Genomic DNA, 57671 nt, shown 5'->3' on the forward strand with positions numbered 1-57671 from the left:
TGCGAGCCGATCGGCGCGTCCACCCCGCCGCTGCCGGACAAACCCGCCGCCGCGCCGCCGGCGCGCCCGGCGCCGCCCGGCGCGCGTCCGCGGGCCAAGGAGACGACGGTCTCCGCATGGTCCCCTTTCCGCAACACCGCGCCGCCCGCGCTTGGCGCGGACGAGACCGGGTTCGACAACGGAGCGCCGTACGACATCGTGTCGACGCGCGCCTACGTGTGGGGCAAGCGGGGCGCCGACTGGGCGCGCGCAGGCCGCTGGCTCATCCGCTTCGACGACCGCTTCGATCCGGACGGCGGGGTGCGCTCCAGCGCCGTCAGCGCTTCTCCCTGGGCCGATGAGGCCTCGGCCGCGGAGGCGATCGGGGCCGTCACGCACAGCGCTGCGTCCTGGGGCGCGTACCTCGATCCCGGCGGACGCGCGGCGCTCACGCACGTGTGCCGGGGCGGCGGCTGCGGGCTGTTCGCGGTGTCCGAAGGGATGCCGATCCTCCCGCTGCGGGACGGCGCCGGCCGCTCCGGCGCCTTTCTCCGGCCGTTCCCGAACGGCGCCGTGCGGCTCGGGGAGACGTGGTTCTTCGTGTCGCCTGGCGGCTCGTACGAAGCGGTGAGCCTGTGGCGCGCCGACCTCGGGATTGCGCGGCAGCTCGCGACCTACACCCGCCCCGCGCGCGTCAGTTACGGGGTCGATCCGCCGCGCCTGGTGCGGCGCGCGCTGGGCGGCGGCGTCGGCCTGCTCATCTCGACGGCCCCGGATCCCGGCGCGCGCGCCGGCGCCTGGCATGTCCTCCCGATCGACCGCGACACCGGCGCGCTCGGCGAGGCGATCCCGCTCGGCCGCAAGGATCTCGCGGACACGTCGCTCGAGCGGTGCCACCCGGGCCAGGACGGCTGGCTCTTGGACACCGGCCTGGAGGGCATGCCCAGCTTCGAGCTGCGCGGCGCCTACCCCTCGGTCGATGGGGTCGAGTTCCGGCTCCGCCTGGATCCCGGCGTCGCGTGCGTCGAGGCGATGTCGGTGAGGCTGCAGGGCGTCTTCACGAGATCGTCGGAGAAGCAGCCGGAGGTCGCCGCCAGCGGGATCCCGCTCGCCGCGACCGAGCGGGCGACGGGCCGGAGGTGGCGGCTGCGCTGCGAGCAGAAGGACGCGGCCAGGTGACGTACCCGCGCCGCGTACGGCCCGCCGGAGCGCGGCGGCCGCGCGCGGCAGGCGGGCTGTTCCCCTCGGGGCGCCGTCCGCGCCGCGCGCGGCGCGCGCGGACACGGTCGCCGGGCGCATCCCGCGCCTCGGCGCCGGGCGTCAGTTCTGTGGCCCCGTGGACGACGCGCTCGCTTCGCCCGCGACGCTTGTCGCGGTGCCTTCCCCGTCGCTGAGGGTCCCCAACCACCGCGCGGTCCAGGTCTCCGGCGCCGCGGCGCTGTTGATCTCTGCCGGTCCGAGCGCGTTCACCACGATCTCACCGGGCGGCCCGTCCTCCGCCATGGCGGCGCCCCAGCGGAGCTTGAGCCCGCCCGCGCACAGCGCCGCCATGCAGTCCTGATCGCAGCCCACGTAGCCGCCGAGGGATGCGCCGAGCTCCTCGCACAGCGCCGCCGCGGCGAGCGCCTCGGGGATCGACGTCGCGCCCGGCGCCTCCGCTGCGATCACGGCCTCGGTTGCGGCCAGGAGGTAGCGGCTCGGCGTCCAGGAGAGCGTTCCGGCGAGCCGGAGCGTGTCACCGGGCTCTGCGGTCCAGGACATCGAATATTCGGACGCCACGTCTGCGTCGTCGGCGGGCGTGCCGCCGATCCTGCTCACCTCGAAGCGCGCACTTCCGGGCGTGCCGTCCTGGCCTCTCAGGACGCCGACGATCGTGATCGGCAGCTGCTCGCGCCCGGCGCGGGCCCACCCTCGATACCGCTCGCGCAGGGGGATCGGGAGCGCGGCGAGGTGGGCCTGCGCGGTCGCGTCCCAGTCCAGGGCGGCCCGTCGCACGGCGAAGGCGGACGCCTGGTCGACCGGCGCGGCGAGCTCCATGGCGTCGAGCAGGGCCGCGGCCTCCTCGCCTTCTGGCAGGAGCTCGTCCAGCCTCCGATCGTTCGCCGCCGCGAGCAGCTCTTCCAGCGCTTCTGATGGCGAGACCTCCAGCGTCATCTCGAGGCTCGTCGCCGCCATATCGATGGGCAGATCCTTGATGGGGACCGTCACGTCGTGCGTGGCGCCCGCCTGGAGCTCCCGTTCGCTCGCGCAGCCCCACAGCATTTGCCCGCTGTACAGCGCGACGGCGAGGCTCGGCCCCACCGGGGCGCCTGCCATGACCACCGGCCCGTCGGGACCGCCGCGCGCCATGAGCGCGCCCGGCGGAGCCCGGGGCGCGGTGATGGCGATCTCGTCGCAGGTCGCGCCCGCGACGACGCTCGCCATCCAGTCCTTCGCGACGCGTGTGCCCTGGTAGCTCGGGTAGATGTGCAGGGTGCCGAAGCCCTCCGCGCTCACCGCCACGCCGAGCTCAGCAGCGAGGCCGTCGTCCGTTGCGGCGCGCAGTCGAAACGTGCTCCCCAGCTTCGAGGCATGGAGCCCGACCGAGCCCCGGCCGTCCTCCGCCGTGGTGATCGTCGTCTCGTCGACCCATGCGCCTGCGGCTTCTCCCAGCAGGCTGAAGCTCACGTGGTAGGCAGCGGGCGGGCGGACCGCGATCCAGACCGTGCGCAGCTCCCCGGGGACGAGCTGCAGCGTCCCCTCCTCCTCGAACCTCAGCATCACCGGCGGATCGGGGTCCCACGGGGCGCCGCCCGAATCCGCTTCGCCCTCCAGGCGGAACGCGCAGGATGCCAGTCCGAGCAGGGCGATCCCGGCTCCCCGGTGCTTCCAAGGCAAGCTCACCCCGCGAGTGTAGCCTGTGCCCCTCACGGCGAGAAGCCGACGGCCGGCGAGCATGGCCCGTCGGATGGGAAACGGCGGACGGCACGATCGCGCCGCGCGCACAGCGCACGCGGGTCGACTCGACGCGCCGCGCGCGTGGCTCACACCGCAGGTGTGCTCCCGCGCTTCGCGACGCCTGGTGAAGGGGCGCCGCGAAGCGAGCGCGGCAACGCTGGCGCGCGCCGCATCGAGCTACGGAGAGGGCAGGGGACGCCGAGCGGCGGCGAGGCGACTACTTCACGTAGATCTGGCCGACGGCCATCCCGCTGCCGCGGGCGCGCAGGACGGCCTTCGCGGGACCGCCGATGGGGAGCGGGTTCTTGAAGCACGACCCCTTGCCGCCGAGCGTGGCGTTCGGCCCGGTGGTGCTGTCCTGGGCGAGCACCATGGGCGGCATCGGCGGCGTGTGCGCGACGAGCTGGATCTCGAGCTCCGTGATGCCGACGCCGGCGCCGATGACCGAGTAACACTTGCCGGGCTGGATGTTGAACGGCTGCTCGAGCGTCTGGCCGTCCTGGAACTGCCCGGCGAAGGCGCCGCCTTCCGCCTGCATGCCCTGCACCTCGGAGGCCGCCATCGCGGTGAGCACCGGGGTCGCCATGGCCACCGCAGCGGGAGCGATCGGCGTCGCATTCCCGCCGCTCGCGCCCGCCGGGGTCTGCGTGGGGGCGGGCTGGCTGGGCGTCGGCGCGGGGTACTGTCCGGCCGGCGGGGTCTGACCGTACTGTCCGGCCGGCGGGGTCTGGCCGTACTGCCCGGGGGGATACTGGCCGGGCGGGTACTGGTTTGCCCCGTACTGGTTCTGCATCTGCGACGGGTTGTTCGGCTCCGGGTCGCTGCCGCCGCAAGCGAGCGGCGCGAGGCCGAGCAGGGCCGCAGGGATGAGGACGTACAAGCGCATACGAGGCTCCTTCAGGGTTATGGGGGTGAAGGTCACGCCCCTTGGGACGCTCGCCGCACCCGCGGCGGCTCACGGCCGCCGGTCACGGTCAGTAAGACGGCTGAGGTGGGGACGTGTTCTACAACGACTCGATGGCGCGGGGCCAGACGCTGCCGGGTTCGAGCGCCAACGGCGCGGAGAGCAACGGAAGCGCGCGGGCGGCGCGCCCCCGCTGGGCCGGCCCTGGCAGGAGCCCCGGGTCGACCGGCGCTCGCCCCCTGTTCCGCGTTGAACGCTGCCCGCGCGCCGCGCGCCTCAAGGCCGCGAGCGCCCGGTTCCCGAGGGGATCACTGAGGAGCCGGGAACGACGTGCCCGCCGCCGGCGCGCCCTTCCACCCACCAGGGGGGCCATGGGGGCGCTCTCGTCCAGTTGACGCGCGCGGAGGTCGACACCAGAAAACGTGCTCGCGGCTGCGCGTCTGGGTCGCGGCGGGCACGTGGTCCGCCCGGCGAGCCACGTGCGGTTCGTTGTGCGCCTCGCCGCCGGCCGGGACCGCGCTCGGTCCGGCATCCGGCGCGGGCCTCTACCGAAGACGAATGGGCGATCCCGCTCGCGGCGGGAGATCAGGAACGAGCCATGAGCGACATCCACCAGGCGATCAAGGATACCGTCGAGACCAACCGCGTCGTCCTCTTCATGAAGGGCACGAAGACGTTCCCGCAATGCGGCTTCTCGGCGCGCGCCGTCGACATCCTGAAGAAGTGCGGCGTGGACTTCAAAGACGTCAACGTCCTGACCGACCCCTCGCTGCGGGAGGGGATCAAGGTCTACTCGCAGTGGCCCACGATCCCGCAGGTCTACGTGGACGGGAAGTTCATCGGCGGCTCCGACATCCTGATGGAGATGTTCCAGTCCGGCGATCTGCAGAAGCTCCTCGCGAAGCAGGACTGACCGAGCACCGCCCCGCGCGGCGCCGCCGCTCCGCGCGGCGCCGTGGAGGATCCCCCGCGCCGCGCTCAGCTCGGCGATCGCCCCGGGTCGCAGAGGCCCGCTGCGCCCATGGCGCGCCGCAAGACCTCGTCGAACATCGCGCCGGTGAGCCGCCCTGTCTGGGTGTTCTGCTGGCTGACGTGGTAGCTGCCGAAGAGCCGCGCCTCCCCGGCCGCGCCGCGCGGATCGGGGATGACCGCCTCCGCGCCGTGCGCGAACGCCGGAGGCCGCGGGCGATCCTCCGCGCTGCGCTGCGCCCGTTCACCCGCGGCGCCCGCCGCCCGCGAGCGGGCGAGCGCGACGACGGCGTCGTAGCCGATCTTGCCGAGCGCGAGGTAGACGCGCGCGCGGTGCAGGGCCTCGAGCTCGCGCTCGAGCCAGGTCCGGCATGACGCGAGCTCCTCGTTCGCGGGCTTGTTGTCCGGGGGCGCGCAGCGGCAGGGGGCCGTGATGAACACGCCGCGCAGCGAGAGCCCGTCGCCGCGCGAGGTGCTCGCGGGCTGCGAGGCGAGCCCTGCCCGAAAGAGCGCCGCGTAGAGGAAATCGCCCGAGCGATCCCCGGTGAACATGCGGCCCGTGCGGTTCGCGCCGTGCGCCGCCGGCGCCAGGCCGACGATCACGAGCGGCGCGTCCGGATCCCCGAAGCCCGGCACGGGGCGGCCCCAGTAGGTCTGGTCCCGGTAGGCGCGCCGCTTCTCGCGCGCGACGTCCTCGCGCCACGTCACCAGCCGAGGGCAGCGCCGGCACTCGACGAGCTCCGCCGCGATCAGCTCGAGCGCGCGCCCCGCGCCGCCCTGGATCACGCCGCGGGCTCTCCGCTCGGCCCCGGCGGGGCGCCGCGCTCCACCACGTCCTGCGTGCGCTCCGGCGCCCGCACCTCCGGGATCGCGCGGGCGGGCTTCGCGGCCTGCGCCTCCGGGCTGACCTGCTCGCCGGCCATCATCCCGGTCACGATGCGATCGAGCACGGCGTCGAAGCGCAGGCGGTTGAAGCGCGCGCCGCTCGCCAGCCAGTCGATGTGCCCGCCTTTGCCCGGGAAGTGGCCGACGATGTCCAGGTGATCGGCCTTGCCGGCCCAGATGAGATCCCCCCAGACCTGCGACGCGAGCGGGACCACGCCGTCGTTCGCGTCCGGCGGCGGCAGCTCCCCGAGCACGCGCGCGAGCTTCTGCTCGATCGATCCGTCGTGGGAGCGGCAGGGGTAATGCTCGTTGAGGCGGGCCGTGATGTTGGAGAGCGCCGTGAAGATGGCGGCCGACATCGCCCCCCACGGCGATCGCAGCGCCGACACCCAGTCGCGGACGGCGTTGCGCGGGGCGTACGTCGCGACGCTCTGGTAGCGGAGGCCCTGGCGATCCTCCAGGCCGGCGTGGAGCAGATCCATCGCCTCGGGCATGAGCTGGACGATCGCGCCCTGGTCGTCGCGCAGGAGCTTCAGCCAGGCGCGCAGCTCGCGGCTCGACGCGTCGTCGAGCACGCGGATGAAGCTCTCGATCGCCCGGTCGATCAGCTCGATCTCGAAGAAGCCGAGCTGCACCCGGCCGAACGCGGCGGCCAGCGCGGACGCGGCGGCGAGCGGCGGCGCGCCGAGCTTGAGGCCCGCCACCGTCAGCGCCGTGATCGCGTAGAGCAGACGCTGTCCGCTCACCGTGGCGAAGAAGGCGGCGAGCGGCGTGCCGAAGTGGGGCGTGTTGATCGTGGTGACGGACCTCAGCCGGCTCGTCCAGCCGAGCCGGCGGTGCGCGTTGCCGGGGAGGCGCACCGTCGGCGAGGCGACGAGGCGGGCGTCGAGGCCCCCGGTCGAGTGGCCGATGATGTGGATCGGGCCGTCGTCGTCCCCGGCGCTCTCGTCCACGAGGCGGGCGAGCTTCGCGGCCCGGCGCAGGATGGAGGCCGTCGGGTGCACCTCGCAGACGTGGATCTCGACGGCGCGGCCGCGGTCGCGGAAGCGCTCCTCGATCGCGAGGATGAAGTGCTCGAAGTACTCCAGCGAGGCGAGGCGGGCGAAGCCGAACATGCCCGGCGATAGGTAGACGCGCGTCTTCTGCACGCGAGAGAATGTGACATTTCCGCGGCCGCCCCGCGCCATTTCCTGCGCTCCCGGGCGCCGCCCGCGCTCCGCCGCGGGCCCGGGGCGGGGCGCGCAGAAGGTGGGCGCCTCCGCCGCAAACCGTTTACCCTGCGGTCGTGGACGAGCTCAGCGCGCGGGAGATCGAGGCGGCGGTGCAGGAGGCGCTGGGCCTCTTCGGGACATCGGGCTCGGTGCGCGTCGAGGGGCGGCAGATCGCGCTGCACGGGCGCGGCGCGCCGGTGGTCATCGATCTGGAGCAGCTGGTCGAGCAGTGGCCGCTCTTGCCGCAGGACCTGCGGACGCGCAAGGCGTCCGACATCGCCCGGCGGCTCGCGCAGGCGCAGCGCACGGTGAGCTCGATGGCGCCGCCGCCGCCGCAGGTGTCGCCGCGCCGGCCGCCGCGCCTGCTCGCGATCCCCATCGGCGCGGCTGTCCTCGCGCTCGTCGGGGCGCTCCTCGCGCTGCGCCTGCTTCGCTCTCCCGAGACGCCGGCCGCGCCGCCGCCGGCGGCGGAGGAGACCGACGGCGAAGCGGCCGCGCGGAACGCGCGCACCTGTGAGGCGGCGAGGAAGCGGATCTACGCCGGCGCGTCGGTGGGGCCGTTCGAGCTCGCGGGGTGGGTCGCCGAGCTCTGGCTGGCGTCGCCGCGCGCCGGCGACGCGGCGCCGGCCCCCGCGGGGCGACCTGCCTTGACCGCCGAGGCGGTCGGGCTCGGCGCGTTCGTCGCGCAGGGCAAGCTGACGCCGGAGGCCGACGCCGAGCTCGCCGCGATGACCGACGGGCTCGTCGAGATCGTCGCCGGGTTCGACGAGCAGGAGGCGGCCCGCTCGCCGGGGTGGCGCGCGGTCACCGCGCGGTTCTCCGGCGGCTACGCGCGGGCGTACTTCGATCCCGCGCAGCGGGCGCGCTTCGTCGCGCTCGCCGACCGCATGGCCGACGGGGCGGGCGCCGCGCTCGGCGCCCTCTACGCGCGCTGCGCGCACCTGCCCTACCACGACGCGGGCGCCTGGTTCCGCGGCGCGGATCCGGCCGCCGCGGCGGCCGCGCTCGTCTACGCGTCCGGCCTCTTCGCCGAGTCGCCGGCGGTGGACCGGGGCGCGCTGCTCGCGCTGCGCGGGGCAGGGCCGCTCGACGGGCTGCGCGCGGCGGGCGCTTCGCTCGACGCGGCGAGCCTTGGTAAGCTCGTGGGGGCGCACGGCGGCGGGATCACCAAGGGCGCGTCGGGCGCCATGCTCGTGACGTTCCCGGTCGGCGGGCCGACCCGGGCGACCAGCGCGAGCCGCGTCGTCGCGCGCAGGCTGGAGGTCGGCGTGGGGCAAGACTGAGCGATCACTCGCCCGCGGCGAGGCGCACGATCGAGTAGACGCGGGCCTCGCCGCCGGCGCGCTGCGCGAGGAGCGCGCGGCCGCCGAGGAACTCGAGCTCGACGACGAAGGCGAAGCCGGCGAGCTCGCCGCCCTGGCGCCGCGCGAGCTCCGCCGCGGCCGAGGCTGTGCCGCCGGTCGCGAGCAGGTCGTCGACGACGAGGACCCGGGCTCCCGGCGCGATGGAGCCCTTGTGCATCTCGAGCTCGGCGCTGCCGTACTCCAGATCGTACGCCACGCGATCGGCCGCGGCCGGGAGCTTGCCGGGCTTGCGCACGGGCACGAAGCCCGCGTTGAGCCGGGCCGACAGCGCGCCGCCGAAGATGAAGCCCCGCGACTCGACGCCGACGACCACGTCGACGCGCTCGCCGATGTACCGCTGGGCCAGGAGATCGAGCGTGATGTGGAGCGCCCGCGGGTCGGCGAGCAGCGGCGTGATGTCCTTGAACAGGATGCCCGGCCTCGGGAAATCCGGGACGCTGCGGAGGTGTGCCTTGAGGTAGCGGAGCGCGTGCTCGGAGGGCAGGGCGTCGTGGTCGACCATGGCGCCGAGCGTAGGCGAGCGCCCCGGGGCCGGAAAGCGCGGCGGCGCCGGCGCCGTCAGGCGGCCGGGCCGCCGCTCAGCTCCGCGGCGAGGCCTGCCGCGATCGCCTCGTGCTGCGCGGAGAACAGGTCGAGGGTCAGCGGGGTGACGCTGACGGCCCCTTCGTCGTAGGCCTCGGTGTCCGAGCCGGGGACGAGGTCGTGGCGGACGCCCGCGCCGCCGATCCACAGGTACTCGTGCCCCCGCGGATCCTGGCGGAAGATCACCTCCTCGGTGTAGAGGCGCGCGCCGATGCGGGTCGCGCGCACGGGCCAGCCGCTGCCCGCGGGGATGTTCACGTTGAGCAGCGGCGCCGGCCGGCGGCCCGCCTGCCCGGCGGCGCGGTGCAGGGCGAGGGCGAGCTTCACGCCGAGCTCCGCGGCGGCCCCGCGCGACGCGCCGGCGTCGGCGGAGAGCGCGATCGACGGGATGCCGCGGAGCGCCCCTTCGCGCGCGGCGGCCACGGTGCCCGAGTAGAAGATGTCGGAGCCGAGGTTCAGCCCGTGGTTCATGCCCGAGACGACCAGATCGGGGCGGCGCGGCAGCACGCGCGCGCCGGCGTGGAGGGCCACGTAGATGCAGTCCGCGGGCGTCCCGTCGACCGCGAACACGCCGGGCGCGGCCTCCAGCAGCCGGAGGACGCGGTGCAGGCTGAGCGAGTGGCTCGTCGCGCTCTGGTTGACCGCGGGGGCGCACACCACCACGTCGGCGTGCGCGGCGAGCGCGTCGCGCACGGCGGTGAGGCCCGGGGCGGAGTAGCCGTCGTCGTTGGACAGGAGGATCAGGGGGCGCATGCGTTCGCTCGATGAGGGCAAGTGGATCAGCGGCCGAGGAGCCGCCGTGAGAGCGCGGCGACGAGCTCGACGAGGGCGCGGACGCGGCCGAACAACCCGGCGCCGCCTCGCACCCGCGCCATCGCGAAGGCGGTCGTCCGGAGCGCTGGCGTGTAAGGGTACCACCACAGCTCGCGCTTCGCTCGGCTGCGGTCGTCGAGGACGAAGCGCGGGCGCGTCAGCTCCGCGAGCGCGTGCGGGCTGCTGGTGACGCCGGAGCCGCTGTCGCCGGCGCCCGTCCACGGCGCGGCCGGGAGCGCGCCCGTGAAGCCGTGGTTGTTGATCGTCACCACGCCCGCGCGCAGCCGCCGCGCGAGCGCGTGGGCTCGCTCGTGGCTGCGGGTCCAGAGGCTGGTCGTGAGCGCGAAGCGGGAGGCGTTCGTGCGCGCGATCGCCTCCTCGGCGTCCTTGACCACCACGATCGGAAGGACGGGACCGAACGTCTCCTCCTGGAGCAGCGGCGTGTCCTCGCGCGGGGCCCGGAGCACCGTCGGCGGGAACGCGAGCGAGCCCTCCGGCGGCGCGCCGCCGGCGAGGATCTCGGCCCCGTCGTCGACCGCTGCCTCGAGGTGGCGCCGCACGATCGCCGCCTGCCGCGCGGTCGTCATCGCGCCGACGTCGACGCCGGGCCGGAGCTCCCGGGTGAGCGCGACCGCGCGCGTGATGAAGCGGTCGGCGATCGCCTGCTCGACGTAGACGCGCTCGATCGACGCGCAGCTCTGTCCGGCGTTCGTGAAGGCGCCCCAGACGACGCCGCGCGCGGCGCGCTCCAGGTCGCAGTCGCCGAGCACGACGGCGCTGTCCTTTCCGCCGAGCTCCAGCGACGTCGGGACGAGGCGCTCGGCGCAGGCGACGGCGATCTTCTTCCCGGTGGCGACGCCGCCGGTGAAGACCACGAGGTCGACGCCCGCGTCGACGAGCGCGGCGCCCACGTCGCCGCCGCCCTGCGCGACGGAGAGGACGCCGTCCGGGAGCAGCCCCTCGAAGAGCGACGCCACGAGCGCGCCGGAGCGCGGCGCGACCTCGCTCGGCTTGAAGACGACGGCGTTGCCCGCGAGCAGCGCCGGCACCAGCGTGCGGAGCGGGATCGCCACCGGGTAGTTCCAGGGCGTGATGAGCGCGACGACCCCGCGCGGATCCCTGCGGATCCGGCCGGTCTTGCCGGGGTAGGCGATCGGGTCGAGGTCGACGGGGGACTCGTCGAGCAGCTCCTCGATGGAGGACGTCCAGTAGTCGACCAGATCGGCGTTCGGCAGCACCTCGGCGAGCGCGGCCTCCTCGATCGGCTTGCCGCACTCGCGGTGCACCAGCGCGGCGATCTCCTCGGCGCGCGCGAGCAGGCGCTTCTTGACCTTGGCGATGAGCTCCGCCCGCTCCCCGACCGGGACCTCGGCCCACGCGACCTGGGCCACCCGCGCCCGGGCGACGAGCTCCCGGACGGCGCCCGGCGCTGTCTCCGCGATCTCGTCGAGCGGCTCCTCCCCGCCGGGGGTGCGCGCCTGGAACGGGCCAGCGCGCTGCTCCGTGCGCGGCGCCGACGGGGCCGCCGCGTCGGCGTTCGCCGCGGCCCCTCCCGCGTGGGGGAGGGCCGCCGTCTTGGATTCCATGAGGCGCGCAGCCTAGCACCGCGCTTCTGCCTGCCGGCAGGAGCGCGATTTCACCAGCGAATACGAGGATTTATCGGATCGAAGCGGGGCGGCGCTGGTCAGGGGGCGGGATCGGCCGGCGCAGCAGGGGGCGTGGCGCCCTCGGCAGGCGCCGGAGCGGCGCCCTCTCCCGCGGGCGCAGCGTTGGAGCGCCGCCTCCCAGGCGCCGGGCTCTCGGCGCCGGGCGCCATCGACACGACCGTCTTCTTGCGACAGCCGACGATGACCGCCTGGCCAGAGGAGAGCCAGGTGGGCGTCGCCGTCTTGTCGGTCGTCTGCTTTCCGAGCCGCACGTTGCGCGTTCCGCAGGGGACATCGAGCGTATCCCCCGCGTTTCCGGAGAGCGTGCCGTTCACGTAGACGGAAGCAGGCTCGGGCGAGTTGACGACCAGGTGGCCGCGGCTCGCCGGCAGATCCTCCGGGTTGCCCGCCGCGTCCGCGGCCGGCGCGGCGCTCGCGGCCGGCGCGGCGCTCGCGGTCGGCGCCGCGGTGTCGGCCGCCTGCTGCGTGGCGGCCGCGGGCTCGGCGGGCGCGCTCGTCGGCTCGGCGACCGGCGCGGGCGTCGCCGCGGCCGTAGGCTGCGCCGTGACGTCCTGCGCTGCGCCCTGGGAGGTGTCGGGCAGCGGCGCAGGCGCCGGCTCGGAGCCGAACCACCCGAGGCGGTAACCGACCGCTGCGCCCGCGGCGGCGAGCAGCAGGGCCACGGCGGCGATGCGCAGCCCGGTGCGAGGGCGCGTCGCCGGCGGGCGCTCGGTGACGGTGCGGGTGTCCGCGGGGGGCCGCGTCGTGACGAGCTCGGACTGCTTCGGCTCCTGCTTCGCCGTCGCCGTGATGGGCGGATCCCTCGTGATGACCTTCGGGAGGAGGTCGCGCTCGAGCGCCTTCGGCCTCGACGCGCGCTCGGGCTCGCCCGCGGCCTCCTTGGGCAGCGCGCCTGGCGCGGCCTCGACGGTCTCCTGATCCTGGACCAGGCGCGCCACCGCCTGCGCCTCGGACCGGGCGGAACGGACGGCCGTCTCCTCGTCCTCGAGGCCTTCGGGGCGAGAGCGGATGACGGTGGGCTCGTCCTCGAGCATGCCGCGGATCACGGTCGGCTCGTCGTCGACCATCTCGCGGCTGAGCTCTCGCTCGATGGCCGGCTCGCCGATCGCGGAGCGCCGCGCCGCGGCAGCGGCGGTCTCCGCCGGCGTCCTGGGGGTGGCCGCCTCCTCGACGGGCTGCGCGCGGGCCGCGAGCGCCTCCGGCACGGCGGCGGCCTCCTTTGCGGCCGGCATCGGCGTGGCGCGCGCCGGGGTGGCCTCGGCGCGGTCGAGCGCGGGCCTGCGCTCGGGCGCCGCCGCCTCGGGCGCCGGCCTGCGCTCGGCAGGCATCTTCGGCGGCGCGACCGGCTTCAGCGGCTCCGGCTCGTCCGGGAGGAGCCCCGCGAACGAGAGCTCGCTGTCGCTCTCCGCCGGCTTCGCCCTCGGCGTGACGTCCTCCTGCGGGAAGAACGGCTTCGTCTCTGCGCGCGGGCTCGAGCCACGGGCGGGCGGCACCGCGGCGCCCGCGTCTCTGCCCTGGCCGGCTGCCCTGGCGGCGGGCGTCGCGGCCTTCGCCGCGGGCCTGACGGCCTCCTTCAGCTTCGGCTCGACGACCTCCGCGGGCGGACGGTAGGTCTCCTGGGCGGCGGGAGCGGCGTCCCGCGCCAGGTCGACCGCCGGCGCGGGCCGCGCGGCCGCGGGCTTGCCGGGGGAGCTGGGAGGCGGCGCCGGAACACGCGCCGGCGCCGGCGTCGCCGCGGGCTTGACGGCCGGAGCCTTGGCCGCCGCCGCGGCGGGCGTGGCCGCTGCCGGCGTCTTCGCGGCGGGCTGCTGCGGCGTCTTCGCGGCGGGCTGCTGCGGCGTCGCGGCGGGCTGCCTCGCGGCGGCCGCGGCGGGCTGCTTCGCCGCCGCGGGCGGCGAAGCGCCGAGCGCCGCGACCTGCCGCGCATCGCCGGCCGGGCTCGATCCGTCGACGCCGCCGAAGGCGTCGTCCAGGACCGGCTCGGGGGCGCGCGGCCCCGCGGGGGCGACCGCGCTGGCCGCTGCCGCGGACCGCGCTTCGCTTGCCGTCGACGTGTCGATCGGTCCCGGCCTGGCGTCGAGCAACGCCGCGCCCGCCGTGTCGTTGGCGATGGCGCCCGGCGCCTCGCCGCGGTGCGGGGCGAGCTCGGACGAGGCCTGGAGCTGCGACCGGGTTCGAGGCGCAGCGGCGTTCCGCTGCACCCGCTGGAGGAGCGCTTCGAGGGTGGCGACTTTTTCTGCGACGTTCACGCCGCGCCAGCATATCGCGGGTCGGCGCGCTTTACATCATTCGCGGTGAGGGGCCCTCTCCGGGGCACCTCCTGGAGGTGCCGTCCAGCCGGCCGGGAGCGTCAGAGGCTCTCGAGGTAGGCGACCAGATCGCCGATTTGCTCCGGCGACAGGTGGGACGTCTTGCCGTGCTTGTCGCCTCCGCCGCAGGTGGGGTCGTCGAACCGGTCCTTCAGCGTGGCCGCGCACCCGTTGTGCATGAACGGCGCGCGCGCGCCGATGCGGACCAGCGACGGCACCTGGAACGCCTTGCCCGTGCCGACGTCGGCCGCCTCGTTGTTGGTGAGCTGCGCGCCCGCATGGCACCGCGCGCAGTCGACGGTCTTGTCATGGAAGAGGGCTTCCCCGCGCGCCACGGCCTCCGCGTCGGGCGCCGGCGACGCCGGCGGAGCGGGGAGGCTGTCGATCCACCGGGCGAAGAGGTTCACCCGGCGGGGGCCCTGGCGCGTGCCGCCCATGCGCTTCTCGAACACCTCCTCCATGATCGTCTCGATGCCGGCCATGTCGCCGTCCCAGTGGAACGGCGCGGTCTGGAGGATCCCGCCGCTCACGAACTGGGTGCGGCGCGGTCCGATCGTGTCGAAGTCCCAGGTGTGGTTGTCCTCGCCGCCCTCGGGGTGACACGAGGCGCAGACCATCGGGCCGCTCGGGTTCTTGTGGAACATCTCGTGGCCGGTGTCCCGCCGGCTCTCCCCGGGGAGCTTCACGACGATGCGCGCGGCGGCGCCGCCGGGCGCAAGCACCTGGAGGCTCGCGGGCTCGCGGGTCTGCACGACCACGGCGTCGCCGCGGAACGCGACGGCGATCGGCTCGCCGTCCACCGGGAGTCGCTGCGAGGGCGCGGCGCAGTTCCCCTCCAGGCCGAACTCGGGGCTCACCCCCCGCAAGCTCCCGGGGTCCGTCACGATCACCTCGTTGATGCCGGCCGACACGACGGCGTACGACCCGCCGTCCTCGGAGACCGCGAGGTCGACGGGCAGGGGCGCAAACGGCAGGGCCGCGGCCGCCGCCGGCGCGTCGCTCGACTGCCCCGCTCCGACCTCCGACACCGCGCTGTGCACGATGCTGCCGTCGCAACCGCCGGAGCTGTAACCGCCCTGCTCGACCTGGACGGGCTCGACGAGGGCGCGCTGGTGCACCATCGCGACCCCACCCGTCGGCAGCCTCACGGTCTTCCAGGCGACGACCGGCACGAACCGCTGCTCGAACAGGGTGAACGTCGGAAGCTGCGCTCGCTCCGTGACGTTGCCGTCCGCGTCCACGCTGAGCAGCTCCGCCGCCCGGAACTTGCTGACCAGGAGCCGGTCCCCGTCCACGATGACGTCGCGCAGGTCGCGCTCGAGCCGCAGCGTGCGCGTCGCCGCCCCGGGGCCGGCCGGGAGCGTCACGAGCTCGCCGCCGAGGCAGGCGACGTGGAGCGCGTCCGCGCTCGCGTCGTACGCGATGCCCCTCGGGGCCGGGCACGCCGCGCGCCGCTCGAGGATCTTCCCGCCGTCCGCGTCGACGGTGACGACCGCCCCGCCGCGGCGGAGCGCGACGTGGAACCGCCCCGCGTCGTCCTCGACGACCCGGCCAGGCTCGTCCCCCTTCTCCAGGACGATCTCCGCGGAGAGCTTCTGCGCCGCGAGATCGACGATCCAGATGCGGTCGCGATCCGGATCCGAGGCCACCGCCACCGAGCCGCTCCTGCTCACGGCGAGCGTCCCACCGCTGATCGCGGGCGGCGGCTCCGCCGCGATCGCGACGTCGCCCGGTCCGTTGCCGTCGTGGGGCACGCCCTCTCCGAGGTCCCACGGTGCGCAGGCGGCGAACGATGACGCGGTCGCTAGGACGGCCAGGATCGGGGAGAAGCTCCGGCGCGGTGCAAGCAGTCGATGCATGGGTGCCTCCGGTCCGCCGCCAAGCAATATGACGGCCACATGGCCCGATGGTCTTCGATCCGATCGAGCGCCGCAATACGCGCCACGGCCGAACAAGCGACGGATTTCTGCCGTCCACGGCGCGCGACGAGTCGAGGTGTGAACAGCGCGATCGCCTCCTCGCCGCGCCTCGCCTGGGCGGCGCCGGTGGTCACGTCCCGGCCGTCGTGGCTCATTGCGGCACGGTATGACGAACACGCCAGTCCGCGATCCCCGCGGAGCTCACGCGCAGCGGCGCGGCGGCGCCGCGAGGCGCGACGAGCGCCGGGAGCGTCGACTGCACGGTCATGGTCCGCCGGTGGACGGGGCGAGCGATCGCCGACGCCCGACGCGCGGACGCCTGTGACTTGACGGGTGCTTTCACCGCCCATAAGTGACCGACCGGTCATGAAAAGCACCGCTCCCCCGCCTCGACGCAGCCTCTCGCTCGTTTCGACGCTCGCCGGGCTCCTCGCCCTCGGGCTCCTCGCCCCGCCCGCCGCGGCGCAGCCGATCGCACCGCAGCCCGCGCCGCCCCCTCCCGCCGGCGCTCAACCCGCCCCCAAGCCGGCGCCGCCCGCGGCCGCCCAGCCCGCGGCGCCGAAGGCCGATCCGCTCGCGACCGCGCTCGCGGCGCAGCCGGGAGGGCTGACGCCGGAGGAGGTCGCGAAGGCCACGCTCCGGACGCGCGCCTCGCTCCGCGTGAAGCAAGCCGAGCTCCGCGCGGCCGCGGCCAGGGTCGACCAGGCGCTGGTCAACTTCTTCCCGCGCGTCACCGTGACGGCGACGTACACGCGCCTCTCCGAGGTGGACAATCCGCTCGCCGACCTCTTCTCGAGCTTCCCTTCGCCCGGCGGAGAGCCCGCCCTCGAGGTCTACAACGCGCTGAACACCTACGCGCTCACGGCGAACCTCGCCGTGCCCATCTCGGATTACGTGCTGCGCATCTCGCAGGGGTACGCCGCGGCCTCGCACGCGGAGAGCGCGAAGCGGCTCGAGCTCCAGGCGGAGACGCTGCAGGCCGCGGCCGACGCGAAGATCGCGTTCTTCAACTGGGTCCGCGTGAAGGGGCAGGTGGTCGTCGCAGGTGAGGCGGTGTCTCAGGCCAGAGCCCACGTCGAGGACGCGCAACGCAACTTCCAGGTCGGGCGCATCTCGCGGGCCGACGTGCTCCGGCTCGAGGCCCAGGTGGCCAACGCGGAGCAGCTGCTCAGCGAGGCCCAGGCCGCGCTCCTCGTCGCCGACGACCAGATCCGGATCGCGCTCGGCGCGGCGCCTGACAGGCCGCTGGCCTTGGGGATCGACGTGATGGGCAGCGCGCCCTCGCGGCCGGCGGCCGAGGCGCTCCCGGCGCTGTACCAGGAGGCGCTCCAGCGGCGCCTCGAGATCCGCGCCCTCGACGAGACGCAGTACTCGCTGGAGAAGGCCGAGGCGGTCACCCGGGCCGGCTACTTCCCGCGCGTCGACGCGTTCGCCGAGCTCACGTACGCGAACCCCAACCAGCGCATCTTCCCGCAGCAGAACCAGTTCGACATGACGTGGGCCGCCGGCGTCCGCGCCTCGTGGGTGCTCAACGACGTCTTCACCACCGCGGGGGCGTCCGCCGAGGCGAGCGCCCGGACGGCGCAGATCGTCGAGCAGAAGGCCGCGCTGCGCGACGCCCTCCGGCTCGAGGTGGCGTCGGCCTACGCCGACCTGAACAAATCGGCGAGCAGCATCGAGTCCGCCGAGCGCCAGCTCGCGGCGGCCGCGGAGGTGATGCGCGTGAGGTCCGAGCTGTTCCGGGTGGGGCAGGGCACGAGCGTCGACCTGGTCGACGCGGAGACCGAGGTCACGCGCGCGCGGCTCCAGCAGCTGAACGCGCGCGTCGGGGCGCTCGTCGCGAAGACCCGGCTCGACCACGCGGTGGGTCGCGACGCAAACGACGTGAAATGACCGCGCCGGGCCGGTCGTCTTCGCTTGCGCGGCCCTGCCGACCGGAGTAGGGAAGGCGTGCGCCGCTTCAGCGCGGGTTTTTGCGGCGCTCCCGCGGGCACCACCCGCACTGTCCCTCACCGGCCGAGGGGGCGCTCTCACGTGCGCGCCCGGTCCGACCGTCATGACGGAGCTTGCGCTCATCCTCAGCGGGGGCCTGATCGGGCTCGCCTTCGCGGCTTATCTCGCCCGCTGGGTGGTCGCGCGCCCCGCGGTCGAGCCCGAGATGCAGCGCGTGGCCGAGACCATCCAGGGGGTCGCCGAGGCGTACTTCCGCCGCCAGAGCAGCGTGATCGGCGCCGTCTCCGCGATGCTCGGCGGCGCCATCTTCCTCGCGTACGGCCTGCTCCGGGGCGCCGGGGAGAAGAACCCGGTGCCGGCGCTCGAGCTCGGGGTGTGGCTCACCCTCTCGTTCGCGGTCGGGGCGGCCAGCGCGGTCGCCGCGGGCCGCGTCGCCACCTGGATCGCCCCGCGCACCAGCGTGCGCGCGGCGAGCGGCGCCCGCCGCTCGCTCGACCTCGCGCTGCAGATCGCCCTCCGCGGCGGCGCCGTCTCGGGGCTCTTCGTCGCGGGCCTCAGCCTGCTCGGCCTCGGCGGCCTGTTCGCCGCGTTCCTCGCGGTCCGCGGCGGCTTCGGGGCCGAGCCCTCGGAGGCGCTCGCCCTCGCGCCGACGATCCCCTGGGTCATCGCCGGCTACCCCCTCGGCGCCTCCTTCGCGGCGCTGATGGCGCAGCTCGGCGGCGGCACCTTCGCCAAGGCGGCCGACCTCGGCGCGGATCTCGCGGGCGCGGAGGTCGGGCTCGACGACGACGATCTGCAGAACCCGGCCACCATCGTCGACCTGGCCGGCGACGCGGTCGGCGACTGCGCCGGGCGCGCGGCCGGCGTCTTCGCCTCGACCGTGGCCGAGAACGCGGGCGCCATGGTCGTCGGCGCGATGCTCTTCCGCGGCAACGCCGGGCTGCCGAGCGCCCTCGCCGTCGTGCTCTTCCCGCTGGTCAGCCGGGCGTTCGGGCTCATCGCCACGCTCTTCGGCGTCATGGTCGTCAAGACCGACGACCGCGAGGACGCCTTCAACGCCCTCGTGCGGGGGCTCTACGTCACGGCGATCCTGCACGCCGTCGGGATCGCCGGCGCGGCCAAGTGGCTGCTCGGCGCCCACTGGGTCGTCTTCTTCGCGTGCGGCGTCATCGGCATCGTCGCCGGCATCGGCGTGCTCCACGTGACGCAGTACTACACCGAGCAGCGGCACCGCCCCGTCCGCGAGCTCGCCGAGGCGGCCCGCAGCGGATCGGCGATGGCCGTGCTGCGCGGGTTCGCGATCGGCCTGGAGAGCTCGGTGCTCCCGCTCGTCGTCGTCATCGGCGCGACCTTCGGCTCCTACGTGCTCGGCGCCCGCTCCGGGCTCGCCGGCGGAGGCCTGTTCGGGACCGCGGTGGCCACCATGGGCATGCTGGGCACCGCCGGGTACGTCCTCGCCATGGACGCGTTCGGGCCCATCGTCGACAACGCGGGCGGCATCGTCGCGCTCACGGTCGCCCGCGACCGCCCGGACGTCCGCGGCCGCACCCTCGTGCTGGACGCCGTCGGCAACACCACGAAGGCGATCACGAAGGCGTACACCGCGGGGGTGGCGGCGCTCGCCTCCCTGCTGCTCGTCGCCGGCTACCTCGACGAGTCCCGGCGGCGCGCCGTGAGCGCCGCGGCGTCGAGCGGCGGCGAGACGGCGGCCATGGTCGTGCGCCTCGACCGGCCCGAGGTCTACCTCGGGGCGCTGGTCGGCATCCTCCTGGTCTTCTGGCTGGCGGGCCGCTGCCTCCGCAACGTGCTCCAGGCCGGCCGCCGCGTCCTCGACGAGGCGCGGCGCCAGGCCCGCGCCCGGCCGCCGGGCTCCGCCGGCGATCACGAGCCCTGCGTCGAGATGGTCTCTCGGGCGGCGCTGCGGCACATGATCGCGCCCGCCCTGGTCTCGGCGGTGGTGCCCGTCGTCGTGGGACTTGCCTTGCGCTTTGCAAGGACGGAGGATAATCCTCTGGTCGCGGCGGATTCAGTCGCGGCCCTGATCATGGCCGGGACGGTCGCAGGCGTCCTCGGGTCGCTCTTCCTAGGGAATACCGGGGCGATCTGGGACAATGCGAGGCAGTACATCGCGACCGGCGCGCACGGCGGGCGTTACCTCGTCGACGAGACGGGGGCGCGAGCGGACAACCCCACCTACGGCGCCGCCGTCGTCGGCGACACGATCGGTGATCCGCTCAAGGACGCGGCCGGCCCTGCGATCCATGTGCTCATCAAGATGCTCCCCGCCGTGATCTTCGTGTTCTTGCCGTTCTTCATCTGATGACGGTTCTTCGATCCAGCGGGACCGGCCCGTGGTCCCGTTCACCTGACCCATCCCGGCGAATTGCCGCCGCACCCGTATCCCGAGCCCACGACGTGCCGCCTCCGATCTCCGACGCACTCTCCACCCTCAGCGATCGTGGCCTGCGAAGGCTGCTTGGCGCCCGCACCTTCCTCCGCGGGCTGGAGTATTTCCGGCGCCGCGTCGTCGAGGACATCTCCATCAACGAGACGACGGCGAGCGGCACCGTCCGCGCCGCCGACTCCGAGCCGTACCCGGTCAAGGTGGAGCTCTCGCCCGACGGCATCCAGTCGCAGTGTTCCTGCCCCGCGTTCCAGAAGGCCGGGCAGCACTGCAAGCACGTCGCGGCGCTGCTCATCAGCATCCGCGACCAGGCGCGCGGCTCCCAGCCCCGGCGCGAGCCGCCGATCCCGGCGCTCGTCCCGCAGACCGCGCACGCCGGCGGTGACGCCCTGAAGCGCGTGCGCCGGCGCGACCGCCGCGGGCGGCTCGCGATCACGCCGCCGGTGCCCGTGCCGACCGTCGTCGGCACGCACGGGCCGCCCGGCTCCCCGGTCGTCACGCTCACCGCGCCGGTCCAGGACGCCACGGCCAAGCAGACCGGCATCGGCGCCTGGCTGCCGCCGGAGGGCGTCACCGGGGCGCGCCGGGTCGAGTTCCGGCTCCACGTGCGGCAGGGGGCGCTGACGGTCACGGTGCTCGACGCCGAGGCGCGCGTCCCGGTGCTGCCGTCCGCGGCGCTGGCCTGGCAGGCGATGTACCCGACGCCCGATCGCGACGCCCTCCGGCTGCTCGCCCGCTTCGAGAGCGGCAACCCGCGCCACCCGGCGGTCGACATCCGCGGCGAGGACGTGGCCGAGCTGCTCCCCCTCCTGGAGGGCCAGCGCGTGCTCCTCGAGCCGGCGCTCATGCAGCTCCGCTTCGGCGAGGACAGCCTCCGGCCGCGCTTCGATCTCGAGACCGTCGGCGGCGACACGATCATCGTCAAGGCGAGCTTCGAGCGGGGCAACGACAAGCGCCGCTTCTCGCTCCTGCAAGGCGGGTGGTTCGAGGGCTGGCCCGGCTGGCACATCGACACCCAGGAGGGGATCGCCCGCCGCGTCGACAAGCGCGTCTCCCCCGCGGCGATGCGCCGCCTGCTCCGCTCGCCGACCATCGGCGAGCCGATGAGCGAGCTGCCCCGCATCATCATGCAGGGCCTGCCCAAGATCGCGCTCGAGGTCGGCGCGGAGCTGCCCGATCTGAACCAGATCGCCGAGGTCGTCGACCTCGTGCCCACGTTCCGCATGCGCGCGGGCGGCTCGCTGATCGAGGCGCGCGTCACGCTGTTCGCCGCGTACGGGGACGCGGAGGTCGCCGTGCGCGCCGACGGCATCTCGCCGCCCGTGCTCGTGCAGCCGCCCGAGGAGGGGATGAAGCGCGCCCGCTGCATCCGCGTGGACATCGCCGCGCAGCAGGAGGCGGCGAGCAAGCTGCTCGCGCTCGGGCTCAGGCCGGACGAGACCGGCCAGGGCTTCATCGCGAACGGCGATCACGCGCTCACGTTCTGGACCGAGGGGCTCGCCGAGCTCCCCGACGACTGGGACCTCTTCGTGCCCGAGGATCTCGTCGATACCCAGGTGCGCAGCAAGCCGATCGGCGTGTTCGCCAAGGTCACCTCGGGGATGGACTGGCTGAACGTCAAGCTCAGCTTCGAGAGCGAGGGGGTCGACGTCGATCGCGACGAGCTGCGCCGCTGCCTCGCCGAGGGCAAGCGCTACGTCCGCCTCGAGGACGGCTCGTTCGCCGCGTTCGACCCCGACGCCGTCCGCGCGATGCTCGATCGCGAGGTCGAGCTGATGATGTCGGCCGGCAAGAACGGCCGGCTCCCGCTGGCGCAGGCAGGGCGGGTGCACGAGCTGCTCCAGCACGCCACCGGGACGAACGTCACCGCCTCGGCGCGCGAGCTCTTCCACAAGCTCAGCAACATCGACGAGATCGGCAGCACGAAGCGGCCCCGGAACCTGAAGGCGACGCTCCGGCCTTACCAGGAAGCGGGCCTGTCGTGGCTCAAGTTCATCCACGACATCGGCTCGGGCGGCGTGCTCGCCGACGACATGGGCCTCGGCAAGACGGTCCAGACGATCGCCCTCCTGCTCGCGGTGAAGCAGGAGGAGAAGCAGATGCGCGCGCTCATCGTCGCGCCGACGAGCGTCGTGACGAACTGGGAGCGCGAGCTCGCCCGGTTCGCGCCGTCGCTCTCGGTCGCGCTCTGGCACGGCGCCGACCGCAAGGACCAGATCGACGAGGTGAAGTCGGCCGAGGTGGTGATCACGAGCTACGCGCTGCTCCGGCGCGACGAGGACTTCCTCGCGCAGCTCGACCTCACGTACGCCATCCTGGACGAGGCGCAGCACATCAAGAACCCGATGAGCGCCACCGCCGCGGCGGCGAAGCGGCTCCGCGCGAAGCGCCGCCTCGCCCTCACGGGCACGCCCATCGAGAACCGCCTCTCGGAGATCTGGTCGATCTTCGACTTCGTCTCGCCGGGCCTGCTCGGCTCGCTCGACAAGTTCGAGGCGCGCTTCTCGCGGCCGATCGAGGCGGGCGACTACAAGACGGCGCAGCGGCTCCGCGCCGCGATCCACCCGTTCATCCTGCGCCGCACGAAGCAGGAGGTCGCCAAGGATCTGCCGGAGAAGATCGAGATGGATCAGATCTGCGATCTCACCGGCGAGCAGCGGGCGCTCTACATGCAGGTCGCGCGCGAGGTCCGGGCGCAGGTCCTCGGCGAGGTCGAGCGCGTCGGCCTGGCGAAGAGCCAGCTGCAGATCCTCGCCGGCCTCACTCGGCTCCGGCAGGCGGCCTGCGATCCGCGGCTGCTCGGGCTCCCGCGCGAGTTCGGCGACGACGACTCCGGCAAGCTCGTCGCGGTGCGCGAGCTCATCGCGAACGCGGTCGAGGGCGGGCACAAGGTCCTCGTCTTCAGCCAGTTCGTGATGATGCTGAAGCTCATCGAGCGGGCGATGAAGGAGGACGGCGTCCCCTACGAGTACCTCGACGGCTCCACGAAGGACCGGCCGGAGCGCGTCGAGCGCTTCCAGAGCGATCCGAGCGTGCCGGTCTTCCTCATCAGCCTCAAGGCGGGCGGCACCGGCCTGAACCTCACCGCGGCCGACACGGTGATCCACTTCGACCCGTGGTGGAACCCGGCCGTCGAGCAGCAGGCGACGGACCGCGCGCACCGCATCGGGCAGACGAAGGTGGTCACCGCGTACCGGCTCATCGCCGCGGGCACGATCGAGGAGAAGATCCTGCAGCTGAAGGACAAGAAGCGTCAGCTCGTCGCCTCCGTGCTCAGCGAGGACGCCGGCGGCGCCAAGAAGCTCACGAAGGCGGATCTGGAAGAGCTGTTCGCGGTGGACTGAGCGACGGGGACGGCGCGACCGGCAGCGAGCGCGCCGTCCGCTTCGCGGAAGAGGCGCCGCTCGCCCGGGCAGCGCCGGGGCGGCGGGCAGAGGAGAGGGCGGCTACGGCTTGCTGCCGCTGCTCAGGACTGTCGAGGGGGTAGGGTAGGAGGGGGCGGCTACTGCTTGCTGCCGCCGCTCAGGACCATCAGGTGGTGCTTGCCGAACTCGCTCTGTCCGAGGGTGAAGAGGACCTCGCAGAGCAGGCGGTACGGCGTGGTCGCGTCGGCGACGACGATCGCCTCGGACGACGACGGATCGAGCCCCTTCGCGGCGCGGACGGCCTTGTCCGTCTCGCGCGCGTGGGAGAGCGCGTTCGCGAGCGGCACGATGTAGTGATCGTTCGGTCCGCTGCGCTTGTACCGCGCGTCGACGCCGGACTGGGCGAGCTGCTCGCGGCTCGGCAGCACGACGATCGGGGTCGGATCGTCGCCGACCAGGATCTGCGTCTTCGAGACGATCACGACCACCCCTTCCTGCGAGGGCTCGGCTTGCATCACCGACTTCGGCAGGGTGAGGTCCTTCGACTGCGGGATGGACGCCGCCGACGACCCCACGCTCTTCAGCAGGAAGACGAGGATGATCGTCATCAGGTCGAGCATCGCCGTGATGTTCAGGAAGTCGATCTCGGGCTCGCGCCGGTTCCGGCGGATCGCCTTCCGGAGCGCCGCCTTGTAGCGGACGACGCTCGCCTTCGGCTGCGGCTGCGGCGCCCGGGGCAGCTCGGCGCTCATCGGGAGACCCCGGGCACCCCGAAGTAGACCTCGGGGAAGAGCACTTCCTCGCCCTCGCTCCGCAGCGAGTCCATCACGTCGATGATGGTCTTGTAGTCGATGCCCGGGTTCGCCGTGATCGTCACCTGCGTCTCCTCTTTGAACTCGGGGCGGGCGTTCTTGAGGCGCTTCGCGCACGCCGTGAGCGCGGGAAAGTCGTAGCTCTCGTTCACCTTCGGGATCGTGACGCCGCTGCCCACGTCCTGGCAGCCGGGCGCGATGTTGCCGCTCGACGTCTTCAGCGAGATCCCCTGGCTGGTGATGAACGCGGAGAGGTTCAGCGCCTTGCTGGAGAGCTCGCTGCGCACCTTGCCCGACCCGATGGCGGGCGGCGTCGTGTCGATGGACGACACGAAGGTCACCGAGACGCTGGCGAGCACGAAGATGAGGATGTTCGTGATGATGTCCAGGTAAGGAACGACGTTGAGCTCGCCGGCCTCCTCCCCGGCTTCGGGCTCCTTGGGCTGCGAGAGGCGCCGGATCTTCGACCGCTGCGCCGAGCTGAGCGGGACGTCTTGCGGGTCCGCCATGGGCTAGTACCCAGGCTTGCTGCTGATCGTGAGCAGGTTGAAGACGCGCTCCGTCGTCGCCTCGAGATCGTGCTGGATGTTCTTGGAGCGGGTGTGGAGCAGCACGTGCGCGATCATGCACACCACGGCGATCGCGAGCCCGAACGCCGTGTTGTACATCGCCTCCGCGATGCCGTTCGAGAGCATCCGCTGCTTGTCGGCCTGGGAGAGGCCCTGGGCGGCGATGGAGGCGAAGGTGTTGATCAGGCCGGAGACCGTCCCGATGAGGCCGATCAGCGTCGCGATGTTCGCGAGCGACCAGAGGGCGCCGATGCGCTTCTCCACCGCGGGCTTGAGCTCCGACAGCTTCTCGCTGAGGGCGGCGTCGATCTCATCGGCCCCCTTGTTCGCGTGGGTGAGGCCGGCCTTCACGAGCTGGAGGATGGGGTAGTCGCTCGCGTCGCACAGCTTGATGGCGCGGTCGATGTTGCCCGCCGCCACCAGCTTCTTCACCTGCGCGAAGAACTCCTTCGAGTTCACCCGGTAGCGTCCCAGCTGGAACGCGGTTCGCTCGATGATGATCGTCACCACGACCGCCGAGACGACCAGGTTCGCGATCAGGAAGGTCGGATTGTGTTTGATGGCTTCCCACATCCCACCTTCGCCACCACCCTCGGCCGCCAACATCAGCAGATGACGCATCCTCGAAGTCCCTTTCTCAGCGTCGTCAGAAGCCCGACAATCTCCAGGCGCGGCGACTATAACTGCCGCCCGATCCCGGGTGCAAGCTCGGCGATGCGCTGCGCCGCGCGGCCGAGACGCGGGGATCCGCGCAGATCCGCGGCCGGAAGCGGATCCGGGGTCTCACGAGGCCCGCGCTCCCCGGGGGAAAAGGGGCCGGACGGACCGGACCAGCAGGCCGCGGCGCGCTCCGGGGCGCCCCCGGCGGCGTCGCCGGGCGGGCGAGCCGCCGTCCTCGGCCATGCCGCGCCCGCTACTTAATAACTCCATCCCGGCCCTCGACCGGTGATGCCGCGCGCTGCCGCAGCGCGCTGTCGGGCCGGCGGCCGGTCTTGCCGGCGCGGCGTCTCCCGGCCGGCGAGCTCGGCGGCGGACGCCCGGCGCGCCCCGGGCGGCGCGCCGCATAACCCTGCGAATTGTTGTAAATTTTTGCTCGTATCAGAGCGCTGAGGTGTGGTCAAATCTCTCTTGACGGCGCCGGGTCTCAATCGCGAAGATGCGCGAGTCCCCCGGGCGCATCGGCGTAGCTTGGCCAAGAGAAGGCGGCACGCTCTCGGTGAGCGGGGGAGCCGCGCCCAGAGCCCTGATAGAGCCCCCTGGTGTCACGGCGCGAAATGTCAGTCTTGGACAGCAGGTGAGAGAGCTGGGGGCGGCGCCGGGCGCCAGCACCCAGAGAGACGATCAGGACTCTTGCAGAGGTCAGCGCCGCTCGGCTAGCGTCCCGTGGGCATCTCGCCAGAGAGCGACAGCAGCACGCCGTCCACGGCCAGCCCGCCAAGCGAAGCAGGCCTCTCACCGGTTGTTACGTGGGATCGAAAGACTGCCGCCCCTCGGCAACACGAGTCTGACAAAGGGAACCGATCGAGTTGCGCGAAACCTCATCCCGGGGACGCGAGGCGAACTGGAGGACACAGCAATGCACGGAGCGTATGAAGCTTTCAAAGAGGGTGGGTGGGGTATGTGGCCCATCCTGTTCTGGTCGATCCTGACGATCGGCATCATTGTCGAGCGCGCCCTCTACCTGTTCGGCTCGTCGATCAACAAGGACGTCTTCCTCGCCACCATGCAGAAGTGCATCCTGGCGGGTGATGTCGCCAAGGCTGTGAAGATGTGTTCCGCGGCGAACGCCCCGCTCGCCCGCATCGTCCAGGCCGGTCTGGTCAAGGTGAACCGCCCCGACGAGGAGGTCCAGGCGGCGATGGACGAGGCGGCCCTCCGCGAGCTGCCGAAGATCAGCGCGCGCACCTCGTACCTCGCGCTGCTCGCGAACCTCGCGATGCTCTCCGGCCTGCTCGGCACGGTGACGGGCCTCATCAAGTCGTTCGGCTCCGTCGCCGGCGAGTCGGTCGACCCGAGCCAGAAGGCCCGCGTGCTCGCCCTCGGGATCTCCGAGGCCATGAACTGCACGGCCTTCGGCCTCGGCGTGGCGATCATCGGCCTCATCGGCTTCGCCGTGCTCAACGGCAAGACGCAGCACATCGAGGACGACATCAACGAGGCGTCCGTGCAGATCCTCAACCTGGTCGTGGCGAACCGACAAAAGGTGAATGTCGCCGCGATCGGTAAGGAAGCTTGATGTTCTCCCTGCGGGCCCAGGCCGTCCGGCGCACCTCGCGCCCGGCGTGCACCTGGGCCCGCTCTCGTTTCGCAGCGCCCCGCGCGGCGGCTCGCGCCGTCGGGGTCCCCGGGAACTTCGGAAGAGCGGCGAAGTCAGAACCCAGCGAGGTGCCCCCCGGCGAGCTGCGGGCAGGGCGTCCCCCGGAGCAACTTGGATAGGTGAGCGTCAGGCTCACGTTGGGAAGGCATTATGGGCGGCGTAGACGTCGGCGATGGTGGCGGGAAAAAGCGGTCGACGAACAGCGATATCAACATGATCCCGTTCATCGACCTGCTCATGGTCACGATTGCATTCCTGTTGATTACGGCGGTCTGGGTCACCAACTCCCGCATGAACGCGGACGCGCAGGTCCCTGGCCCTCCGGACCCGAACAAGGAGCTCACCCCGCAGACGCCGGAGAAGGTGCTGAACCTGCACATCGGCGAGAGCGACTTCGGGCTCGTGTGGAAGCAGGGGGCGACGGTGGTCAGCGAGATCAAGGTGCCGAAGGCGCCGGTCGAGGTCGGCGACGCGAGCTCGAAGATCCTCCGCTACCCCGAGCTGGCGAAGAAGATCGACGAGGAGTGGAAGACGCACGGCGGGCACCGGGACCCGAGCGACAAGAAGCTCGACCAGGCGATCCTGCACACGGACAACCGCACGCCCTTCAAGGAGATCGTCGCGGTCCTCGACGCGCTCTACGCGCCGAAGCGCGAGATGCGGCTCCCCGAGGGGCCGAAGCAGGTCCCCGCGTTCAACATGACGTTCTCGGTCCGGTGAGGCAGGAGCGCGCACATGGATAGGTTCAACCCGAAGCACCACAAGAACCCCCACGCCCACGTGATCCATCAGCCGGGCCGCCGGCTCATGAAGGGAGTGCCCCTCCGCTTCGTGTGGAACAAGGTGTCGGGGCACGGCGCCCGCAGCCCGAACGCCGGGCTCAACCTGGTGAGCTTCATCGACTTCCTCGTCGTGACCGTCATCTTCCTCCTGATGTCCTTCTCGGCGTCGGGCGAGATCGCGGTCGACAAGAACGTGAAGCTGCCGAAGGCGGAGAACGTCGACGACGTCATCGACGCGCCGATGGTCGCCGTGAACGGCAACCAGATCCTCGTCGACGGCGCGCTGGCCGGGTCGACCCGCGCGATCGAGGAGCTCGGGCGCCTCCAGAAGATCGACGAGCTCTTCAACCTGCTCAAGAACAAGCGCGAGCTGTGGAAGCAGGTCCAGCCGAACAAGCCGTTCCCGGGCGTGTGCATCCTCCAGGTCGATCAGAACGTGCCCGCGCTGGTCGTGAAGAGCGTGTTCCAGACCGCGGCGTTCGCCGGTTACCCGAACGTCAGCTTCATGGTCGGCAAGCTTCCGAAGTCGCAGTGACCCTCGCTTCTTAGCCTATCGCAGCGCCAGACGGGGCGCGCCCGGCGAAGCCGGCGGCCCCGGTCACCCTCGAAGTGGTGGCTCCCCCGGTGCGCTCCTCGCGGCCTCGCCCTCCACGCAGATCCACGTCGACGTACGTAGACCACGTGCGTGGGCCGCGCGGAGGAGGGCGCCGCGCCTGCGCGACCGGGCTGGAGCGCCGTGCGTGGAGCCTCTCCTATGTCCTCTGAACAGCCGCCCCGCGAACGCGGCTTGCCTTCGGTCCACAAGGCGCGGGAAGCGCGCTCCAAGATGCGCTGGCCCCCCGCGAAGTTCTGGGGCTACACGGCCGTCATCCTGGCGGTCTCGGCGATCCTCCACTGGAAGTGGTCCCAGGGTCAGATCGAGAGCGCCCGCCAGAAGCTGATGGCGCGCCAGCGCGCCGTCGCCGTCGAGCTCGGCCCGCGCTGGTTCCCGATGCGCGAGCGCGTGGAGGGCTGGACCCTCGATCTCTCGAAGAGCGCCGGCGCCGAGCTCGTGGATCGGGAGGCGCTCAAGGCGTGGGAGTTCCGCGATCTTGCGGGGATCTACCTGCGGCTCCGCGTGGACGAGGCGACGAGCGTCGACGCCATCCGGAAGAACGCGCAGCAGTCGCTCCGCGACGCGTTCACGTCGTGCCTCCTGCGGGCGCCGAACCCGAACCCGCTCGCGGGCGCCGAGTGCAAGCGCACGCGCGACTGCCCTGCGGGCGAGCACTGCAACGAGGCCGAGCGCTGCTCGCGGCCCGCGCAGCCGTTCAACCTGCGCGTCGCCTACCGGACGATGCACGTCCTCTCGGACGAGTGGGTGCGGGACGCGCAGGACGCGTCGAGCGAGCTCCGCCTGCGGCTCCTCGAGTCGAGCTTCGACGACACCATGCGGGACGACGTGCCGCTCGCGGCGGAGCTCCTCACGAGGGCGCAGTACTACCTCCTCGTGCTCGACGAGCCGGCCGAGGGCGCGGCGACCACCGAGGCGCTCCTCGCGGCGCCGCACATGGCGCGGATCGGGGTGTGGCGGCTGTCCGACGGGAAGCCCGTCCTGCGGATCCGCCGGGAGGCGAGCGGCAGCCTGATCGGCGGGACGCCCACGGTCGAGTCGAACGTGCTCGAGGCCCGGCAGCGGCAGGCGAACAGCTGCGCGCTGGCGCTCGCGGTGCGCGAGGCGATGGGCGACACGAGCGCGGCCGTCACCCCGCCGCAGTGAAGCCGCCCGCCGCGGCGAGGGCGCGCGCCGAGCAGCGCGTGCCGCTCAGCGCGCGGGCGCGCCGCGGGCGAAGTCCCGCGCGACGACGTGCACGTCGGTGAGGTTGTGCCCCGTCGGCCCGCTCTCGACGTGGGTTCCGAGAGCGCGGTGGACGGCGGCGTCGTCGAACCGCGCGAGCGCCGCCTCGACGGCGCCGTCAGCCACCGCGGCGGCCGCCGCGCGGTCCACGGCGGCGCCGGCCGCGCCGGAGCTGCCGTCGACGCCGTCGGAGGCCGCGCAGAGCAGGGCGACGTCCGCGGGCAGCTCGCGCAGGGCGGCGAGCGCGATCCAGCCCGCGCGGCCGCCGGCGCCGCGCTGGGGCGGCAGCGCGAGCGTCGGCTCGCAGGGGATCACGACGGCCTCGCCGGGGGTGAGCGCGCGCGCGAGCGCGACGCGACGCGCGACGATCGCGCGCGCCTCGCCGTCCTCGGCCGGGGCGGCGGTCGCGCGGAGCCCCGTGCGCGCCGCGAGCGCGGCCGCCACGCGCTCGGCCAGCGCGCCCGGATCCGCGAGCACGCGCGCCGTCGCGCGCGGCGCGTCCGCCGGCTTCACCGACTCGCTGAGCGCGGGCGCGAGCCGCGCGAGCTGCGGCGCCCACCGCGCGAGCGCCGCGAGCGCCTCGTCCACGCGCGTCGGGTCCGGCACCGTGGGCCCGGAGCTGATGTCGTGCGGCAGCCCGCCCACGACGTCGCTCAGGATCAGCGTCAGCACGCGCGCCGGGGCGGCCGCCGCCGCGAGGCGCCCGCCCTTGATCCGCGAGACGTGGCGCCGGACGAGGTTGACCTCCCGGATCGGCGCGCCGCCCTCCAGGAGCGCCGCCACGAGCGCCTGTTTGTCCGCGAGCGAGACGCCCGGCGGAGGCGACGCGAGCAGCGCCGAGGCCCCGCCCGAGATCAGGGCGAGCAGGAGATCGTCCGGCCCGAGCTCGGCCGCGGCGGCGAGCGCCGCCTCCGCTGCGTCCACGCTGCGCGCGTCGGGGATCGGGTGCGCCGCGCGCAGCACGCGGAGCGGCCGCAGCGAGGCCTCCGCGGGATCGGGCGGCGCTGCGTGGTCGAGCGCGGCCGCCGCGGGCGCCGCCACGGTCACGGCGAGCCCGCCTGCGATCCTGTCCCCCCAGCACCGCAGCGCGCCCCGGGCCATCCCGACCGCCGCCTTGCCCGCCGCGATCGCGATCACACGCCCGCCGGGCGCCCCCGGCTCGGCGGCGAGCGCGCGCTCGACGAGCCCCGCGGGATCGAGCTCTGCGAGCCCCGCGTGGAACGCGGCCACGAGCGCCGCGCGCAGCCCGCCGGGCGGTCCGCTCAAGGCCCCCTCGCGCCGGCGGCCTCGCCCCTCGCCGCCACGCGGGCCGGGGCGCGGCCTCGGGCCGAGGCCCGATCGCCCGCGTCCACGAGGTGCACCCGGAGCACGTGGTGCCAGCTCAGCGTGACCGACACGAGCGCCCGCTGCTCCTCGCGGCCGCTCTCGTCGCCGGCGAGCTCCGGCCCGCGGAAACGGAGCGCGCCCTGGACGTCGAGGAACGGGCCCGTGGCGTCGCCGAGGAGCGGCACGCCAAGCCACAGCGAGAGCTCCAGCCCCGGCGCGGAGGCGAGCCCGGCTCCTCGCGGCGCCTCCCAGAACGAGCCCACGCCGAGCGCGAAGGAGTCGAGGAAGAGGTCGAACCAGGGGGGGCCGTGCTCGAGATTTTTCGCGTACCTGGCCAAAAAGAGCGGCTGGAGGAACACGCCGGTCGCGATCGAGCGCGCCGCGGGCGCCGCCTCGCCGCCGAGCGCGTCGGTGTAGTGCACGTACAGCCCGGCGGTCGACAGGTAGGCCGCGGCGCCGCGCGCGGCGAGCGCCGGGCCACCCGCCGCGAACGAGGCTCCCGCGCCCGCGCGCAGCTCGAGATCGCCGTCCAGGCGTCCATGGGCGCCGTCTCCTTCGGCGCGCGCCGAGGGCTCGCCCGCGAGCGACGCGGCGACGGCGCCGGCGAGCCCCGCCGCGGCGGCGCGCCGCGCGCGTTCGGTCCATCCCGCGGCTGTCGTCTTCCTGGTGGGCATCAGCGTATCAGCGCCTCCCGCACCGCGTCCCGCAGCTCGGGCGCGAAGAGGATCCGGGTGCGTGTCATGGTCTCGTTGCGCAGCCGGTCCAGCAGAAACGACACCTCGGCGGGGCGCCGGGGGCGGCCCTTCGGGTAGACGACGAGGAGCGACTCGTCCTCTGCGTAGGGCGTGTCCTCTGCGACGTCGACGCCGACGTACACCTCCGGGTCGAACCCGGCGCTCCGGGCGATCTCGCGCACCGTCTCGAGCGCCGCCTCCCGCCGGGCGTCGCGCTCGGCCGGCCCCTCGCCGGGCTCCGGGAACAGCTCGAGCGTCTTGAAGAGCGCGCGCACGCGCAGGCGGCGGGCGAGGTCGGACAGCACGGGGTCGGGCCCCGTCTCCCAGGCGTGGATGGCCCCGAGCAGGACCTGATCATCGAGCTCGATGTGCTGCTCCAGCGTGGGCATCCCGCCGGCGGCGATCACCGCGATCCCCGCGGGGACCTCGGGGATCCGGTCCCCGGCGGCGAGGCGGGCGACGACGCGCCGGAGGATGACGCCGATCATCCACTCCGCGCTGCGCGTGGTCTTGTGGAAATAGACCTGCTGGAACATGAAGAAGCGCGCGAGCAGGAACGACTCGATCGCGCTCATCCCCTTCGTCCCGTCGATCGCGAGCGAGGGCGCGGGCGGGGCGGACGCGGCGCCGCCGCCGGGCGTCTCCACCTGGACGTCGCTGAAGCTGAGGCTGTGCAGCAGCCAGGGCAGGTCGTACTCGCCGTACCGGACGCCCGTCGCGTGCGCGTCGCGCAGCAGGTAGTCGCAGCGATCGACGTCGAACGTCCCGCTCACCGCCTTGGCGAGGTAGGGCAGCTCGTGTCGCCCGCCGATGAGGTCGGCCACCCGCTGGGGCAGGTAGGGATCCTGGCGGACGAGCACCTGGTGCACGTCCGACGCCGGGTCGAGCAGGATGCGCTCGGTCCAGCGCTCGTGGTGGAGCGCGCCCGGCATCGCTTCCTCGAAGAGGTGCGAGAGCGGCCCGTGGCCGAGATCGTGCAGGAACGCTGCGGCGATCGCGTCGCGCGCGCGGTCGCTGGTCACCCTCTGCCAGAACGGGAGGTCGCGGTCGATCTGACGGAGCCTCGCGATCAACAGGCGCATCACGTGCGCGGCCCCGAGCGCGTGCGCGAAGCGGGTGTGCTCGGCGCCGGGGAAGGCGAACGAAGTCAGCCCGAGCTGGCGGATCCGCCGCAGCCGCTGCACCTCGCGCGCGCCGAGCAGGCGGGGGACGATCGAGGCCTCGCCGCCCTCGAACTCGATCAGGCCGTGGACCGGGTCGCGCAGGATCAAGGTGGAGCTCCGCGCGAACCCAAGCTCACGGCGGGCGCGGGGTCACTCAAGAGCGGCCCGACGGCGGCGGACCGCGGGGGCGTGGTGTCGTGGGCGTCGCTTCGAGCGTGCGGCGTGGAGCACAGCATGATGCGTCTCGAGCAGGGGCGGGAAATCAGGGAGGTGTGCGACGTTCCCACGCGACCACACGGGAAGGCAAGCGTTGCTCGTGATGCGTGATCCGTGTCGCGCCCCGGCGATCGGGTCGGGCTGGCGCGGCGGCGGCGCGCATGGCGCGCTGACGAGCGCGACGGAAGCCCGGCGTGAGCGGCCGCTCGCGCCGCGGCGGAGCCGCTTCGCGCGAAGCGGAGGCAAATGACACCGTCGCGTCGTAAGGGGGTAGGCGGGCAACCGCCGGGCTTGAAGAGCGCGGCGTCGCGCTGCGCACCTCGGCGTCGCGCCGTCGTGGCAGCGTGTGCGATCGCGCAGGGCACGAGCCGTCGGCAGACGGGTCGAGCCGGGGCGCGGCAGGCGCGTCGGGGCGAGAAGGGGGCGAAGGGCGGACAAGAGGGGGCTAAGAGGAGGCTAAGAGGGACCAAGAGCGACCACGAGGGCTAAGAAGGACGAAGAAGGACCAAGAAGGACCAAGAAGGACCAAGAAGGACGACAGACGACCAAGCGACGGTTTGGCGACGGCTGCGCACGAAAATGTGAACGCAGAAGGAAAGTGCTCGATTTCTTGAAGCTGGACGAGCATCCTGGTGTACGTTAGGAGGCTGGCTATTCCGTCGGTTCACGTGGGTCATTGGGTATCCCGGAGATAGGTCGAGAACATGACCACGACCAACGGACGGCAGTCGGGGCGGGGGCATCCTGCAGATGAGGAGCTGGGTCGGGTGACACGCGAATCGGGAGGGATGGCGAGCAGTGACGAGGCCGAGCTCGACGAGTCGCCGAGGCGGCTCGACGCCATCCTCCGCGCCCTCCCCGAGTCGGAGCTCAAGGGCCTCATCGCCCGCATGGGGATCCGCATCGACGCCGCCAAGCGCATCGACGCCCCTTCTCAGGCGGCGCGCGCGCTCGTCGGCCTCCCCGACGTGCGCGACCCGTCGCGGCTCCCGACCGCCAGCCGCGAGCTGCTCCACCGCATCGCGGAGGCGGGCGGCGTGCTCGTCGTCCCCTCGCTCCCGGCGGGGCTCGAGCCGCTCATCGCCCGCGGCGTCGTCTACGCGCGCAAGACGGACGAGGGCATCGAGCTCGTGCTGCCGGCGGCGTTCCTCGTCCAGCTGAAGAGCTGGGAGAGCGAGGACCCGCGGGCGATCCGGGCGCTGCTCGCGCAGGCGCCCTTCGAGACGATGAGCGCGATCGCCACGCACTACCTCGGCCGCCCGGCGACGCCGCCGATCGCGCTCTCCCTCGAGATCGCGTGGGAGACGCTGAGCAATCCGGACCGGCTCCGCGAGGAGATCGATCGCCTCGCGCCGGTCGAGCGCCGGCTGCTCGAGGCGGTCGAGTCCGTCGGGGGCGAGGTCGACACGCAGGAGCTGCTCGACCTGGAGCGGGAGCCGATGCGCCTCCGCAGCGCGAGCGGGGTCACGGCGAGCCGCCGCGGCGCTGGCTTCGCGCTGGAGCGCCGCGCCTTCCTCATCCCGATCCACCCGAACCGGCACGTCGTCCCGACCGAGGTGGCCGCGATCGTCGGCGCGGATCGCCGGCGGATGCGCGAGAAGCGGCGGGAGCAGATCCGCTCGTTCGTCCTCGAGGAGGACCACGCGCCGCGGCGCGCTCGCTTCGCGTCGGACCCCGGGATGCTCGCGCTGGCCCTCGCCTACTGCGTGCGGGAGCCGGGCAGCGACGTGCGCCCCGGCGTCGGCACCCCGCGGTCGCTGCTCGTCCGGCTCGCGCAGCGCTTCGGGCGCGACGTCGAGAGCGTCGCGCTCGTCGCCGCGCTGTCGCGCGCCGTCGGGCTCTGGGACGCCTCGGCCGCCTCGCCGGCGACGCCGCCCGGCTCGCTCCAGGTGCAGGAGCTGACCCCGCTCCTGTTCACCACGTGGCGCCGCGGCGGCGCGTGGGACGAGGCGCGGGCTGAGCGCGAGGTGCTCCGGGTCGCGTCGGACAACCGCGACGCGAGCCCCATCGGCGCGCTCCGGGAGATGGTGCTCGACGCGCTGCACGACCTCGGCGAGGGCCGCTGGGTCCCGTGGCAGTCGCTGCAGGGCTACCTGGCCGCCGACGAGCGGATCGCCGGCGTGGAGCGGCTGGTGCGCCGCTGGGCCGAGCGCGCCTCCGTCGAGTCGCCCGAGATCCCGGACATCACGCGGCGGATCGCGCTGGAGTCGCTGCCGGCGCTCGGGATCATCGATCTCGGCGGGGCCGAGGACGTGGCCAGCGCCGACCTCGCGCTCCGGCTGACGCCGCGCGGGCGGGCGCTGCTCGCGGGCTCGGCGCCGAGCTCCGACAACGGCAAGAGCAAGTTCGTCGAGGCCCACGCGCTGCGCGTCGGCGCGAGCGCGAAGGTCTCGGCCGTGCTGGGGCTCTCGGCGTTCGCCGAGATCGGCCGCGTCGGCGACCAGGTCGACCTCCTGCTCACGCCGCCATCGATCGCGCGCGCCCTCTCGGTCGGCCTCGACAGCGACGCCCTGCGCGCGCGCATCGAGGCGGTCGCGCCGCTGCCGGACACCATCTCGCGCATGCTCATCCAGGCGAGCGTGGTCATCGGCAAGGCGAGCTTCGTCGGCGCCTCCGGCTTCCTCTGGATCGAGGATCCGGAGGTGCGCGAGCTCTTGCGCACGCGCAGGCCTGCCGCCGAGATGTTCGTCGACCCCTCGCCGCCCTCGGGCCTGCTCATCGAGGCCGGCGTCGATCTGGAGCGGCTCATCCGGCGCTGTCGCGCGCTCGGCGTCGAGATCGAGGCGGACCTCGGCAACCTCAAGGCGACGCGGCAGACGCCGGCGCACGGCACCGAGGGGCCGCACCGGACGTCGTCGACGTCGAGCATGCGCCGCTCCAGGACCCCGCCGGCGCGCACTCGCTGAGCTCGCTGTCAACCGTCATCCTCGGGGGCGCGAGCATCCCCCCGGCCGCCGGGGCCTCTTCGTGGACGCGCCGCGGGAAGCAGGCGTCCGCACCGGGCGCCGCTGCGGCCACGGTGCGCCTGCGAGCGCAGCGCGGCCCAGCGCGGCGCCCCCCCGCGCCTGCTCCGGGGGTCTCCCTACGCCGGCGCCATTTTCGCGTCCGTTCGCATTACGGCGGCGTGACGGGAATCGCCTCGGAGAACCGCCACGTGTATACCTTAACTTGATGGCGCGCTCCTCTGGTGAGCCGGAGTCGACCGAAGGAGAAGACGCGGTCGGCCCGGAGACGGCTGCGTTTCCGCTCGGAGCGGGGGAATCCAGGCCTGACAACGTCTACACGATCGCGCCTGGCACCGTCATCGCGCGCAAGTACCGCGTCGAGCGGACGATCGGCCGTGGCGGCATGGGCCTCGTGGTCGAGGCGCTGCACCTCGATCTCGATACGCGCGTCGCGATCAAGTTCCTGCTGCCCGAGTTCATGTCGTACACGGAGGCGGCGGAGCGGTTCATGCGCGAGGCGCGCACGGTCGCCAAGCTGCAGACGCCGCACGTCGTCCGCGTGCTCGACGTGGCCGCGCTCGAGAGCGGCGAGCCGTACATGGTCATGGAGCTGCTCGACGGCGAGGATCTCGCGTGCCACGCCGCCGAGGCGGGCACGCTCGCGATCGGCGAGTGCATCGATCACATCGTGCAGGCGTGCGAGGCGCTCGCGGAGGCGCACGCGCTCGGCATCGTCCACCGCGATCTCAAGCCGGCGAACCTGTTCCTCACGAAGCGCCCCGACGGCGCCCCGTTCATCAAGGTGCTCGACTTCGGCGTCTCGAAGATCCTCACCGGCGACACGGGCAACGTCTCGCTCACGCAGACGACGACGATCCTCGGCTCCGCGCTGTACATGTCGCCCGAGCAGATGCGCTCCTCGAAGAGCGTCGATCCGCGGACGGACATCTACGCGCTCGGCGTGTGCCTCTTCGAGATCATCGGCGGCCGGCCGCCGTACGTCGCCGACAGCTTCCCCGAGCTGTGCGCGAAGATCTACACGTCGCCGCCCGAGCCGCTCCAGGATCTCCGCCCCGAGGTGCCCGAGGGCCTCGTCGAGGTGATCGAGAAGTCGATCGCGCGCGAGCCGGAGGATCGCTTCCAGTCGATCGCGGAGTTCGTGCAGGCGCTCGCGCCGTACGCCGCGCCGGGCACGCGCACGACGATCGCCGGTATCCTCCGCCTGCACGCCTCGGAGCTCGATCTGCCGCCGCCGGCCTCGCGCGGGGCCACGACGAGGAGCGCGCGCGTGTCGCGCGCGAGCAGCGGCGGCCCGTCGGTGAGCGACAAGGCCTCGCGCTCCGGCGGCTCGGCGCCGCCGGCGGAGGACGAGGCTCCGCGCCGCAGGCGCACGCTGCTCTACGTGACCGTGGGAGCCGTCGCGGTGGCGGTGGGCGCGTGGGGGGCGCTCCAGTTCCGCAGCCGGTTCGCCGGGGTCCTGGGGGACGCGCCCCCGCCCGTGGCGAGCGCGCCGGCGCCGAGCGAGACCGCCGCTGCCGTTGCCGTCGACCCTGCGCCCCAGGCTCCGAGCGCCGCGGCCGCGACCCCGAGCGTCGCCTCGACGGGTCAGGCAGAGGGCGCCGACGCGGGCGCGGCTGCGATGGACGCGGGCGCGGCCGACGCGGGCGCGGCCGACGCGAGCGTGAGCTCGGCCGATCCAGCGACGGACGGCGGGACCGCGGCGGGAACGGCGGCGCCGAGTGCGGGGACGGGCAAGGCGTCGCGCGGCGGTGGGCGGCGCCCGCGCGACCCGGGGGCGACCGGGTCGCCTTCCGTCGACGCCGATCCGCCGCGCACCGTCACGCCGACGGTGAACACCGATCTCTCGATGGAGACGTGCATTGCGACGATGCCGGACGGCACGAAGAAGGTCGTCCCCTGCAAGTGACGTGCGGTGACGACGTGCGGTGACGACGTGCGGTGACGACCTGCGGTGAGGCCGCGCTCCGGGGCGCCGATCACGGCGGCAGCGCGGCAGGGTCGCTCAGGATGGCGCCGGTGAAGCCGGGGCGCAGGTAGAAGCCGCGCGGCAGCGCGGCGATGAGCTCCCCGTCGCGCCCGAACGCGAGCGTCCGCGATCGCCCGCTCGCGGCCTTCGGTCGCACCTGGAGCCAGCGGCCCGCGTGCGCGGTGAGCCCCTCGATCGCGCCGATCCCGATGAGGCCCATCAGCTCGTCGAAATCGGCGCGCAGGACGTGCTCCTGCGCTCGGGTGGGCCGCCACAGCAGCGGGGTGCCCAGCCGACGTTCCTCGCTCGGGCGCCCCTTCGCGGCGACGATCGGGACCCAGAGCACCTGGGCGAGCTTCTCGCGCGCGCGCGATGTCTCCCACTCCGCGCGGTCCGCGTCCGACAGCGAGATCGAGCAGACGAACGTCGACTCTTGCGGCGCTCCGGCCGCGTCGACGGGGATCGTCTTGAGCTCGATCCCGAGGTGGGGGAAGTCGGGCCTGGACGTCGAGCCGGCCGTCGCGCCGAGCGCGCGCTCGACGAGCGCGCCAGCCGCGCCCTTGGTGCGCGCGCCGCCCCGGGGGATCGCGCTCCCGAGCGCGCGGGCGAGATCGGCGAGCGTCAGGCCGGCGAGGGCGTCCGCTCGGCCTCGGAGCTCGGCTTCATCGCGCGGCGGTACGACAGAGGTCAACGGGCCGGCCTTAAGGCATCGGGCGCCGCGACTCCAGCGCTCCAGTCGCCCTGCGGGGATAGGTTGGCCGCCGGGATGCGCCGAGACGTCGATTCAATCGAGCAGCGCTGACCCGGGGGCCATGGCGGCCTACTACGCGGCCCCCCGAACGCGCCGCCGAGACAAAGCCTACCGCCGAAACCCCGTCCTGGGCTGCGGGAAATAGAGGAAAATTACGTCGGGGATTTCCTGAATGTCTTGCCGAGGTTCGTCGCCGCCCCAACAGTTCAGGGCTTTGTCGTTAGAGAGGCCACCGCAGGTCTGCGAGCTGGCCCGTGAGGCGGAGCAGCATCTCGCGCAGCGAAGACGCCGTGGCGCGGGCTCGCGGATCGTGGCGTAAGCAGGCAAACAGGAACCCTGCGATGTCCGCCGTCCTGGGGTTGTCGGCGAGGCGCTTGAGCGGCGCGGGCAGGCCGTCGTGGGTGACGTGCGCGGTGATCAGCGCGACCTCGGTGGGCGCGTCGAACAGCGTCTTCCCGGTGAGGACCTCGTAGGCGAGGCAGCCGAAGCTGTAGATGTCGGCGGTCAGCGGCGTCGGGACGGCTCCTTGCGGGAGGACGCCCCAGATCTCCGGGGCGCCGTAACACCCGGTGGCGCAGCCGGGGCGGATGTGGCGGCCCGCGAGGCCGAAATCGACGAGCACCGGCTCGCGCCCGCCGCGCAGGATCACGTTGGTCGGCTTGACGTCGAGGTGGCCGACGCCGACGCCGTGCATGGCCTCGAGGCCGGCGAGGATACCGTCGAGCAGCGCCACCGCGCTGCGGCAGGTGAGGCCGCGCGCGTCGAGCAGCTGGTCGCAGCGGATGCCCTCGATGAGCTCCATCACCAGGATCGGCTTGGGGCGGGCGCCCGCGTCGAAGGTGACGAAGCGCGCCAGGTTCGGGTGATCGGGCAGCGAGAGGAGCGCGCCCGCCTCCTCCCGGAACAACCGGAGGAAGTCGGCCTCCGAGACGCTCCGGGCCGCCGTGTGATCGTACTCCGGCACCTTCAGCGCGAAGCGCTCCGCGGATGGATCGTGCCGCTCCTCCGCGCGCGTGACCACGAACACCGTGCCCAGCGAGCCCCCGCCGAGCTGGCGGTGCACGTAGAAGCCACCCAGCGTGCGCCGGCTCGGCAGCCACGCGGGCAGCGGATGATCGAGCAGGGCGACCCCGCCCGGCGCGCTCGGCCGCCGCACCGGGAGCGTCGCGACGCGCGGCACGACGAGCGCGACCACGTCGGCGAGCGCGCTCGGGATGCCCGCGCGCGCGGCCGACACGAGCGCCTCGATGGGCGCGGCGAGGTTCGGCTCGACGTCGTCGACGTCTGCTTCCTCCTGCAGCGCGACCTCGATGGCGAGGCGCAGCGGCTCGGTCGCGCCGGAGGCCGCCGAGGCGGGGTGCTCCCCGCAGCGCCGGCGGGCGCCGGCGGTGAGCTGCGACAGGCGCGTGAGGGCGTCCTCCAGGGCGCTCAGCGGCGACACGTCCACGTCGCCGTCGCCCGCCGCGGTGAGGCCGCTGAGCGCGCGCGCCGTGTTCAGCGCCCCGAGCGCGCGCGAGAGGCGGGCGAGCGCGCCGCGCACGATCTCCGTGCGCTGCGACGCGCCCGCCGGCAGCGCGGTGACGAGCGCCTCGAGGGCGGCGATGCGCGCGAGCGCCGACCGCGCGCGCTCGGCCTCGGCCAGCTCGGCGTGGAGCGCGCCCTGCCGCGCCGACCGGAGCGACGACACCGGCTCGCTGTCCGGGTTGCTCGCGCGATCCCGCCGCGCGCCGCGCGCGAACCGCGCGTAGGCGCGCAGCAGCTGGGCCACGTCCGGGTGCATGCTCGCCTCGCCGAGCACCTCCAGGTCGTCCGGATCGCCGCCGCGCATCGCGGCGTGCAGGAAGATGTCCGCCGCGTCGGCCGCCCCCTCGCGGACGAGCGCGTCGAGGCCGCGGGCGACGGACGCGGCGATCGCCCGGCGGAGCGACGACCCGCGGTCGGCGCGCAGCCGGTCGAGCAGCACCCCGATCGCGCCCGTCCAGCGGGCGAGGACGCGCGCCTTGAGCTCGGGCTCGCCGCCGAAATCGGTGCTCTCCCCGTCGATGAGGTGCAGCAGCGCGCGCAGGTTGCGCTGGTGCACGGTCACGTGCGGCTGCGACGCGCCCGCGCGCGCGGCGGTCCCCTCGGCGCGCAGCAGCCAGCGGGCGAGCCGCTCGTCGAGGTCGTCCAGCGAGGCGACCCCGGTCGAGTCCTCGCTCGGCCGGCGGTTCAGGAGGAGGAGGCTCTTCAGCACGTCGGAGCCGAGCAGCTGCGTGTCGAGCTCGCGCACGAGCCCCACCGCGGCCCTGCGCGCGGCGGCGCTCTGCGCGTCGTCGAGATCGCACAGCTCGATCTCCTCGAGCGCGCCCACGACCTCGGCCGCCAGCCCGTAGGCCTCGAGCGCGCGGCCGTGCGCCTCGCGTGGGCCGCTCTCGACGAACGCCGCGACGGCGCCGTCGATCGCGCCGCGCAGCAGCGCGATCCCGGCGCCGTCCATCGAGAGGTCGCGGTGGATGACGCGCGCGAGCGCCGCGAGCCCGTCGTCGCGGGCGTGCGCGGCGGGCGGCGCCTCGATCGCGTCCGCGAGCGCGCGGGCGCACTGCGCCGCGGCGCGCGCGCCGAACGGCCCGCCGCGGCCCACGAGGCCGCGGAGGTCGTGCCGCAGCTCGACGATCGCCTCGGCCGCCGCCATCGGGGCCGCGCGCGCGATCGCGTCGAGCAGCGCCTCGGCCGCCTCGGGCTCCGCGTCCGCCGCGACGGGGAGGCCCCACACCATCGCCATGCCGATGCCGGGGTCCTTCGCGAGCAGCGGGCCGCCCAGGATCTCCACGGCGCGGCGGAGCGCGCCGTCCGGATCGACCGCGACGCTCGCCGCGAGCGAGGCGGCGCCGCGGCGCCACTCGGTCGGGGACAGGTCGGGCGCGAAGAGCGCGCTCATCTCCTCCGCGAAGGCGGGCAGCACCCCCGCGAGCAGGCCCCGCGCCGCGGCGATGTGGCGCCAGACGAGCGGCTCGCGATCGGCGAGCAGCGTGTGCCAGGCGAGCGCGATCCCGTCGGAGCTGCGGTCGAGATCGCGCCGGCCTCCGTCGACGACGTTGCGGAAGAGGCGCAGCGGCAGGTCGTCGCCCTGCGTGGCCCGCCGCGTCGCCTCGCGGGCGGCGCGCTCGAGGAGGCGCGCGGCGAGGCGACGATCCGCGAGCGACCCGGTCGATGGCGCCGCGATCCAGTCGCGCGACAGCTCGCGCCGCGAGGCGAGCAGCAACGCGAGCGGATCGACCGGGATGTCGGCGCCGGCGGGCAGCCAGAGCGAGAGCGCGACGCGGGCGCGGATCCCCGCGCCGGAGAGGCCGCGGGCCGAGCCGGCGGCCATGCGCGTTGCGATGGCGACGAACGTCGCCGCATTGCCGGCGTAGATCTGCCCGAGCACGCGTCGGCCGAGCTCGCGCCGCTCGGGCCCGAGCGGGAGCGCGCCGGCGATCTCGTAGAGGGCGACGCTCGCCGCCGCCGGCGCGAGCCAGCTCAGGTCGTCGAGCAGCCCGTCGGCCATGGCGGTCTGGACGCTCCGCAGCAGGGTATCCGGGCTGATCGCGTCGAGCGGCGTCGCGCCGTCGAGCGCGTCGACGAGGGCCAGCGAGGCGACCGTCTGCCGGAAGAGCGCGCGCCGGACGTTCGGATCGTCGTGGGACGTGAGATCGACCAGCCCTTCGAGGTATTCCGCGCGCGGTCTCATCGGGAGGTCGCGCAGTCTAGCGCGACGGCGCGCCGGCCCCCCTCCCGCGCCGCAGCAATCCTCGCGCACCATGAAAACCCCAGCTCCTCCGACCCGACGGCACGCGCGCCGCCCCTCATGGCGCCGCGCGCGCTACCTCCACCTACGATGTTGGAACCCGCCGCGAGCGCACCTCCGCCGCGCGTCCCGCGGCTGACCTCGCGCGCTGCGCGCCGGTGCGACGCGGGGGTGCCGGGGTGGAAGTGACGGTGGAAGTGCGTTAAGCGGGGGCGCGCCCCTCGCGCGCGCGCCCGCCGACCGACGTTGTCCGTCGCGCCCTCGGCGGCCGGAGACATGGAATGCAAGGAGACGCAGAAAAGGGCTTCTCGTTCGACCTCGACGCGCTGCGCGCGGCCTACGCGCGTTTCCTCGCGCCCGCGGGCGGCGCGGCGCCCCGCATCCTGCTCACGGGCCACTCTCACCAGGCGTGGCCCGACGTCGCGCGCGACGCGCTCGCCGCGTGCTTCGACGACGCCGCGCGGCTCGTCGACGACAAGTGGGACGCCGCGGTGCTCCCCAAGCTCTCCGCGGTCGGCGAGCTGATCCTGGAGCGGATGGGCTTCGACCGCGGCGACGCCATCGCCTTCGGCCAGAACACGCACGAGCTCGCCTACCGGCTGATCACGTCCCTGCCGCGGCGCGAGCGGCAGCGGATCGTCACCACGCAGGGGGAGTTCCACTCGCTCCGGCGCCAGCTCGCCCGCCTCGCCGAGGAGGGCGTCGACGTCGCGTGGGTGAACGTCGAGCCGCGCGACACGCTCGCCGATCGGCTGCTCGAGGCGCTCACGCCGGGCACCTCGATGCTGGCGGTCTCGGCCGTGCTCTTCGAGAGCGCGCTCGTCCTGCCGCGCCTCGACGAGATCGTCCTGCGCGCGGTCGAGGTCGGCGCGGTCCCGCTCGTCGACGCCTACCACGCCTTCAACGTCGTCCCGATCGCGTGGGGCCGCGCGGCGCCGCACGTGTTCGCGGTGGCGGGCGGCTACAAGTACGCGGCGATGGGCGAGGGGATCTGCTGGCTGCGCGTCCCTCCCGGCTGCGCGCTCCGCCCGGTCTTCACCGGCTGGTTCGGCGACTTCGGCGCGCTCGCGGGCGGCGGCGGCGGCGTCGCGTACGCGCCGGGCGGCGCGCGCTTCGCGGGCGCCACGTTCGACCCCTCGGCGCTCTACCGCGCCGCCGCGGTGCTGGCGCACTGGGATCACTTCGGCCTCACCGTCCCGAGGCTGCGCGCGATCTCGCTCCGCCAGACCGGCCGCATCCTCGACCACCTCGACGCCGCGGGCCGCGGCGGCGACGTCCTCTCGCCGCGCGAGCCCGAGCGGCGCGGCGGCTTCGTCGCCGTCCGCGCCGCGCAGGCGGGCGACGTCGTGTTGCGCCTCCGCGCCCGCGGCGTGCTCGTCGACGCGCGGCGCGACGTGCTCCGCATCGGCCCGGCGCCGTTCCTCACGGACGCCGAGATCGATCAGGGCGTCGCCGCCGTCGTCGAGGAGCTCGATCGCTAGGCCGCGACGTGGACGTCGCCGCCTGACGCCGGGCAGCCTGCGCCCACGTCGCGACCCGCACACACCCGCGCTCGCCGACCGCGCCCAATGCCTTGATCCCGGCGTCCACCCCACGTAACTTTGCTGAATATGACTATCAACTTCACGCGTGGCCAGCGGCTCGTTGCCTTCCTGTGCCTGGCTGGCGTGCTGCTGTGCACCCCGCGCGCGCGCGCCGATCAGGGCGATCCGCCCGAGGTCGAGGCGCAGCGGCTCGTGCATATCCTCGGCTACATCGGCGCCGACTACGGCGGCTCGGTCGCGAACGGGGTGGTCACCGTCCCGGACGAGTACAACGAGCAGCTCTCGCTGGCGGCGGACGGCGCGAAGATCGCGGCGCGCATCCAGCCGGCGATCCCGCCCGGGCGCGAGGTCGATGTCCCGGCGCGCATCGCGAAGCTGCGCGAGCTGCTCGATCGGAAGGCGCCCCCGGAGGAGGTCGCCGCGCTGATCGCGGGCCTCAGGACCGAGCTCGTCAACGCCTTCCAGATCGAGGAGGCGCCGCGCGCCGCGCCGAACGCCGCGCGGGGCAAGGGCCTCTACCTGGAGCACTGCGCGACCTGCCACGGCGAGACCGGGCGCGCGGACACCGCCCGCGCGGCCACGTTCACGCCGCGCCCGGTCAACTTCCACGACCCCGAGCGCGGCGAGGCGATCGCCCCGTACCGCGTCGTGAGCACGGTCCGCTTCGGCGTCGACGGGACGGCGATGGTCCCGTTCACCTTCCTCTCCGACGCCGACCGCTGGGATCTCGCCTTCCACGTCGTGGGCCTGCGCCACCAGGGCGTCGCGCCGGCCCCGGCCGACAGCGTGCCGGCCTACACGCTCGCCGAGCTCTCGGCGCGCACCGACGCCGATCTGCGCGCCGAGCTCAAGGCCGCCGGCGTCCCGGCCGATCGCGAGGCCGCCGCGCTCGCCGATCTGCGCCTCCGCGCGCCGTACGAGGATCGGGCCGCCCGCACCCCGCTCGGCCTGGTCCGCGTGAAGCTCGAGCGCGCGCGCAAGGCGGTCGCGCGGGGCGATCGCGACGGGGCCCGCGGGCACCTCATCGACGCGTACCTCGAGGGCATCGAGCCGATCGAGGCCCCGCTCCGCGCCGCGGACGCCTCGCTCGCCGCCGCGCTCGAGGCCCGCAGCATGGAGCTCCGCGGCGACCTCGAGCGCGGCGCGTCCCCCGCCGAGCTCGGCGCCGCGATGGATGTGCTGCTGCGCGACGTCGGCCGCGCCGAGTCGCTCCTGTCGCCCTCCTCGGCGCCGAAGAGCTTCGCCTCGACCGCCCTCTCGAGCGCCGGCATCCTCCTGCGCGAGGGCGTCGAGGCCGCGCTGCTCATCGCCGCGCTCCTCGGGATCGCCTCCCAGGCCGGGCTCGCGGACAGGCGGCGCTACGTGCACGTCGGCTGGGTGACCGCGATCGCGCTCGGCCTCCTCACGTGGTTCGCCTCGGCGCGGCTCGTCGCGATCTCCGGGGCGCAGCGCGAGCTCATCGAGGGCGTGACGGCGCTGCTCGCGACGGCGGTGCTCTTCTACGTGAGCTACTCGTTGCTCGCGAAGCGCGAGGTCGCCCGCTGGATGAAGTTCCTGAAGGAGCAGATCTCGCCGCGCCGCGCGGCGCTGTCGCTCTTCGGCGTCTCGCTGCTCGCGGCCTACCGGGAGGCGTTCGAGACGGTGCTGTTCTACCAGGCCCTGCTCGCCTCGAACGCCTCCGCGACGGCCGCCCTCGTGGGCGCGGCGGCGGGCGCGCTGGTGCTCGTGGCGCTCGTCGCGGCCTACTCGCGCGCCGGCCGCTTCGCGCCGCCGCAGGTCTTCTTCCGCGTCTCCAGCTACCTCCTCTACGCGCTCGCGATCATCTTCGCGGGGCAGGGCGTGGCCGCGCTCCAGATGGCCGGCAAGGTGCCTGTCCACGCGCTGCCGTTCCGCGGCGTGCCGGCCCTCGGCGTCTTCCCGACCGTGGAGACGCTCGCGGCGCAGCTCCTGCTCGTGCTCCTCGCCGTCGTCGGCGTCCTCGCGCAGCGCCGCCAGGCGAACGCGGCGCCGAAGCCTCCCGCTCCGCCCGCCCAGATCGCTCCCGGCTCGGCCGCCTGAGCCCCACGCCGCTCGCGGCTGCCCGCGAGCGCCCGCGCTGCTCGCGGCTGCCCGCGGCGGCGCTGCTGTGCGTGGCGCCGCGGCTGCCCGCGGCGCTCAGGGCTGGCTGTGGACGCGCGGCGCTTCCGGGTAGAGCGACCGGAGCCCGCGCCACGCGGCGTCGGACGCGCTCTCGGCGGGCTCGGCGAGATCCCACTCGAAATAGAGCTTGTCGCCGTCGAAGCAGCCGAAGCTCGTGGAGACGCAGAGCATCGGCTCGCGCTCGATCGCGTACCCCGAGCGCGCGACGTCGTGCCCGTAGATCGCCACGCGTGCGTCCGGGTCAATCGCGCGCAGGAACGCATAGGCGCGCTCGCTCGAGGTGGTGCGCGCCCAGAGGAGCGCGCCGAGTGTCCCCTGCAGGGTCATCTCGTTGAGCGGGACATCGTGGAACCCGTCGAGCGGGAGCCGCTCCAGGTCCTGCCGGCTCTGGATGCGCGCGTGGGGCGCCGCGTGCAGCATCACGAGCCGCGCCGCGTGCGCGACCGCGACGAACGGCCACCCGCGGAACCAGCTCCGCATCGCCAGCGTGTCCTCCGGCCCGAGGAGCTCCTCGAGCCGCTGCGCCTCGTCCGGGAAGAACTTCGCCACGACGGGGCCGCCCACGTGCGCGTGCTCGTGGTTGCCGAGCAGGTAATGAACGCGGCCGGGGTGGCGATCGGCGAGCTCCTTCGCCTGCTTCAGCAACCCCACCGAGTCGCCGTGGTAAAATGAGCCGAGATAGTCAGGCCATTCACTCTCGTCGAGCTCGGGGCCGTGCACGAGATCGCCTGTTATCACGAGCACCGCGCCGTCGCGCCCCGCCGCCGCCTGCTCGAAAATGTCGGCGATTCGCTCGAAATCCGCGACGTTGCCCTGAAAGTCGGTGGCGACGATCAATTTGCCACGATCAGGGAGGTCGACGACACGCTGCACGTCTCCAGCATAGCCGAACGCCCCTGCTTTCGGCTCGCGTGAACGAAGATCCGCCGGCGCGTCGCGCGCCGCGCGCCGAGCACCAACCGACGGCCGCACCGCACCACACTTCGCCGCACCGCGCTTTCAATTCGCCAGATCGTCCAGGTTTGACGGATTACTACAACGATACTGTCCCTTGGCGGGTCATCTCGGCCAGGCTAGGCTGCATGGGACGATGCAAAAGCGGAAACTTTCAGCGTGGGTGGACGAGGTCGCGCGGCAGACGCGGCCCGACCGGGTCGTCTTTTGCGACGGATCCGAGGAGGAGAACCGGGCGCTGATCCAGGGGATGCTGGGAGACGGGACGCTCGTCGCGCTCAACGCAGACAGATACCCCGATTGTTATCTCCACCGGAGCCACCCGACCGACGTCGCTCGGACTGAGCACCTCACGTTCATCTGTTCTCGGGATAAAGAGGAATCGGGCCCGACGAACAACTGGATGTCGCCGGAGGAGGCCTCGCAGAAGGTCGGCCGGCTGTTCGACGGGGCGATGAAGGGACGGACGATGTTCGTCGTGCCCTACCTGATGGGGCCGGCGGGGTCGCCGTCGGCGAAGGTCGGCGTCGAAATCACCGACAGCCCCTATGTCGTCGCGAGCATGCGGATCATGACGCGCATGGGCAAGGTCGCGCTCGAGGCGCTGGGCAGCTCCGAGGACTACTGCCGAGGGCTGCACTCGCTCGGAGACCTCAGCCCGGAGCGCCGCTTCGTCTGCCATTTCCCCGAGGAGCGGCTCATCTGGAGCATCGGCTCCGGCTACGGGGGGAACGCGCTGCTCGGGAAGAAGTGCTTCGCGCTGCGCATCGCGAGCACCATGGCCCGCGACGAGGGGTGGTTCGCGGAGCACATGCTCATCCTCGGCCTGGAGGATCCGGAGGGCCGCGTGACGTACATGTGCGCGGCGTTCCCCAGCGCCTGCGGCAAGACGAACCTCGCCATGCTCGTGCCGCCGGCGTCGCAGAAGGGCTGGAAGGTGTGGACCGTCGGCGACGACATCGCCTGGCTGCGGATCGGCCCCGACGGCCGGCTCTGGGCGATCAACCCGGAGGCGGGCTTCTTCGGCGTGGCGCCCGGGACGAGCTCGAGGACGAACCCGAACGCCCTGGCGACGCTGTCGAGGAGCTCGATCTTCACGAACGTCGCGCTCACGCCGGAGGGGACGCCGTGGTGGGAGGGCTTCGACGGCCCGGTGCCGCCGGCGCTCACCGACTGGAAAGGCAACCGCTGGACGCCGGAGAGCAAGGAGCCGGCGGCGCACCCGAACAGCCGCTTCACGGCGCCCGCGCGCCAGTGCCCCTCGATCTCGCCGGAGTTCGACGCCCCGGCGGGCGTGCCGATCTCGGCCATCATCTTCGGCGGCCGCCGCGCGCGGCTCGCGCCGCTCATCTACGAGGCGCGCGACTGGGTGCACGGCGTCTACCTGGGCGCGACGATGGCGTCGGAGACGACCGCCGCGGCGACCGGCAAGGTGGGCGTCGTCCGCCGGGACCCGATGGCGATGCGCCCCTTCTGCGGATACAACATGGGCGACTACTTCCGGCACTGGATCGAGCTCGGCCAGGGCCGCGCGGGGTTCCCGAAGATCTTCCACGTGAACTGGTTCCGCCAGGGCGAGTCGGGCAAGTACCTCTGGCCCGGCTTCGGCGAGAACCTCCGCGCGCTCCGCTGGATCGCGGCGCGCGTGCGCGGGGACGCAACGGGCCGCGACACGCCCATCGGGATCATGCCCGCCGACGGCGAGCTCGACACGAGCGGCCTCGACGTGAACGACGAGGCGATGCGCGAGCTCTTCGCCGTCGACCCCGACGCGTGGCTCGAGGAGGCGCGCGAGCGCGCGGCGTTCCTGGAGTCGTTCGGCGCGCGCATGCCCGAGGCGCTGCTCCAGCAGAACCGGGACCTCGCCGCCCGGATGCGGTCATGAGCTGACGCTCGGCCCGAGCGCCACGCCGACGCCGGCCGAGCGCCGCACCAAGAGCAGCCGACAGCCCCCACAACGAGACGCCGCCCCCCGCCCGCCGCCGCCGAACCCAGGCGCGCGTCGGCCCGCGCCGGCGCCGCCCGTCCGCTATTCGCCGAGGACGTTCGGGATTCTCTTGACGCGAGTCCAACTTGGCCCACACAGTTCCTTCAGAAAATTTTGAAAGTTCAATGAGCTCTTCACGTGACATCCAGCGCCAGGCCGAGCTGCTCGCCGCCGACGCGATCGGCGACGTCATCGAGCACTGGGGTTTCCGGCGGGTGCTCGGTCGCATCTGGACCGTGCTGTTCATCGCGGGCGAAGCCCTGCCAGCCGCGGAAATCGGCGAGCGGCTGCAGGTTTCTTCCGGGGCGATGAGTATGTCGCTGACAGAACTCCAGAGGTGGGGTGTAGTACGAAGAGTATGGAAACCGGGCGAGCGGAAGGAGTTCTTCGAAGCCGAGACGGACTTCTGGAAGATGATCTCCAAGGTGTTCGCCGAGCGCGAGCGGCTGATCGCCGACTCGGTGCGGGAGCGGCTGGAGCGGGCGTCCGAGCTGCTCGAGAGCCTGCCACCGAGCGACGCCGCCCGGATCAGCGTCGATCGCGTCGAGCGGCTCCTCTCGTTCGTCATCGTCGCGCAGACGGCGCTCGACGGGTTCATCAAGAGCAGGACCGTGGATTTCTCGCGGTTCGGGGACCTGGTCCGGTTCCCGATCCGCGCCGTGAGAGCGCGGCGAGGGGCCTAGCGGGCTCGTGATTTCGGAGGGCTCGACCGCTGCATGCGCCCCGCGCGGTGCGGGGCGCAGCGACGCGCTCGCGCTTCCAGGTGGAGATGGGATGACTGCGACTACAACGTTTACTGGGACGGTCCAGCGGAGCGATGTCGTCTCGAGCCTCGGGAGCATGTGCGCTGGACGCGGGCTCGACTCGCTCGCCGCGCGGCTCGCGGAGCTCCGGCGGCTGCTCGACGGCGATCTCGCCGACGTGGAGCGCGAGCTCTCCAAGGTCGGGCTGGACGGCGGCACGCCGGCGCACCAGAGCGCGCGCCACCTGCTCGGGCTGAGCGGCAAGCGGCTGCGGCCGATCTGCGTGGCGCTGGCCGCCCACATCGGCGGCGGCTTCAACGACGCCGCGCGGACCTTCGCGGTGGCGGTCGAGCTCGTGCACAATGCGACCCTGCTCCACGACGACGTGGTCGATCTCGGCGACCGGCGGCGCGGCGCGGACGCGGCGCGCGTCATCTACGGCAACGCCGCCTCGATCTTCGGCGGCGACTACCTGCTGCTCGACGCGCTCTCCCGGATCCAGGCGGCCGGCATCCCGGGCGTGCTCGAGCGGGTGCTCCAGGTGGTCAAGGAGATGGTCATCGCCGAGGCGCTCCAGCTCGCGTCGCGGGGCCGCGTGCGCACGAGCACGAGCGAGTACTTCCAGATCGTCGACGGCAAGACGGCGTCGCTGTTCCGCTGGGCGATGTTCGCGGGGGCGCGCGCGGGCGGCGTGAGCGAGCCGATGTGCACGGCGCTCGAGGGCTTCGGCACGAGCCTCGGCGTCGCGTTCCAGCTCGTCGACGACGTGCTCGACTTCGCGGGGGATCCGGAGGCGACCGGCAAGGCGCTGCTCACGGACCTGCGCGAGGGCAAGATGACGTACCCGCTCCTGCTCGCCATGGAGCGCGACCGCGAGCTCACGCCCGCCCTCGAGGCGCACTGCGCGGCGGAGGAGGCCGCGGTCGAGCCGGAGCTCGGGCGGCGCATCGCGCGGATCATGGTCGAGCAGCGGGTCGTGGACGACTGCCTGGAGCTCGCGTCGCGGCTCTGCGGCGACGCGGTGCGGAGCATCGAGCCGCTGCCGGACAGCCCGGCGAAGGCGGCGCTGGAGGGGGTCGCGATGTCGACGCCCCGGCGGAGGCGGTGAGCGGCCATGACGAGCTCTCGGAAGGCGGCCGCGCCGGGCGCGCGGAAATGGCGGGGGACAGGCGCGGGCGAGCTCGCGAGGCGGGCGCAGGCGAGGCGTGGAGGTCCCCAGTGAGCCAGAAGGTGTCCAGCAGGATCAGCGGTTTCTACAAGCGGTGCCTCGAGGATCGGCTCCGCGCGATCGAGGCGCTCGGGCTGCTCGACGAGGACGCGCGCGCGCACCTCGCGGGCGGCGGCGGGCTGCCGACGGCGGTCGCCGACCGGATGTGCGAGAACGTGATCGCGACGCACGCGCTGCCGCTCGGGCTCGCGCTGAACTTCCGCGTGAACCAGCGCGACGTGCTGGTGCCCATGGCGGTGGAGGAGCCGAGCGTCATCGCCGCCGCGTCGAACGCGGCGCGTATGGTCCGCCTGTCGGGCGGGTTCTCCGGCGAGGCGGATCCGCCGATCATGACCGCCCAGGTCCAGCTCGACGACGTGCCGGACGCCGAGGCGGCCGCGGGCCGGCTCGCCGCGGCGCGCGAGCGCCTCCTCGCCGCGGGCGACGCGGCGATCCCGCGGATGGTGGCGCGCGGCGGCGGCTGCCGCGACGTCGAGGTGCGCGTGCTCTCGGCGGAGCTCGGCGTGCTCGTGGTGCACCTCTACATCGAGGTCGGCGACGCGATGGGCGCGAACCTGGTCGACACCGTGGCGGAGGCGGTCGCGCCGCTCGTGCAGCGCATCGCGGGCGGGACGCTCGGCCTCCGGATCCTCACGAACCTGACCGTGCGCCGCCTCGTCCGGGTGACGGCCACGGTCGGCGACGACGCGCTCGGCGGCGCGGACGTGGCGAGCGGCATCGCGCGGGCGAGCCGCTTCGCGGAGCTCGACCCGTACCGTGCGGCCACCCACAACAAGGGCTTCATGAACGGGCTCGACGCGGCCGCGGTCGCGCTCGGGCAGGACTTCCGCGCCATCGAGGCGGGCGCGCACGCGTACGCGGCCATGAGCGGGCGCTACCGGCCGCTCAGCACGTGGGAGCGCGTGCCCGGCGGGCTCGCGGGCCGCGCGGAGCTGCCGCTCGCGGTGGGCACGGTGGGCGGGTCGACCGAGGTGCACGCGGGCGTGCGCGCGGCGCTGCAGCTCGTCGGCGCGACGTCGGCGCGCGAGCTCGCCGTGGTGCTCGCGTCCGTCGGGCTCGCGTCGAACCTCGCGGCGCTGCGCGCGCTCGCGAGCGAGGGCATCCAGCGCGGCCACATGCGGCTCCACGAGCGCAAGCGCGCGCTCGCCGCGGCGGCGCCGGCGGGCTCGGACGGCGGCCAGGCGCCGTCCGGCGAGGGCAAGCGGATCGCGACCGAGCGAGGCGAGGGGCCGCGCGCGGTGCGGCAGGCGGAGGGCGGGACATGAGCAGGCCAGAGCAGCAGGACGCGCCGGGCGCCGCGGCGGGGCGCCGCGCCGGCAGCGGCGAGATGTTCGACGGGATCGCCGAGCGGTACGACCTCCTGAACCGGATCATCTCGCTGGGGCTCGACCAGGGCTGGCGGCGGCGCGCGGTGCGGTCGCTGGAGCTCGCGCCCGGCGCCACGGTGCTCGATCTGGCGACGGGCACCGCGGATCTCGCGATCGAGATCGCGAAGACGCACGACGTGAAGGTCATCGGCGTCGATCCGTCGCAGGGGATGCTCGCCGTCGGCCGCCGCAAGGTGGAGGCCGCGGGGCTCGCCGGGCGGATCGAGCTCGAGCTCGGCGACGCGGAGGCGCTCGGGCGCGGCGACTCGAGCGTCGACGCGATCTCGATGGCGTTCGGGATCCGCAACGTGCCGGATCGCCCGCGCGCGCTCCGGGAGATGGCGCGCGTCACGCGGCCGGGGGGCCGGATCGCGATCCTCGAGCTCAGCGAGCCGCGCGGCGGGATCATGAGCAAGCTCGCGCGCTTCCACATCCACACGGTCGTGCCGTACGTCGGCGGCGCGATCTCGGGGCGCGACGAGTACCGCTACCTGCAGGACTCGATCGCGAGGTTCCCGCCGCCGGACGAGTTCGCGGATCTGATGCGCGGGGCGGGGCTGCGCGTGCTGCGCGTGGAGCCGCTCACGATGGGCGCGGTGTGCCTCTTCGTCGCGACGCCCGAGGGGGGCTGACGTGACGGCGCGCGGCGAGCGCGGAGCGCGAGGAGAGCGAAGGTGAGCGGCTCGAACCTCCACACGGCCTGGGCGCAGCTGTTCGTGCGCGCGCTCGCGCAGGCCGGCGTGCGGGACGTGGTCCTCTGCCCGGGCTCGCGCTCGACGCCGCTCGCGATCGCGGCGGCCGAGGCCGAGGAGGTGCGCTGCCACGCGGTCATCGACGAGCGGGCCGCGGCGTTCTTCGCGCTCGGGCAGGCGCGCGTCACGGGCCGGCCGAGCGTCTTCGTGTGCACCTCGGGCACCGCCGGCGCCCACGCGCTGCCGGCGATCATCGAGGCGCGCCAGAGCTTCACGCCGTTCATCGCGATCACGGCCGACCGCCCGTGGGAGCTCGCCGACGCCGCGGCCCCGCAGACCATCGATCAGGTGAAGCTCTTCGGCGACCACGTCCGCCACTTCGCCGAGCTCGGCCTGCCGGACCCGTCGCCGCTCGCGATGCGCGCGGCGGCGCGCATCGCGGCCCAGGCGGTGGCGATGGCGCTCGCGCCGACACCCGGGCCGGTCCACGTCAACGCGCGGTTCCGCAAGCCGCTCGAGCCGGTCGACGGGGCCGGGCCGGAGCCGTGGCAGGGCGAGTGGGAGGCGCTCATGCGGCGCGGCGGCCCGCGGGTCGTGCCGGGCCGCGCCGCGGTCGACCCCCGCGCGATCGAGGAGATCGCGCTGCGCTGCGCGCGCGCCGAGCGCGGGCTCATCGTCTGCGGGCCCGCCCCGAGCCGCGAGGACGACGCGCGCGCGCGCGCGTCGGTGATCGCGCTCGGGCGGGCGACCGGGTTCCCGGTGCTGGCCGAGGGCACGAGCCAGATCTACTTCGGCGGGCTCGCCGAGGGCGCCGTGATGCCGGCCTCGTTCGACGCCCTCCTGCGCGCGCCGGAGTTCCGCGCGGCGCGCGCGCCCGACCTCATCCTGGAGCTCGGCGCGCCGCCGACCTCGTCCGGCTACGCGACCTACATCGCCGAGCACGCGGGCTGCCGCCGGTTCGTCGTGTCGCCCCACGGCTGGAACGATCCGACGAACGCCGCGGCCGCCCTCGTGATGGCCGAGCCCGCGGACGTGTGCGAGGCGCTCGCGGCGCGCCTCGCCGGGGCGGCGATCGATCTCGGGCGCGCCCGGCTCGAGTGGGCCGCGGCGTTCGCGCGCGCCGGCGAGCTCGCGGCGGCGCTGGCCGCGCGCGCGTGCGCCGGCGACGAGCTCACCGAGGGCGCCGTGGCCCGGGCGGTCGCGGCGGCGTGCCCGGAGGGGTCGCTGCTCGCGATCGGCAACAGCATGCCGGTGCGCGATCTCGACACGTACTGCCCGCCGTCGTCGCGGGCGCTGCGCGTGCTGCACCAGCGGGGGGCGAGCGGGATCGACGGGCTCGTGTCGGCGGCGGCCGGCGCCCGCGCCGCCGCGGGCGCGCCGGTCACGCTGCTGCTCGGCGATCTCAGCCTGCTGCACGACCTCACGGGCCTGCTCCTCGCCGCGAAGGCCGCGGGCGGCGGGGCGCCGCTCGTCATCGTGGTGGTGCAGAACGACGGCGGCCGCATCTTCGAGCACCTCCCCATCGGGAGGAGCGGGGCCGATCTGCTCGAGCGGTGCTTCACGATGCCGCAGCACCTCGACTTCGCGCCCGCCGCGGCGATGTTCGGGCTCGCCTACGAGCGCGCCGCCACCGGCGCGGGGCTCGGCCGCGCCCTCGCCGACGCCTACCAGCGGCCCGGCGCCACCTTGATCGAGGCGGTCGTGCCGCCCCACGACGGCGCCGCCCGCGTCGCGCGGCTCTGGTCCGACCTCCGCCGCGAGATCGCCGCCCCGAGCGGCGCGGCGCCGGCGGACGGCGCGGCGATCGACGTCCAGCCCTCATGAACGGCGCGCGCGCCGAGCACCTTCCGGAGGAGAACCCATGAGCATGAGCCAGGTTGACGCGAGCACAGGCCCCGGACCCGCGATCGGCGTGCGCCCCGGCTCGTTCCGGGCGTGGCTGCTCGCGTGCCGGCCGGCGACGCTCACCGCGGCGCTCGCGCCGGTGATGGTCGGGACGGCGGTGGCGTACGCATCGGGGGGCATGCGGATCGGCCCGGCGCTCTCGGCGCTCGTGGGGGCGATGCTGATCCAGATCGCCACGAACTTCGCGAACGACGTCTTCGATCACGAGAAGGGCGCCGACACGCACGAGCGGCTCGGGCCCACCCGCGCGGTGCAGGCCGGGCTGCTCACGGCGCGCCAGGTGCGCCTCGGGCTGCTCGTCACCATCGCGCTCTCGGTGCCCTTCGGGATCCACCTCGCGCTCGTGGGCGGGTGGCCCATCGTCGCGATCGGCGTGGTCTCGATCCTCTCGGGCGTCGCCTACACCGGCGGGCCGTACCCGCTCGGCTACCACGGCCTGGGCGACGTGTTCGTGTTCGTGTTCTTCGGCCTCGTCGCCGTCTGCGGGACGGCGTTCGTCCAGCTCGGCCACGTCCCGCCGCTCGCGTGGGCGGCGGCCGTGCCCGTCGGCGCCCTCGCCACGGCCGTGCTCGTCGTCAACAACGTGCGCGACCGCGACACGGACGTCGTCGCCGGCAAGCGCACGCTCGCCGTCCGCCTCGGCCGCAGGGCGGGCGTCATCGAGTACGGGATGCTCCTCGCCGCCGCCTACGCCGTGCCGATCGCCCTCGCGGTCCACGACGACCGGCGGTGGACCCTGCTGACGCTCGCGACCTTCCCGCGCGCCCTGCGCCTCCTCCGGACGCTGGCGACGACCGACGGCCGCCCGCTCAACGAGTGCCTCGCCGGGACGGCGAAGCTCCTGCTCGCCTACGCGCTGCTCCTGTCGCTCGGGCTCGCGGCCCCGACGTGAAGAGCGTGCGCGTCGTCGCTGCCAGCGTCGCGCGGGTCGATGTCGGCGACGCGCGCCGCGGCCTCGTGCTGTCGCTGTCCGACGGCGAGGGCCGCGTCGGCCTCGGCGAGGCCACGCCGCTGCCCGGCTTCTCGCCCGACACGGCCGACGCCGTCGAGCGCGCGCTGGCCGAGCTGCCTGCCGCGCTCGGCCCGGTCGAGCTGCCCGCCGATCCGCCGAGCGGCGCGGCGGCGCGCGCGGTGGAGCGCGCGCTCGCGCCGTCTCCAGGGAGAGGCGCGCGGCTCCGCGGCCTCCCCGCCGCGCGCTTCGCCCTGGAGACGGCGCTGCTCGATCTGGTCGGGCAGCGCCTCGGCCTCGCGGTGTCCGCGTGCCTCGGGGGGCGTCGGGGTTACGCCGAGGTGCCGGTCAACGGGCTGCTCGCGACCTCGGCCCCGCTGCCGGAGATGCTCGATCGCGCGCGCGCCCTCGCCGCGCGCGGCGTCCGCGCGATCAAGGTGAAGCTCCGCTCGCGCGGGGAGGACGGGTTCGCGCGCGACCTCGAGGCGCTCGGCGCGCTGCGGCGGGAGCACCCGGACGTCGAGCTGCGGCTCGACGCGAACGCGGCGTGGTCGCTCGAGGACGCGCCCCGCCGGCTCGCGCGGCTCGCGCCGCTCGCGCCCCGCTTCGTCGAGCAGCCGGTCGCGCCCGAGCTCCTGCACCACCTCGGCGCGTGCGAGGCCCCGTGGGCGGCCGACGAGTCGCTCGCGATCGAGGGGATGGCGGAGCGCCTGCTCGAGGCGGAAGGGTGCGCCGCGTTCATCCTGAAGCCCGCGGTGCTCGGCCTCCTGGCCGCGCACGAGCTCGGCCAGCGGGCGCAGGCGCGCGGCCTGGGCGCCGTGGTGACGCACCTCTTCGACGGGCCGATCGCGCTCGCCGCCGCCTGCGAGCTCGCGCTCGCGCTGCCGCGCCCGCCGCTCGCGTGCGGCCTCGACGCGCACGCCGGCCTCGAGGCGTGGCCGCGCGTCGCGATCCCGCAGCTCCGCGAGGGCGGCCTCGTCTGCGCCAGCGGCCAGCCCGGCCTCGGGGTCCGACCGTGGACGGCCTGAGCCTGCTCGAGGCCGCGCGCGATCCGGCGGTCGCGGCGCGGACGGCGCTCGTTCATGGCGGCTCCGAGGCGGACGCGCCGCGCGAGATCGATCTCCCTGGCCTCGGCTTCCGGCCCGGCGACGCGCTGACGTACGGCGACCTGGCCCCCGCCGTGGCGGCCGCGTGCGCGCGCCTCGTCCGCGCCGGGGTAGGGCAGGGGTCCCGGGTGGCGCTCGTTGCCCCGAACGCGCTCGGGACCGTCATCGCCATCCACGCGCTGCTCGCGCTTGGCGCCGTGCTCGTCCCGATCCACCCGAGGCTCACGGCCGGCGAGGCGGGCGTCCTGATCGACGATGCGCGGCCCGATCTCGTGCTGCGCGAGCCCGAGCTCGCCGCCCTCCTCGGCGAGGCCGCGGCCAGGCTCGCGGCGCGCCCGGGCGGGGCGCCGCGCGCGGCCGGGGCGCCCGGCGTCCGGCCGCCGGATCCATCGGGCGATCTCGCGGTCGTCTACACGTCGGGCACGACGGGGCGGCCGAAGGGCGCGGTGCTCCCGCGGCGCGCGTTCCTCGCCGCCGCCGAGGGCAGCGCGGCGAACCTCGGCGTGCGCGACGACGATCGGTGGCTGCTCTGCCTGCCGCTCTGCCACGTCGGCGGGCTCTCGATCGTGACGCGCTGCCTGCTCGCGCGGC

Annotated in this window: 41 protein-coding genes (2 of these 41 running past the window's edge); 23 read left to right on the forward strand and 18 right to left on the reverse strand. The window is 74.0% G+C overall.

The window, feature by feature from the left end; genetic code table 11:
• Positions 1-1158: the final stretch of a hypothetical protein gene (locus tag WMF43_RS16455; protein WP_437681324.1), read on the forward strand. Its footprint begins 1932 nt before the window's first position; 1158 of the gene's 3090 nt are visible here — the last part of the coding sequence; its start codon lies off the left edge, out of view; it ends in the stop codon at positions 1156-1158.
• A 141-nt stretch (positions 1159-1299) separates the two neighbouring features.
• Here the strand turns inward: WMF43_RS16455 and WMF43_RS16460 are convergent, their stop codons facing one another.
• The gene (locus WMF43_RS16460) at positions 1300-2862 is read right to left on the reverse strand and encodes a hypothetical protein (RefSeq protein WP_437681325.1); all 1563 of its coding nucleotides are present in this window, start codon (positions 2860-2862) and stop codon (positions 1300-1302) included.
• A gap of 271 nt (positions 2863-3133) precedes the next feature.
• Positions 3134-3802: a hypothetical protein gene (locus WMF43_RS16465; RefSeq protein WP_437681326.1), complete on the reverse strand. Its 669-nt coding sequence runs from the start codon at positions 3800-3802 to the stop codon at positions 3134-3136.
• Positions 3803-4418: 616 nt separating this feature from the next.
• Between WMF43_RS16465 and grxD the strand changes: the two genes are divergently transcribed.
• Positions 4419-4733, forward strand: coding sequence for a Grx4 family monothiol glutaredoxin (grxD, locus tag WMF43_RS16470; RefSeq protein WP_437681327.1), 315 nt, complete (start codon positions 4419-4421; stop codon positions 4731-4733).
• Between the two features lie 65 nt (positions 4734-4798).
• Here the strand turns inward: grxD and WMF43_RS16475 are convergent, their stop codons facing one another.
• The gene (locus WMF43_RS16475) at positions 4799-5575 is read right to left on the reverse strand and encodes a uracil-DNA glycosylase (RefSeq protein ID WP_437681328.1); all 777 of its coding nucleotides are present in this window, start codon (positions 5573-5575) and stop codon (positions 4799-4801) included.
• The gene (locus WMF43_RS16480) at positions 5572-6822 is read right to left on the reverse strand and encodes an esterase/lipase family protein (RefSeq protein WP_437681329.1); all 1251 of its coding nucleotides are present in this window, start codon (positions 6820-6822) and stop codon (positions 5572-5574) included. The genes WMF43_RS16475 and WMF43_RS16480 overlap by 4 nt, the downstream gene beginning before the upstream one ends.
• A 137-nt stretch (positions 6823-6959) precedes the next feature.
• Between WMF43_RS16480 and WMF43_RS16485 the strand changes: the two genes are divergently transcribed.
• Complete coding sequence (locus WMF43_RS16485) at positions 6960-8168, forward strand: hypothetical protein (protein WP_437681330.1); 1209 nt, start codon at positions 6960-6962, stop codon at positions 8166-8168.
• Between the two features lie 4 nt (positions 8169-8172).
• Here the strand turns inward: WMF43_RS16485 and WMF43_RS16490 are convergent, their stop codons facing one another.
• From WMF43_RS16490 to WMF43_RS16510, 5 genes are all read right to left on the reverse strand, one after another.
• Positions 8173-8751, reverse strand: a complete 579-nt coding sequence (locus tag WMF43_RS16490) for an adenine phosphoribosyltransferase (RefSeq protein WP_437681331.1) — start codon at positions 8749-8751, stop codon at positions 8173-8175.
• A gap of 56 nt (positions 8752-8807) precedes the next feature.
• On the reverse strand, positions 8808-9584 hold the full coding sequence (gene surE / locus WMF43_RS16495) for a 5'/3'-nucleotidase SurE (RefSeq protein WP_437681332.1): 777 nt from the start codon (positions 9582-9584) through the stop codon (positions 8808-8810).
• A 26-nt stretch (positions 9585-9610) separates the two neighbouring features.
• Positions 9611-11230: an aldehyde dehydrogenase family protein gene (locus WMF43_RS16500; protein WP_437681333.1), complete on the reverse strand. Its 1620-nt coding sequence runs from the start codon at positions 11228-11230 to the stop codon at positions 9611-9613.
• Positions 11231-11328: 98 nt separating this feature from the next.
• Positions 11329-13560 (reverse strand): hypothetical protein, encoded by a 2232-nt coding sequence (locus WMF43_RS16505; protein WP_437681334.1) that lies wholly within the window; start codon positions 13558-13560, stop codon positions 11329-11331.
• A gap of 101 nt (positions 13561-13661) precedes the next feature.
• Entirely contained in the window at positions 13662-15479 is a 1818-nt protein-coding gene (locus WMF43_RS16510; RefSeq protein ID WP_437681335.1) for a c-type cytochrome, read from the reverse strand.
• A gap of 426 nt (positions 15480-15905) precedes the next feature.
• Here WMF43_RS16510 and WMF43_RS16515 point away from each other — a divergent pair, with 426 nt between their 5' ends.
• From WMF43_RS16515 to WMF43_RS16525, 3 genes are all read left to right on the forward strand, one after another.
• Positions 15906-17432 carry a TolC family protein gene (locus tag WMF43_RS16515; protein WP_437681336.1) on the forward strand — a complete coding sequence of 509 codons (1527 nt, stop codon included), beginning with the start codon at positions 15906-15908 and terminating at the stop codon, positions 17430-17432.
• A 163-nt stretch (positions 17433-17595) separates the two neighbouring features.
• Positions 17596-19812 (forward strand): sodium-translocating pyrophosphatase, encoded by a 2217-nt coding sequence (locus WMF43_RS16520; protein WP_437681337.1) that lies wholly within the window; start codon positions 17596-17598, stop codon positions 19810-19812.
• 95 nt (positions 19813-19907) lie between these two features.
• The gene (locus WMF43_RS16525) at positions 19908-23240 is read left to right on the forward strand and encodes an SNF2-related protein (protein WP_437681338.1); all 3333 of its coding nucleotides are present in this window, start codon (positions 19908-19910) and stop codon (positions 23238-23240) included.
• Between the two features lie 158 nt (positions 23241-23398).
• Here the strand turns inward: WMF43_RS16525 and WMF43_RS16530 are convergent, their stop codons facing one another.
• Genes WMF43_RS16530 through WMF43_RS16540 form a run of 3 tightly spaced genes read right to left on the reverse strand, consistent with a single transcriptional unit; the run spans position 23399 to position 25215 of the window.
• A complete protein-coding gene (locus WMF43_RS16530; protein WP_437681339.1) occupies positions 23399-24013 on the reverse strand; it encodes an ExbD/TolR family protein in 615 nt (204 codons plus the stop codon).
• Positions 24010-24582 carry an ExbD/TolR family protein gene (locus WMF43_RS16535; protein ID WP_437681340.1) on the reverse strand — a complete coding sequence of 191 codons (573 nt, stop codon included), beginning with the start codon at positions 24580-24582 and terminating at the stop codon, positions 24010-24012. The genes WMF43_RS16530 and WMF43_RS16535 overlap by 4 nt, the downstream gene beginning before the upstream one ends.
• Before the next feature lie 3 nt (positions 24583-24585).
• Positions 24586-25215: a MotA/TolQ/ExbB proton channel family protein gene (locus WMF43_RS16540; protein ID WP_234023755.1), complete on the reverse strand. Its 630-nt coding sequence runs from the start codon at positions 25213-25215 to the stop codon at positions 24586-24588.
• 1003 nt (positions 25216-26218) lie between these two features.
• Here WMF43_RS16540 and WMF43_RS16545 point away from each other — a divergent pair.
• The 4 genes from WMF43_RS16545 (at position 26219) to WMF43_RS16560 (ending at position 29500) form a co-directional block, all read left to right on the forward strand.
• A complete protein-coding gene (locus WMF43_RS16545) occupies positions 26219-26878 on the forward strand; it encodes a MotA/TolQ/ExbB proton channel family protein (RefSeq protein ID WP_437681341.1) in 660 nt (219 codons plus the stop codon).
• A 231-nt stretch (positions 26879-27109) separates the two neighbouring features.
• The gene (locus WMF43_RS16550; RefSeq protein ID WP_437681342.1) at positions 27110-27679 is read left to right on the forward strand and encodes a biopolymer transporter ExbD; all 570 of its coding nucleotides are present in this window, start codon (positions 27110-27112) and stop codon (positions 27677-27679) included.
• Positions 27680-27694: 15 nt separating this feature from the next.
• Positions 27695-28276, forward strand: coding sequence for an ExbD/TolR family protein (locus tag WMF43_RS16555; protein ID WP_104980891.1), 582 nt, complete (start codon positions 27695-27697; stop codon positions 28274-28276).
• A gap of 291 nt (positions 28277-28567) precedes the next feature.
• Positions 28568-29500 carry a hypothetical protein gene (locus WMF43_RS16560; RefSeq protein ID WP_437681343.1) on the forward strand — a complete coding sequence of 311 codons (933 nt, stop codon included), beginning with the start codon at positions 28568-28570 and terminating at the stop codon, positions 29498-29500.
• Positions 29501-29545: 45 nt separating this feature from the next.
• Here the strand turns inward: WMF43_RS16560 and WMF43_RS16565 are convergent, their stop codons facing one another.
• Genes WMF43_RS16565 through WMF43_RS16575 form a run of 3 tightly spaced genes read right to left on the reverse strand, consistent with a single transcriptional unit; the run spans position 29546 to position 32909 of the window.
• The gene (locus tag WMF43_RS16565) at positions 29546-30844 is read right to left on the reverse strand and encodes a DUF4147 domain-containing protein (RefSeq protein WP_437681344.1); all 1299 of its coding nucleotides are present in this window, start codon (positions 30842-30844) and stop codon (positions 29546-29548) included.
• A complete protein-coding gene (locus WMF43_RS16570) occupies positions 30841-31578 on the reverse strand; it encodes a hypothetical protein (RefSeq protein WP_437681345.1) in 738 nt (245 codons plus the stop codon). The genes WMF43_RS16565 and WMF43_RS16570 overlap by 4 nt, the downstream gene beginning before the upstream one ends.
• Positions 31578-32909 (reverse strand): HD domain-containing protein, encoded by a 1332-nt coding sequence (locus WMF43_RS16575; protein ID WP_437681346.1) that lies wholly within the window; start codon positions 32907-32909, stop codon positions 31578-31580. Before WMF43_RS16575 ends, WMF43_RS16570 begins: the two co-directional genes overlap by 1 nt.
• Positions 32910-33805: 896 nt before the next feature.
• Here WMF43_RS16575 and WMF43_RS16580 point away from each other — a divergent pair.
• Both WMF43_RS16580 and WMF43_RS16585 read left to right on the forward strand, forming a co-directional pair.
• The gene (locus WMF43_RS16580) at positions 33806-35923 is read left to right on the forward strand and encodes a hypothetical protein (RefSeq protein ID WP_437681347.1); all 2118 of its coding nucleotides are present in this window, start codon (positions 33806-33808) and stop codon (positions 35921-35923) included.
• Positions 35924-36188: 265 nt separating this feature from the next.
• Positions 36189-37889 carry a serine/threonine-protein kinase gene (locus tag WMF43_RS16585; protein ID WP_437681348.1) on the forward strand — a complete coding sequence of 567 codons (1701 nt, stop codon included), beginning with the start codon at positions 36189-36191 and terminating at the stop codon, positions 37887-37889.
• A 70-nt stretch (positions 37890-37959) separates the two neighbouring features.
• Here WMF43_RS16585 and mutH read toward each other — a convergent pair whose 3' ends face one another.
• Positions 37960-38640 carry a DNA mismatch repair endonuclease MutH gene (gene mutH / locus WMF43_RS16590; RefSeq protein ID WP_437681349.1) on the reverse strand — a complete coding sequence of 227 codons (681 nt, stop codon included), beginning with the start codon at positions 38638-38640 and terminating at the stop codon, positions 37960-37962.
• A gap of 280 nt (positions 38641-38920) precedes the next feature.
• Positions 38921-42409 carry a protein kinase domain-containing protein gene (locus WMF43_RS16595; protein ID WP_437681350.1) on the reverse strand — a complete coding sequence of 1163 codons (3489 nt, stop codon included), beginning with the start codon at positions 42407-42409 and terminating at the stop codon, positions 38921-38923.
• Between the two features lie 338 nt (positions 42410-42747).
• Between WMF43_RS16595 and WMF43_RS16600 the strand changes: the two genes are divergently transcribed.
• Both WMF43_RS16600 and WMF43_RS16605 read left to right on the forward strand, forming a co-directional pair.
• Positions 42748-43947 carry an aminotransferase class V-fold PLP-dependent enzyme gene (locus tag WMF43_RS16600; RefSeq protein ID WP_437681351.1) on the forward strand — a complete coding sequence of 400 codons (1200 nt, stop codon included), beginning with the start codon at positions 42748-42750 and terminating at the stop codon, positions 43945-43947.
• 129 nt (positions 43948-44076) lie between these two features.
• The gene (locus WMF43_RS16605; protein ID WP_437681352.1) at positions 44077-46068 is read left to right on the forward strand and encodes an FTR1 family protein; all 1992 of its coding nucleotides are present in this window, start codon (positions 44077-44079) and stop codon (positions 46066-46068) included.
• Positions 46069-46164: 96 nt separating this feature from the next.
• Here the strand turns inward: WMF43_RS16605 and WMF43_RS16610 are convergent, their stop codons facing one another.
• Entirely contained in the window at positions 46165-47022 is an 858-nt protein-coding gene (locus tag WMF43_RS16610) for a metallophosphoesterase (RefSeq protein ID WP_437681353.1), read from the reverse strand.
• Between the two features lie 217 nt (positions 47023-47239).
• Between WMF43_RS16610 and WMF43_RS16615 the strand changes: the two genes are divergently transcribed.
• From WMF43_RS16615 to WMF43_RS16655, 9 genes are all read left to right on the forward strand, one after another.
• Positions 47240-48988, forward strand: coding sequence for a phosphoenolpyruvate carboxykinase (GTP) (locus WMF43_RS16615; protein ID WP_437681354.1), 1749 nt, complete (start codon positions 47240-47242; stop codon positions 48986-48988).
• Positions 48989-49215: 227 nt separating this feature from the next.
• Positions 49216-49773 carry a GbsR/MarR family transcriptional regulator gene (locus tag WMF43_RS16620; RefSeq protein WP_437681355.1) on the forward strand — a complete coding sequence of 186 codons (558 nt, stop codon included), beginning with the start codon at positions 49216-49218 and terminating at the stop codon, positions 49771-49773.
• A gap of 91 nt (positions 49774-49864) precedes the next feature.
• Complete coding sequence (locus tag WMF43_RS16625) at positions 49865-50941, forward strand: polyprenyl synthetase family protein (RefSeq protein ID WP_437681356.1); 1077 nt, start codon at positions 49865-49867, stop codon at positions 50939-50941.
• 110 nt (positions 50942-51051) lie between these two features.
• Positions 51052-52326, forward strand: a complete 1275-nt coding sequence (locus WMF43_RS16630) for a hydroxymethylglutaryl-CoA reductase, degradative (RefSeq protein WP_437681357.1) — start codon at positions 51052-51054, stop codon at positions 52324-52326.
• Complete coding sequence (ubiE, locus tag WMF43_RS16635) at positions 52323-53060, forward strand: bifunctional demethylmenaquinone methyltransferase/2-methoxy-6-polyprenyl-1,4-benzoquinol methylase UbiE (protein ID WP_437681358.1); 738 nt, start codon at positions 52323-52325, stop codon at positions 53058-53060. The genes WMF43_RS16630 and ubiE overlap by 4 nt, the downstream gene beginning before the upstream one ends.
• A 42-nt stretch (positions 53061-53102) precedes the next feature.
• Positions 53103-54944 (forward strand): 2-succinyl-5-enolpyruvyl-6-hydroxy-3-cyclohexene-1-carboxylic-acid synthase, encoded by a 1842-nt coding sequence (gene menD, locus WMF43_RS16640; protein ID WP_437681359.1) that lies wholly within the window; start codon positions 53103-53105, stop codon positions 54942-54944.
• A 43-nt stretch (positions 54945-54987) separates the two neighbouring features.
• Positions 54988-55917, forward strand: coding sequence for a 1,4-dihydroxy-2-naphthoate polyprenyltransferase (locus tag WMF43_RS16645; protein WP_437681360.1), 930 nt, complete (start codon positions 54988-54990; stop codon positions 55915-55917).
• Between the two features lie 5 nt (positions 55918-55922).
• Complete coding sequence (locus WMF43_RS16650; protein WP_437681361.1) at positions 55923-57002, forward strand: mandelate racemase/muconate lactonizing enzyme family protein; 1080 nt, start codon at positions 55923-55925, stop codon at positions 57000-57002.
• Positions 56990-57671 carry the 5' end (the start) of a class I adenylate-forming enzyme family protein gene (locus tag WMF43_RS16655; RefSeq protein ID WP_437681362.1) on the forward strand. It continues 890 nt past the right edge of the window, so 682 of the gene's 1572 nt are visible here — the first part of the coding sequence; its start codon is at positions 56990-56992; the stop codon falls past the right edge of the window. The genes WMF43_RS16650 and WMF43_RS16655 overlap by 13 nt, the downstream gene beginning before the upstream one ends.

Source organism: Sorangium sp. So ce131 (assembly GCF_051519095.1).
Lineage (GTDB): Bacteria > Myxococcota_A > Polyangia > Polyangiales > Polyangiaceae > Sorangium.

Coding starts and splice junctions, on each gene's coding strand:
- WMF43_RS16500 (WP_437681333.1), bottom strand. CDS start 11,230: ATGGAATCCAAGACGGCGGCCCTCCCCCACGCGGGAGGGGCCGCGGCG.
- WMF43_RS16600 (WP_437681351.1), top strand. CDS start 42,748: ATGCAAGGAGACGCAGAAAAGGGCTTCTCGTTCGACCTCGACGCGCTG.
- surE (WP_437681332.1), bottom strand. CDS start 9,584: ATGCGCCCCCTGATCCTCCTGTCCAACGACGACGGCTACTCCGCCCCG.
- WMF43_RS16535 (WP_437681340.1), bottom strand. CDS start 24,582: ATGGCGGACCCGCAAGACGTCCCGCTCAGCTCGGCGCAGCGGTCGAAG.
- ubiE (WP_437681358.1), top strand. CDS start 52,323: ATGAGCAGGCCAGAGCAGCAGGACGCGCCGGGCGCCGCGGCGGGGCGC.
- WMF43_RS16595 (WP_437681350.1), bottom strand. CDS start 42,409: ATGAGACCGCGCGCGGAATACCTCGAAGGGCTGGTCGATCTCACGTCC.
- WMF43_RS16625 (WP_437681356.1), top strand. CDS start 49,865: ATGACTGCGACTACAACGTTTACTGGGACGGTCCAGCGGAGCGATGTC.
- WMF43_RS16570 (WP_437681345.1), bottom strand. CDS start 31,578: ATGCCCACCAGGAAGACGACAGCCGCGGGATGGACCGAACGCGCGCGG.
- WMF43_RS16515 (WP_437681336.1), top strand. CDS start 15,906: ATGAAAAGCACCGCTCCCCCGCCTCGACGCAGCCTCTCGCTCGTTTCG.
- WMF43_RS16520 (WP_437681337.1), top strand. CDS start 17,596: ATGACGGAGCTTGCGCTCATCCTCAGCGGGGGCCTGATCGGGCTCGCC.
- grxD (WP_437681327.1), top strand. CDS start 4,419: ATGAGCGACATCCACCAGGCGATCAAGGATACCGTCGAGACCAACCGC.
- WMF43_RS16545 (WP_437681341.1), top strand. CDS start 26,219: ATGCACGGAGCGTATGAAGCTTTCAAAGAGGGTGGGTGGGGTATGTGG.
- WMF43_RS16465 (WP_437681326.1), bottom strand. CDS start 3,802: ATGCGCTTGTACGTCCTCATCCCTGCGGCCCTGCTCGGCCTCGCGCCG.
- WMF43_RS16550 (WP_437681342.1), top strand. CDS start 27,110: ATGGGCGGCGTAGACGTCGGCGATGGTGGCGGGAAAAAGCGGTCGACG.
- WMF43_RS16620 (WP_437681355.1), top strand. CDS start 49,216: ATGAGCTCTTCACGTGACATCCAGCGCCAGGCCGAGCTGCTCGCCGCC.
- WMF43_RS16585 (WP_437681348.1), top strand. CDS start 36,189: ATGGCGCGCTCCTCTGGTGAGCCGGAGTCGACCGAAGGAGAAGACGCG.
- WMF43_RS16615 (WP_437681354.1), top strand. CDS start 47,240: ATGCAAAAGCGGAAACTTTCAGCGTGGGTGGACGAGGTCGCGCGGCAG.
- WMF43_RS16510 (WP_437681335.1), bottom strand. CDS start 15,479: ATGCATCGACTGCTTGCACCGCGCCGGAGCTTCTCCCCGATCCTGGCC.
- WMF43_RS16540 (WP_234023755.1), bottom strand. CDS start 25,215: ATGTGGGAAGCCATCAAACACAATCCGACCTTCCTGATCGCGAACCTG.
- WMF43_RS16580 (WP_437681347.1), top strand. CDS start 33,806: ATGGCGAGCAGTGACGAGGCCGAGCTCGACGAGTCGCCGAGGCGGCTC.
- WMF43_RS16645 (WP_437681360.1), top strand. CDS start 54,988: ATGAGCCAGGTTGACGCGAGCACAGGCCCCGGACCCGCGATCGGCGTG.
- WMF43_RS16490 (WP_437681331.1), bottom strand. CDS start 8,751: ATGGTCGACCACGACGCCCTGCCCTCCGAGCACGCGCTCCGCTACCTC.
- WMF43_RS16560 (WP_437681343.1), top strand. CDS start 28,568: ATGCGCTGGCCCCCCGCGAAGTTCTGGGGCTACACGGCCGTCATCCTG.
- WMF43_RS16605 (WP_437681352.1), top strand. CDS start 44,077: ATGACTATCAACTTCACGCGTGGCCAGCGGCTCGTTGCCTTCCTGTGC.
- WMF43_RS16555 (WP_104980891.1), top strand. CDS start 27,695: ATGGATAGGTTCAACCCGAAGCACCACAAGAACCCCCACGCCCACGTG.
- WMF43_RS16530 (WP_437681339.1), bottom strand. CDS start 24,013: ATGAGCGCCGAGCTGCCCCGGGCGCCGCAGCCGCAGCCGAAGGCGAGC.